Source organism: Bacillus sp. YH3-2-B2 (assembly GCF_053663335.1).
The window spans coordinates 173,014-230,034 of the sequence record NZ_JBSJQE010000004.1; the positions used below are offsets into that span (position 1 = coordinate 173,014).

A 57,021-nucleotide genomic window follows, 5' to 3' on the forward strand; every position below is an offset into this window, starting at 1 on the left:
TCGTTGATCTGTACGGAACGGACGAGGATATGCTGAAAAGCCAGATTCAGCGGCTTGCCGATCATCTTCAGGGAAGTTTTGATCTGGAGAACGGCCCGCTGTTAAAAGCGGAGCAATACCGGACAGAACAAGGCGATCATCTGTTAATCGCGGTTCACCATCTCGTCGTGGACGGGGTTTCATGGAGAATTCTGCTTGAGGATTTCGCTTCAGGTTATAAACAGGCGCAGCAGCAAAACAGCATCGTCCTCCCGCAAAAAACCCACTCCTTTAAAGATTGGGCGGAGGCGCTGAACACGTTTGCGCAATCAGAAGAGCTGAAAAAGCAGGCGGCTTATTGGGCGCAGGCAGATGCGGAAGAACTCCGGCCGCTGCCGAAAGACCATGAGCCGACAAAACGGCTCGTCAAACATACGGCCGCCGTGAAATGTGAATTGACTGAGGAAGAAACGGCACAGCTGCTGACAGATGTTCATCATCCGTACGGAACGGAAATCAACGACATTCTGCTCAGCGCGCTCGGCTTAACGATCGGTGAATGGACGGAAAACGGAAAAGTCGGCATCAACTTAGAAGGACACGGCCGGGAAGAAATCATACCGAATGTCAATATTTCACGGACGGTCGGCTGGTTTACGGCCCAATATCCGTTGATTCTGCAGATCAGCAAGGAAGACGGCGTCTCTTCCGTCATTAAAACGGTAAAAGAGACAGTGCGGCGCGTTCCTGATAAAGGTGTAGGATACGGGATTCTCCGGTATCTGTCATCCGATGAAACAGAAAAAGGCGTCACGCCTGAAATCAGTTTTAACTACTTGGGGCAGTTTGACAATGAAGTGAAAACGGAATGGTTTGAGCCGTCTCCATATGATATGGGACGTCAAGTCAGCGAAGAGTCAGAGGCGTTATACGCACTGAGCTTCAGCGGGATGGTTACAGGCGGCCGCTTCGTCATTTCCTGCTCATACAATCAGGAAGAATATGAAAGAAGCACCGTCGAAACACAGATGCAGCGGTTTAAAGACAATCTTTTAATGATCATCCGCCATTGCACGGCCAAAGAGGAGAAAGAATTTACGCCGAGCGATTTCAGCGCGCAGGATCTTGAGATGGATGAAATGGGAGACATCTTTGACATGCTTGAGGAGAATTTAACGTGACAAAAACAGTTAACAGAAGGGGGGAGCGGAGCAGATGAGCCAGTTCAAAAAAGATCAAGTTCAGGACATGTATTATTTGTCGCCGATGCAGGAGGGAATGCTGTTTCATACTCTCCTGAATCCCGGCCAAAGCTTTTACATCGAACAAATGACAATGAAAGTAAAAGGCAGCTTGAATATTAAATGCCTTGAAGAAAGCATGAATGTGATCATGGACCGGTACGATGTATTTCGTACCGTGTTCATTCACGAAAAAGTAAAAAGGCCGGTCCAAGTCGTATTGAAAAAACGGCAGTTTCAGATAGAAGAAATCGATCTGACACACTTAACGGGCAGCGAGCAAGCATCCAAAATTAATGAATACAAAGAACAGGATAAGATCAAGGGGTTTGATTTGACGCGGGATATTCCGATGCGGGCAGCCATATTCAAAAAATCGGAAGAAAGCTTTGAATGGGTGTGGAGCTACCACCACATCATTTTGGACGGCTGGTGCTTCGGCATCGTCGTGCAGGATCTGTTTAAGGTATACAATGCCCTGCGCGAACAAAAGCCGTACAGCCTGCCGCCGGTCAAACCGTATAAAGACTATATCAAGTGGCTTGAAAAGCAGGATAAACAAGCATCACTGCATTACTGGCGCGGGTACTTAGAAGATTTTGAAGGACAAACGACATTTGCGGAGCAAAGAAAGAAACAAAAGGACGGCTATGAGCCGAAAGTGCTGCTCTTCTCACTGCCGGAGGCGGAAACAAAAGCATTTACCGAGCTTGCAAAATCGCAGCATACCACTTTGAGTACGGCGCTGCAGGCGGTTTGGAGTGTATTAATCAGCCGCTACCAGCAGTCCGGCGATTTGATCTTCGGCACAGTCGTTTCCGGGCGTCCCGCAGAAATCAAAGGCGTTGAACATATGGTCGGGCTGTTTATCAATGCTGTCCCGAGGCGGGTGAAGCTGTCTGAGGATACCACATTTAACGGCTTGCTCAAGCAGCTGCAGGAGCAATCGCTGCAGTCTGAGCCTCATCAATATGTGCCGCTCTATGACATCCAAAGCCAGGCCGATCAGCCAAAGCTGATTGACCACATCATTGTGTTTGAAAATTATCCGCTTCAGGATGCAAAAAATGAAGAAAACAGTGAAAATGGCTTTGATATGGAGGACGTCCATGTTTTTGAGAAATCGAATTATGATCTCAACCTGATGGCTTCTCCAGGTGATGAGATGCTGATTAAGCTTGCCTATAACGGGAATGTGTTTGATGAGGCGTTTATCCTGCGCTTAAAATCTCAGCTTCTTACAGCGATTCAGCAGCTCATCCAGAAGCCGGATCAGCCTGTCAATACGATCAGACTTGTTGATGAAAAGGAAAGAGAGCTTCTGCTTACCGGCTTAAACCCGCCGGCTCAGACTCATCAGGCGAAGCCTCTGACGGATTGGTTCAAGGAAGCGGTGAATGTAAATCCTGATGCACCGGCGCTTACGTATTCCGGCCAGACTCTTTCCTATCGCGAATTAGATGAGGAAGCGAACCGTCTTGCGCGCCGTTTGCAAAAGCAAGGTGCGGGTAAAGACACCGTTGTCGCGTTGTACACGAAGCGCTCGCTTGAACTGGTGATCGGCATTCTCGGCGTATTAAAAGCAGGAGCGGCTTATCTGCCGGTTGATCCGAAGCTGCCGGAGGACCGAATCTCGTACATGCTGACTGACAGTGCGGCAGCCTGTCTGCTGACACATCAGGAAATGAAAGAAAAAGCGGCTCAGCTGCCGTATACAGGAACAACACTCATCATCGATGATCAAGCACGGTTTGAGGAACAGGCAAGCGATCCTGCAGCCGCAATTGATCCCGATGATCCGGCGTATATTATGTATACGTCCGGCACAACCGGAAAGCCGAAGGGCAATATCACCACTCATGCCAATATACAAGGATTGGTCAAGCATGTAGATTACATGGCATTTTCTGAACAAGATACGTTCTTATCTGTTTCGAATTACGCCTTTGACGCATTTACTTTTGATTTCTACGCATCAATACTGAATGCGGCACGGCTCATTATCGCAGATGAACATACACTGCTTGATACAGAACGGCTCACTGATCTGATCCGGCAGGAGAATGTCAATGTCATGTTTGCGACAACCGCACTTTTTAATCTTCTCACCGATGCGGGAGAGGAGTGGCTGAAGGGGCTCCGCTGTGTGTTATTCGGGGGTGAGCGCGCGTCTGTGCCTCACGTCAGAAAGGCGCTTGAGATCATGGGGCCTGGCAAGCTGATTAATTGCTACGGGCCGACTGAGGGAACGGTGTTTGCGACAGCTCACATCGTGCATGATATACCGGATTCCATTTCCTCATTGCCGATCGGAAAGCCGATCAGCAATGCAAGTATTTATATTCTTAACAGGCAAAACCAGCTTCAGCCGTTCGGAGCTGTCGGTGAACTGTGCATCAGCGGAATGGGAGTATCAAAAGGGTATCTGAACCGTCACGACCTGACGAAGCAAACGTTTATCCCAAATCCGTTCAAGCCGGGAGAAACGCTTTACCGAACAGGGGATTTAGCACGATGGCTGCCGGATGGAACGATTGAATACGCCGGGCGTATTGACGACCAGGTCAAAATACGCGGACACCGGATTGAACTTGAAGAAATCGAAAAGCAGCTGCAGGAATACCCGGGTGTGAAAGATGCGGTCGTTGTTGCAGACCGCCATGAGTCCGGAGATGCATCAATCAACGCCTATCTCGTGAACCGGACGCCGCTTTCAGCTGAAGACGTAAAGAGGCACTTGAAAAAACAGCTTCCTGCTTACATGGTGCCGCAAACCTTTACTTTCTTAGAAGAGCTTCCTTTAACGACAAACGGGAAGGTCAATAAACGGCAGCTGCCGAAACCGGATCAGGCTCAGGCGGCGAAAGAATGGATCGGGCCTCGAAACGCGACGGAAGAAACGATTGCACACATCTGGTCCGAGATTCTCGGCAGACAGCAGATCGGGATTCATGATGATTTCTTCGCGCTCGGAGGCCATTCCTTAAAAGCGATGACGGCAGCGTCGCGCATTAAAAAAGAGCTCGGTACGGACATCCCGGTGCAGCTGTTATTCGAAGCGACGACAATCGCAGACATTGCCGGTTATCTGCTTCACGGTGAAGAAAAAGGAATGAAAGATCTCACCATCATGAATAAAAATCAGTCTGACACACTGTTTGCGTTCCCGCCGGTTCTCGGTTACGGGCTGATGTACCAGCCGCTGGCAAAACAGCTGTCCGGCTATAGAATCTGTGCGTTTGATTTTATCGAGGAAGACAACCGCATCGAACGCTACACAGAGCTGATCAATCAGCTCCAGCCGGAAGGACCGGTCAAGCTGTTCGGATACTCGGCAGGCTGCACGCTCGCCTTTGAAACGGCCAAACGGCTTGAAGCCGAAGGACGTAAAGTGGAGCGGCTGATCATGGTTGATTCCTATAAAAAACAAGGCGTCAGCGACTTGGAAGGCCGCACCGTAGAAAGCGATGTCCAGGCGCTGATGAAGGTAAACCGGGATAACGAAGCGCTGAATGACGAAGCCGTCAAAGAAGGTCTCGCCAAAAAAACAAACGCGTTTTATTCTTATTTCGTGCATACCGTCAGCACCGGCACGGTCAATGCGGATATAGATCTATTAACGTCAGAACCGGACTTTGCGATGCCGCCGTGGCTCGCTTCGTGGGAGGAAGCCACGACAGGTGAATACCGTGTGAAAAAAGGCTGCGGCAGTCACGCAGAAATGCTTCAGGGAGAATGTCTCGAAAGGAATGCGGCATATTTGCTCGAATTCCTAAGGAAGGAACATCCGAAGCTGACAGCTTCACGATAGAAAAGGAGGAAGCCCGCCAATGGTCCAGCTCTTTAAATCGTTCGATACCACGGAAAAAACGCAGCTTATCTGTTTTCCGTTCGCAGGAGGCTATTCCGCATCATTCCGCCCGCTCCACACCTATCTTCAAGGTGAGTGTGAGATGCTTGCCGCGGAACCGCCGGGACACGGAACAAATCAAATGTCCGCCGTTGAGGATTTTGAACAGCTTGTCAGTTTATACAAGCAGGAGTTGAATCTCCATCCTGACCGCCCGTTTGTCCTGTTCGGCCACAGTATGGGAGGCATGGTCGCTTTCAGGCTGGCGCAAAAGCTGGAGCGGGAGGGGATTTACCCGCAGGCCGTGATCATCTCAGCCATTCAGCCGCCGCATGTTGAAAGGAAAAAAGTGTCTCATCTTGATGATGAAAAATTTCTCGCCCATATTATCGAGCTGGGCGGAATGCCGCAGGAGTTAGTGGAGAATAAGGAGGTCATGTCATTTTTCCTGCCTTCTTTCAGATCCGACTACCGCGCGCTTGAAAGCTTCCGTCCGTCTGATTCTCACATGATTCAATCACCCGTCCATATTTTTAACGGGCGGAAAGATAAAAAATGTATCAAAGATGCGGACGGATGGAAAAAATGGGCCGACAATCCCGTATTTCATGAGTTTTCGGACGGCCACATGTTCATATTAAGTGAAACTGAAAAAGTGGCGGAACGAATATATGAGATTATTAACAGGAGCACTGCAGGCCAATTGTTATAGGATATGACAGACAGCATTCGCTGTCTGTTTTTTGTAACAAAATCTGCCCGTGAGTTTTCTCATTTATCAAAAATTTTATGTTATGATTTGATGGAATATAATTTTGAAGGGATTGTCGTACATGAATGATGCAGCAAAAGAGCTGAACAGAACATTATCTGAAGAAAACCCGCACGTGCTTCATATGCTTTCTGATTTGGGCAGAGAGTTGTTTTATCCGAAAGGGGTGCTGACACAATCGGCGGAAGCGAAAGCCAAGGCCGGAAAGTATAATGCCACGATCGGGATTGCCACCTCACAAGGCGAGTCCATGCACTTTTCCCATATTCAAGAGACACTGTCCGCCTATAACCCCGATGATATCTACGATTATGCTCCGCCGCAGGGAAAAGAGCCGCTCAGACAGGAATGGCTGAAAAAAATGCGTCTCGAAAATCCTTCATTAGCCGGCAAAGACATCAGCACGCCGATCGTGACAAACGCTTTAACACACGGGCTGAGCATTGCCGCCGACTTGTTCGTCAATGAAGGGGATGCGCTGCTTCTGCCGGATAAATATTGGGGAAATTACAATTTCATTTTCGGTGTCCGGCGCAAGGCATCCATTGAGACGTACCCGCTTTTTCAGCAGGATGGGCGTTTTAATGCGGCGGGGCTGTCCGAGCTGCTGAAAAAGCAGGAAGAAAAGGCGATTGTCGTGCTGAATTTCCCGAATAATCCGACAGGCTATACGCCGGGGGAAGAGGAAGCGTCAGAAATCGTCAGCGTGATCCTGGAGGCAGCGGAGGCCGGCAAAGAGATTGTCGTGCTCGTAGACGATGCGTATTACAATCTGTTTTACGATGAAACGGCCATTCAGGAATCCATCTTCAGCAAACTCGCCCAAGTGCACGACCGGGTGCTTTGCGTGAAAATAGACGGCGCGACGAAGGAAAATTACGCGTGGGGCTTCCGCGTCGGTTTTATTACGTACAGCACAAAAAGCGAAAAAGCGCTGCGCGTGCTCGAGGAAAAAACAAAAGGGATTATCAGGGGAACGATTTCAAGCGCCCCGCATCCGTCCCAAACGTTTATGCTGCGGGCGATGCAGTCACCGGAATACGAGAAAGAAAAATCGCTGAAATATAATATCATGAAAAAACGGGCTGACAAAGTGAAAGCCGTTCTTGCAGAAAACAAGCACTATGAAGACGTATGGACGCCTTATCCGTTTAACTCGGGTTATTTCATGTGTGTCCGGCTGAAAGACATAAACGCCGGCGAATTAAGAGTGTCGTTGCTTGAAAAGAGAGGAATCGGGACGATATCCATTAATGGAACCGATTTGCGAATCGCATTTTCATGTGTTGAAGAAGAACACATCGCGGATCTGTTCGAAGAAATTTATCAAGAAGCAAAGCAGCTGCAGAAACAGGCGGAAATATCAGGCTGACAAAAAAAGGAGGGGGATACCCTCCTTTTTCTATGCTTACAGCAGCTCTTCATACGTTTTCATCTCAATCCCGTCACAAAAATCGGGATGCGCCGCACAAACGGCCAGCTTATATTCCTCGTCCGCATCATATGTGCGGATGAAACAAGGTTCATGTCCGTCCGGGAGCTCAATGGACACATGGCCGTCGTCTTTGAGGCGGACGCTGAATGAATCAAGCGGAAGGGAAAGCCCTTTTCCGGCCTGCTTGATAAAGCTTTCTTTCATCGACCACAGGTGGTAAAAATAATCGGTCTGCTGATCGGGGTGTTTCGCTTGCAGATCACTGTATTCCGTCGGCGAAAAAAAACGTTTGGCGATATCAATCGTGCCGGGCTTCATTTTTTCAATATCTATGCCGATCGGTTTTGAATCAACGGCACACACGATCCAGCGCCCGGAGTGGGAAATGTTAAAGTGCATGTCCGGAAGCGCGGGGATGTACGGCTTTCCGTATTCCTGGACGCTGAATGAAATCCCGGCCGGATCAAGTCCGTAAGCCTTCGCCGCAGCGGTGCGGATCAGCATGTCGCCGATCAAGGTGCGGTGAGCATCCTCCTTATGGTAAAAGCGCCGGCATTTTTCCCGCTTTTCGGCGGACACGGCCGCCATCATCCGATCCTCTTCCCCAGCAGAAAGCGGGCGGTCCATATAAACTCCGTAAATCTTCATGTCCAGATCCTCCGTCTGAAAATATTGTCAAAACCATCCTACCATATCAGACGAAAGCTGTCCGAAAATAAAAAAACAAAACCGTTTCGGCTTTGTTTTTAATGAACGGACGTTGCCCGCCCGGAGATCGCGTATGTTAACAGTTTAGAGGACTGCGGCAAAGAAAAACGCAGAATCAGCCCCGTCAAAACAGCCGTAATAATGGTTCCGGCGCCGATCGGTCCGCCCATCACCCAGGCTGCGGCAAGAATCGTCAGCTCAATGCCGTTCCGCACCCATTGCACGTTCCAGCCCGTTTTTTCAGATATCAGCATCATCAGAGAGTCCCGGGGGCCCGCGCCGAGCCCTGCTGATACGTAAATACCGACGCCGCAGCCGATCAGCAGCAATCCGATAGAAAAAAACACGGCCGCTAAGGAAAAAGCGTGCGCCTCAGGAAGCAGAAACGAGAAGAAATCAATAAACATTCCCATCAGCACCATGTTTAAGATAGCGCCGATTTTCGGGAGCGTCCTCGTGAACAGGCAGGTTAAAGCCACGATGACCGCGCCGACCAAGATGGACCATTGGCCGACAGATAGCCCGAAATGCTGAAAAAGCCCATAATGAAAGGCATCCCAAGGGCTGATGCCGAGAGCTTTTCCTTTAATGGTTAACGATACCCCGAAAGACAAAATCAACAGACCGGCAAAATAAAACGTCCAGCGCATCAAGAATTCCCGCTTCAAAGAGGTCCCTTCTTTCATAACATTCATTAATTGTCATTGTAGCATAACCGCCCAAAAAAAGAAGAAGCGAAATCAGTGTTTCGCTTCTTCTCCGGCTACTACAAAGGATTCAGTATACGATTTAAAAACCGCTGCGTGCGTTCTTCTTTCGGCGCGGAAAAAATCTGGGCCGGCGGTCCTTGTTCCACAATGACGCCGCCGTCAATGAAGATGACTTCATCGGCCACTTCCTGCGCGAATTTGATTTCATGGGTGACGACGACCATCGTCCAGCCTTCGTTCGCCAGATCCTTAATCACTTTGAGCACCTCGCCGACCAGCTCCGGATCAAGTGCTGACGTCGGTTCGTCAAACAGCATCAGCTCGGGCTGAATCGCAAGCGCGCGGGCGATGCCGACACGCTGCTGCTGACCGCCGGAAAGCTGGAACGGATATAAATCCATTTTGTCTTTCAGTCCGACTTTTTCCAGAAGCTCTATCGCTTCTTTTCTGACTTGCTCCTTGTCGCGCTTTTGCACTTGAACGGGTCCTTCCATGACGTTTTCAAGCGCCGTGCGGTGAGGAAACAGATGATACGCCTGAAAGACCATGCCTGATTTGCGGCGGAGGCGGAGAATATCAGCCTGCTTCACTTTTTTGGAGAAATCTATTGAAAAATCGGAGAATGCCAGCTCGCCGCGATTGGGGATCTCAAGCGCGTTCAGACAGCGCAGAAGCGTCGTTTTTCCTGAACCGGACGGTCCCAGAATGGCGATGACTTTCCCTTTTTCTATCTCCATATCTATCTTTTTTAAAATTTCATTCTGTCCGAATGATTTATTTAATCCTTTGACGGAAAGCATATCGAAACCTCCTTATTTGGCCACATAACGGTCGAGACGCCGTTCGATCACATGCTGTACGATTGACAGCAAGAAGCAGATGATCCAATAAATAAAGGCGGCTTCAATATAGATGACCAAGATTTGATCAAGGTTTTGCGCGCCGATTTCCTGCGCTTTTCTGAACAGCTCCGCGACGAGAATCTGTGACGCGAGAGATGTATCCTTGATCAGGCTGATAAATGTATTTGATAATGGCGGAATGGACACGCGAAACGCCTGCGGCAGGATCACGCGGAACAATGTCTTGCGATAGGTCATGCCGATCGTATAACCGGCTTCCCATTGCCCTTTCGGCACGGATGAAATAGATGCCCGGATGATTTCAGAAGCATAGGCGCCCACGTTTAATGAAAACGCGATGACTGCGCTTGGGAAAGGGTCCAGCGTAATATTAAATGTCGGGAACAGATAAAAAATGATGAACAATTGAACGAGAAGAGGAGTGCCGCGCACCGCTGATACGTATACGCTGAACACCCATCTCAATGGTTTCATATTTGACATTCTGGCGAGCGCCGTAATCAGCGCGATGATCATTCCGAAAATAAAGGAAAGAATGGTAAGGGGAATCGAGTAATAGATTCCCCCGGAAAGAATCGGCCAGAATGACTGCTGCACCAAATCCCACGGAATGGCTGTTGCAATCACGGGTTCCGGCATGTTACTTAGAAACATCTTCGCCGAACCATTTTTTCGCTATTTTAGAAAGAGTCCCGTCCTCTTTCATTTCTTTTAACGCTTTGTTGACGTGAGTCACAAGTTCGCCGCTTCCTTTTCGGAATGCGAAATATGTCTGCTGCGGCTGGCCTGCTTCAAACGCGATTTTCACGTTTTTATTGCCGGACGTTTTTAAGTAGTTCAGTACGGCAAGCTTATCGTTGTAAGTCAGATCAGCGCGGCCCTGCTGAATGAGCTGAAGGGATTGCGCCATGCCTTCAACGCCTTCAATTTTCGCGCCGGCTTCTTTCGCTAATTTATTGTAATTGCTTGTTAATGACTGGGCCGCTGTTTTTCCTTTGACATCAGCCTCTTTCGCAATCGTGCTGTCTTTTTTCGTCACGACGACTGCATTTGACGTTGTGTATTTATCAGAAAAATCATATTGGTTCTCACGGCCTGTTTTGCCGACTTGGTTGGCGACGACGTCAAACCGTTTCGCGTTTAAACCGGCAAACATGCTGTCCCATTGTGTTTCTTTAAAGTCAGCTTTCAGACCGAGGCGTTTCGCGACTTCTTGAATCACTTCAACATCATATCCGGTCAGTTTGTCTGTCTTTTTATCATGGAAGGTAAACGGTTCGTACGTTCCTTCTGTACCGACGGTCAGTACGCCTTTTTTCTTGACAGAAGCCCAAAGATCGCCGTCTTTTGACTTAGATCCGCTGTCCTGTGAGTTTCCGCAGGCTGCAAGCATTGCGATGCTGACCATCATGAACAAAGCGAATAATGCTTTTTTCATCTTCTTTATTCCCCACTTTTCTGAGTAGTTTTATTGAGAAAAAATAGCTCCCAATTGTAAAGGATAACTTTTTTTTAGTATGAGTCAAGTAATTGGTTTTCATAAGCGGGAATTCATCGTGTTCCGGATCAAAATAATTCCAAAAACTGTCTGACAGGCTTCGGCAGGTAGCTGTCTTTTCTCCAGATGACGGCCGGTGTCATGACAAACGGGTTGTCTTCGATGATAACCGTTTTGACATGCGAGCGCATATGGACGGGAATCATCGTCAAAGGCAGAATTGTGGCGCCGAATCCTGATGATACAAGGCTCAAGAGCGTCGCGGAGTCATGGCATTCACAAACAACCTGGAGGTCGAGACCGTACTGTTCACAAACTTGGAGGACTTGGTCATACACACCTCTTCCATTGACGGTGCGCAAAAGGATCAGAGGCAAAGAGGCGATGTCATTCAGTTTAATCGTTTCTCCGCACAGTCGTTTTGAATGCTCGGACAGCACCAATACACACGGAATGTCTTCAAGCTCCTTCGATTCAATGCCGTCGTTTTTAATCAAGGTGGTGGTGACGGCGGCGTCAATCTGCCGGGTTTCCAGAAGCTCGAGCAGTGAGACGGGTTCATCTTCCCAAATGTTAAAGGTGAGATGCGGAAACCGCTCTTTCATCTGTGACACTTTCTCAAGCATGAGCGCTGCGCAGTAAATGGTTGACCCGACGGCAAGTGTCCCGGCCACCTCCTCCTTCAGCTCTTGTACCTCGATTATAGCGTCCTCAAACTTATGAAGAATCTCTTTCGCTCTTTTCAAAAAGACGTTTCCTTCATATGTGAGGGTCATTTGTTTCTTTTTATTGCGGTCAAACAGAATGACGCCCAATTCTTCTTCGAGCTGTTTCAACTGTCGGCTCAAAGGCGGCTGTGCCATATGGAGCTTTTTGGCGGCCGTCGTGATTTTCTGCTCTTGGGCAATGGTGATGAAATAACGCAATTGCCGAATATCCATGAGAACGCTCGCTCCTTTCTTTTATACCTTTAAGGTATGATACATAGATTTAACGAATATTTTTCATATGGATATATCAGGAGTATGATGGATTTGACACCACATTTCAAGCGTAAAGGAGGGGTCAATATGAAGCTCGTCATCGGAATGACCGGGGCAACGGGAGCCATATTCGGGATCAGGCTTTTAGAATATTTAAAAGCCGCGGAGATCGAAACCCATCTTGTCGTGTCTCCTTGGGCAAATGTCACCATTACACATGAAACCGATTATACGTTAAAAGATGTCGAGAAACTCGCATCCTATACGTATTCTCACAAAGACCAGGCAGCGGCGATTTCAAGCGGTTCGTTTGAAACGGACGGGATGATCATCGCTCCGTGCAGCATGAAATCACTGGCAAGCATCCGCACCGGAATGGCTGACAATCTGCTGACAAGGGCGGCTGACGTCATCCTGAAGGAGCGGAAAAAACTTGTGCTGCTGACAAGAGAAACGCCGCTCAGCCAAATCCATTTAGAAAATATGCTAGCGCTTACAAAAATGGGTTCCGTCATTCTTCCGCCGATGCCGGCATTCTATAACAAGCCGGCTGACATGGATGAATTGATAGACCATATTGTGTTCCGGACGCTCGATCAGTTCGGCATCCGTCTGCCGGAAGCGAAACGGTGGTACGGAATTGAAAAACAAAAAGGAGGAATCTGATAATGGCCTATCAGGATTTTAGGGAATTTCTCGCCGCTCTTGAAAAAGAAGGGCAGCTCTTAACCGTCAACGAAGAGGTAAAACCGGAGCCGGACCTGGGCGCCGCCGCGCGTGCAGCCAGCAATCTCGGGGATAAAACCCCTGCGCTTTTGTTTAACAATATTTACGGACATCACGATGCGCAGGTGGCTCTGAATGTCATCGGCTCGTGGCCGAATCACGCGATGATGCTCGGCATGCCGAAAGATACGCCTGTTAAAGAACAATTCTTTGAGTTTGCCAAACGGTACGATGCATTTCCGGTGCCGGTCAAACGGGAAGAAACCGCGCCGTTTCATGAAAATGAAATAACGGAAGATATCAATCTATTTGACATCCTTCCGCTATTCAGAATCAACCAGGGGGACGGCGGCTACTATTTGGATAAAGCGTGCGTCATTTCCCGCGATCTTGAAGATCCGGACAATTTCGGCAAGCAGAATGTCGGTATTTACAGAATGCAGGTAAAGGGAAAAGACCGCCTTGGCATTCAGCCCGTGCCTCAGCATGATATTGCGATTCATCTTCGCCAAGCTGAAGAACGTGGCGTGAATCTTCCTGTTACGATCGCGCTCGGCTGTGAGCCGGTGATTACGACGGCTGCATCAACTCCGCTGTTATACGATCAATCCGAGTATGAAATGGCCGGCGCGATTCAAGGGGAGCCCTACAGAATCGTTAAATCTAAATTGTCTGATTTAGACATCCCTTGGGGTGCTGAAGTCGTTCTGGAAGGAGAGATCCTTGCGGGAGAACGGGAATACGAAGGACCTTTCGGTGAGTTCACGGGCCATTATTCAGGCGGCCGCAGCATGCCGGTGATCAAAATCAAACGGGTATATCATAGAAACAATCCGATTTTTGAACATTTATACTTAGGCATGCCGTGGACGGAGTGCGATTATATGATCGGCATTAATACGTGCGTGCCGCTTTACCAGCAGCTGAAGGAAGCCTATCCGAACGAAATCGTCGCCGTGAATGCGATGTATACACACGGGCTGATCGCCATTATTTCCACGAAAACGCGCTACGGCGGATTTGCCAAGGCCGTCGGCATGCGCGCCCTGACGACGCCGCACGGACTCGGCTACTGCAAAATGGTCATTGTCGTGGATGAGGATGTCGATCCGTTTAACCTGCCGCAAGTCATGTGGGCGCTCTCAACGAAAATGCATCCGAAACACGATGCAGTCATCATTCCTGATCTGTCCGTCCTTCCGCTTGACCCGGGGTCTGATCCGGCAGGGATGACACACAAAATGATTCTTGACGCCACGACGCCTGTCGCGCCGGAAACAAGAGGCCATTATTCGCAGCCGCTTGATTCCCCGCTGACAACGAAAGAGTGGGAACAAAAACTGATGGACTTAATGAATCAATAAGAAAGGATGAGTTTACTATGAAAACATGCCCGCGCTGTGAATCGCAAAAAGGAGAAACCGTCAGCCAATCGCCGGTCAAAGGCGCTTGGGAAATATACCAATGCCAAACCTGCTTTTTTACATGGAGATCCTGTGAACCGGAAAGCATCACGAATCCGGCGGCATTCAACCCGGCATTTAAAATCGATCCGAAAGAAACAGAGACGGCCACACATGTTCCCGCTGTCCCGGAAAGAAAAGCGTAATGCTGACGGAGCACTTGCCGGAGGCGCTTTACGCGCTTTTAGACGGAACGGAACTTGAAAAAAAGCAGCACGACGCATTTGTGCTCCAATCCGTGACAAAAGAAGGCCGTCCGCACGCGGCCATGATCAGCGCCGGTGAAATCGCGGCCGTGAGCAGAACAAATCTCCGGCTCACCTTATGGAAAAACACGACGACCGTAAAAAGCCTGCTGCATTCGGGACAAGCTCTTTTCATCGCCTGGCACGGAGGAGCCGCATATTACGTCACATTGGAATGTAAGGCGCTTCCGCCGCTGAAAGAGGCGAAACACGAGCGGGAACGGTTCAGCTGCCGCGTGATCACCGTCAAGGAAGATCGGGCGAAATACGCGGATCTGACATCAGGACCGGCCATCCAGCTCCACGAACCGGAAGATGTCCTGAAGAGATGGAGAGAAACACTTGAGGAGTTAAAACGATAGACGCACAAAAAAAGCCTGCGGACGATTCCGCAGGCTTCTCTTTTATTGTACGCCTTTCATCGCCCGTTTAATGACGGGAGACAGAAGAATTAAAATAATACCGAGAATGATCGAAACAAGACCGATTGAGCCGAAGTAGGCCGCTTCAGAAATCTTATCAAACAAACCGACTACTTTTGCGTTCAGGGCTTGACCGCAGGCGTTTGTTAAAAACCACATACTCATCGTCTGCGCTGAGAAAGCTGCAGGCGCAAGTTTCGTTGTGACGGATAAACCGACCGGTGAAAGGCAAAGCTCACCAAGCACAACCAAAAGGAAGCTGAGCACAAGCCAAAGCGGGCTCACAAGCTCGCCGCTTCCGCCCATAACCGGAAGCACCATGACTAAAAATGATAATCCGGCAAGGATAATGCCGATCGCGAATTTAATCGGTGTTGAAGGCTGGCGTTTGCCGAGCTTCATCCAGATCCACGCGAACACCGGCGCGAAAATAACGATGAATAACGGGTTCAGAGACTGGAACCATGAAGACTCAAGATGCATGCCCGCAAAGGAAAGTCTCGTGCGCTGATCTGCATATAAAGCTAGAATCGTCGCGCCCTGCTCCTGAATCGCCCAGAACATTGCCGCTGCAATAAACAGCGGAACATAAGCCGCAAGCCGTGATTTTTCCGTTTTCGTCGCTTTTTTGCTTGTGAACATCACGATAAAGTAAATAACCGGAATGACAATGCCGAGGATACTGACGGTGTCAATCACACGCTGGATCGTCAGCCAGCCGGTTTGAATCAGAACGATAATAACGGCTGCTGCGATGACCACTCCGATTCCCGTGCCGATCACTGATGATTTAGAAATCGGATTCGGTACATTGGAGCCTGCTTTGCCGAGGTATTTCTTTCTCGTAAGAGCGAAAACAATCAGTCCGAGGAACATACCGGCCGCGGCGCATCCGAAGCCTAAGTGGTAGTTGTACTTCTGTCCGAGTGTTCCGACAATTAGCGGCGCAAGCAATCCGCCGAGGTTGATCCCCATGTAAAAGATGCTGAAACCTGAGTCGCGGCGCTCGTCTTCCTTCGTATATAAATCTCCGACAACGCTGGATACGTTTGGTTTAAGCAGGCCGGTTCCGATAATGATCAGAGCCATGCTGGTAAAAAACGCCGCCGTGCTGCCGGGGAAGGCAAGAGCGATGTGCCCGAACATAATTAAAATTCCGCCGTAAAATACGGTGTTTGCCGTGCCGAATACCCGGTCGGCCAGCCATCCGCCGATGACGCTCGACATATATACGAGAGATCCGTATATGGACATGATGGCAACTGCGGTCGTTTTATCAAAGCCGAGACCGCCATGAGCGACTTCCGTGTATAAATAGTAAAGCAATATGGCTCTCATACCATAGTAGGAGAAACGTTCCCAAAATTCGGTAAAAAACAGTGTGAACAAGCCGCGGGGATGACCGAAAAAGCCTCGTTGCGGCACAGTTTCTGTTATAGATTCCTTATCAATAGATGCCACCTGAGCCAACCCTTTCTTAAAAAAGTGTATTACAAAAATCATATTCTTATATAATACTTGTGTCAATATAATTTATACTGAATTCAAAAAATTCCAGAATGAAAAGATATTAAAACGGTGAATATAGACGAATTTTCCTGATTCCAATGACTTATTTTGTTATATTATCTGACTAAACTATCTTTATAAACTTTTTTAATAAAATTTAAAGTATGTACAGGCGGAGCGGGATATGGCGGAATAAGATGACAATAAGAGAGGAAGGAGGAGATTATCACTTGCCGAATCGTATATTGGATATTACGGATTGCGGTGTGGCGGCAGACGGAAAAACCGATGTGACGGGCGCCATCAACCAATGCTTGGCCAGAGCCGTCAGCGAAGGCTGTCATACGGTGTTTTTTCCGCCCGGAACGTATAAAATCAACGGCACGCTTGGCGGGGACAAAAGCCAGCCGTTTCGGAACGCCGGGATTAACGTGCCGAGCCATCTCACCATCGTTTTAGATCCGGAATGCACGATTAAAGTGGCGCCGAACAGCTCCTGGGGCTACTCGGCTTTCTATATAGGCAGGCGTGAAAATGTCACCATCACCGGCGGCCGGATCATCGGGGAACGGGATGAACACACGTATACCAATGTCCCTTTGCGGTCGACCCATGAATGGGGGTTTGGAATCTGTATTGAAGGCAGCAGCAATGTGCTGATCGAAAATGTGAAGATTTCAGATTTTACGGGGGACGGTATAATTGTCAGCCCGCTCGGGTTAAAAACAAACAGTGATTACGAAACTTCAGAACAGGTGACCATCCGCCGCTGTGAGATCAGGCAGTCAAGGCGGAACAACATTTCAATCACCGGCTGCAATACCGTTACGGTGGAAGAATGCGTGATTGAAGACGCCGGGCAAGGGAACGGAACGGCTCCGAAATTCGGAATCGATATTGAATCGTACGGAGAAGGCGATATTGATTATGAAGAAGCTCTTCATATTACGGTCCGCAACAACTTCTTTTCCGGAAACGCCGCAAGCTCAGTCACCAATTTTAACGGATATAATGTGTTAATTGAAGGAAATCATTCTGATAACACAATCAGCTACGGGTATGGGGCGCATACCGTCATTACGGGGAATGTCTTCTTTCGGTCAGGCGGCGGCTCAAGGACCGCAGTCGCCGGACAAGGTGTGTCACAAGGACAGGACAGCAGCAGTGCCGTCATTTCCAACAATCTGATTACCGGGTTTTCCACCGGAATAGATGTAAGGGGAAAAAGCGTCCTCGTCACCCACAACAAAATTAATCAATTTGAAAATACGGGCATTTCCGTCTATCAGGCAGAAGATGTGACCGTTGACGGCAATGTCATTGAAAACGGACGTTCCGAAACGAGACGAAGCACGGGGATGCGGGCGACGCTTTCGGAGAACGCCGTCTTTACGAATAACACTCTGAATCAGGTGACAGACGGAATCAGCATGTCGGCCGGCAGTATCATTGTAAAACAAAATGTGCTGAAATCGTTCAGCCGGGGCATATGGGTCACAGGCGGAAATGCCGTTATTGAAGGAAATACGCTCCTTCCGAATGCGTATCAGGGCGCCGCGGAGTCCTATGCCGTATCTGTGACAAATGACGCCGGGGCTGTCATCAAAGGCAATCTCTTTAAGAACTATAAAAACTATCCCGTATTCAGTTCAACATCCTCGGGAACCTCTGTCATCAGCAACCGCTTTGAATCATCACCGCTTATCGTTACCGTGTATCTGAACTCAGGCACGCATGAAGTCATAGACAATACGCTCACGATCAACCGAACAGCGGGCAGCCCGATCGGCATCTATCTGAACGGAGCCTCCAATTCCCTCGTTTCGGGCAATACCATCAACAACCTTTCCGCCGCTTCTGCTTCCGCCATCCAAACCAGCTCCTCCGCAAGTACTAAAATCATCGGCAACCGCATTATCAAAGGCGTCATTGTGAAGCACGCGACAGATACGGAAAGCGGAAATATCGTCATCTGAGAACAATCTGCGCCGGAAAAATAAAAAGAACACATGAACTCCGAGAGAAGGAGGAATGTGTTCTTTTTTGACACAATACAGCCTTGCGCCTGTCAGGCATCTTTTTTACCTGATTTATATAAAGCGATCATTTCTCTGATTAAAAAGAGGGCGAATAAAAACAGCATCAGCCATTCTGAGAAGGTGGTCAATTTAAAAGCGGACAGGTTGTTTTGGACCGCTCCATAGAAACTGAAACCTTGCAGCATATCCACCGTTACTGAAATGATCAGACAGGCAGTCAGCAAAAAGAATGAAACCCCCAATATTTTCATGCGCATCACTCTCCCTTTTTATCCTTTTCGATTACGCAGAACTTATACAGACTTTCCGCCGTGCATAATCTTTTGCCGTACAGGAAGAATATGAAAAAAACGAGGAAAGGTTTTTTGCGATATGCCGCCATTTTTTAAGCAGAGGAAACAAAAAAAAGCCGATCAAAACGACCGTGACAATGAAGGCAGAAAAGAAGCGGACAGCCAGCCGGACAAAGAGCGGGATGAGCCGATCTCCCTCAGCTTAAAGCAAAATATGAAGAAGCTGTCTGAGAGGTTCGGCAACAGTGCCGATGTCGTCATCCGCCGGCTGAAAATCGGAAAAGAAGAGCTTCCGGCCGCAATTGTGTATATCGCCGGTTTGGTAGACGAACAGCTTGTCAGCCAATCCCTTCTGGAGGATTTAATCGATATCCCGTCCGTTCAGCCGGAACAAGCAGTCTGCCTGATATACGATAAAACGCTTGCGATCGGCGGGGTGAAAGAGGAAGAAAAATGGAAAAGCCTTTATGCCGGGCTGGTGGCGGGCAGCACGCTCATTTTTGTCGACGGGGCTGACAAGGCGCTGATCGCCAGCACGGAAGGGGGAGAGCACCGGTCCATTCAAGAGCCGAGCACTCAGGTCTCTTTCCGCGGCCCGCGCCAGGGATTCACTGAATCTCTGCAAACCAATATTTCCATGATCCGCAGGTATGTAAAAACGCCTGATGTATGGGTTGAAAAAATGGAGATCGGACACGAAACGAATACGGATGTCGCGCTGATGTATATTAACGGAATTTGCGATAAAAAGCTGATTAAGGAAGTCCGCAAGCGGCTGAAGCACATTGACATCGACAGCATTCTGGAATCCGGCTACATTGAACAGCTCATTGAAGACGCGCCGTTTTCTGTGTTCCCCACCGTATATCATACGGAGCGGCCGGACGTCGTGGCGGGGAATCTGCTGGAAGGACGATTTGCGATTATCGTGGACGGAACGCCGTTCGTTCTCATCGCGCCGGCCTTATTTATTCAATTTTTTCAATCCGTTGAGGATTATTATTCACGATTTGATATCGCCACAAGCATCAGGGTGCTGCGGGTTTTGATTTTCTTCATTTCACTGGTGGCGCCGGGGATTTATGTGGCGGCGACGACCTTTCACCAGGAAATGATTCCGACGCAGCTGCTGATTGTCATCGCGGCTCAGCGGGAGACGGTGCCGTTCCCGGCCGTGATTGAAGCGCTGACGATGGAAGTGGCTTTTGAGATTCTCAGGGAGGCGGGTGTCCGGCTTCCGAGAGTTGTCGGCTCCGCCGTTTCCATAGTCGGAGCGCTTGTCATCGGCCAGGCCGCCGTACAGGCCGGCATCGTCTCCCCGGCCATGGTTATCGTCGTCGCGCTGACGGCGATTGCCAGCTTTGCGACCCCGGCTTTTGACATGGCGATATCCGCGCGGCTGATCCGGTTTCTCTTTATTCTGTCAGCGGCGGTCATGGGATTTTACGGGCTGATTCTGGGCATTATCATGATGTTCGTCCATCTGTGCGGCCTGCGTTCATTCGGTTTTCCGTATATGTCCCCGCTCGCTCCTTTGACCCCGGGCGGGCTGAAGGATTCCATCCTCCGCGCTCCGTTATGGGCGGATGAAAAAAGGCCGGAACTGCTCGTGCAGGAAAACAACAGGCGCCAAGGGGAACATCAAAGACCGAAACCGGAGACATCCAGAGGGATGGTTAATAAAGATGTAGAAGAGGGCGACGGTAATGAAAAGACGTAAATGGATACTTATCCTTTGTACGATGGTTTCCCTTATGTTTGTATCCGGATGCTGGGATAAAAGGGAGCTGACTGATTTGGCTGTGATCTCCGCCATCGGTATTGACCGGACCGAAACGGGAAAATACGTCCTTCACTTGCAAATTATCAATCCGGGAAACGTGGCCGGCGGTCTGCAGGGCGGCGGAGCGGGAGACCGGCCTCCGGTTTCCGTCTATTCGGTGTCCGGAGACAATATGACGGAAGCTTTGAGAAAAGGCTCGATGAAAGTGTCCAGAAGGCTCTATTTTGCGCATACGAATCTCGTGGTGTTCAGTGAAAAGCTGGCGAAAGAGGAAGGGCTCAGTTTTATTCTGGACAATCTTGACCGCGACACCGAATTCAGGACGACCGCAACCGCGGTGATCGCGCATAATTGCAAGGCTGAAGACATTATTAAAGTGCTGACGCCGATTGATAAAATCCCTTCCAATAAAGTGAACAAGACGCTCAGCTTCACGCAGGAACAATACGGCAGAGTCATTAAAACCAGCCTTCAGGACGTTCTGATTGATCTCGCTTCTCCGGCCGGGTCGCCGTTTATTCCGGGTTATGAAATGCACGGAGACGATAAAGCCGGTCCTACGATGGAAAATACGCAGACGACTGAACCGAAAGCAGTGCTGTCAGCGGACGGACTGGCGGTGTTCAAAAAGGATGGGAGGCTGGATTACTGGATTGAGGATGACGACAGTGTGGGGGCTGTATGGCTGCTCAATAGGATCAAGCATACGTTCATCAATGCGGATTGGAAGAATGTGAAGCACGCAATCAGTCTGCAGGTCACCCGCCAGAATACAAAGGTGACGGCCACTTTTCCGAACGGAAAACCGCATATTCACGTGCATGCTCAGGTCGAGGGGCTGGTGGACGCTGTCAGATACCCTTTCCATCTGTCTGATCCGCAAGTGCTGATGACGATGCAAAAGGCGCTCAGCGTGCAGCTTGACAAAGATATCACCAAATCAATTGAAGATATAAAAGCCCGTAAGAATGACTTCGTCGGCTTCGGAGACCTGATCTATCGGAAGCATCCGGACAAATGGAAAAAGTTCAAAGGGAAGTGGGATGAAGAATATTTCCCCAATCTCCCCGTAGATGTCAAAACGGAAGTCATTATCAGAAGAACGGGCTTGCGGAATAATCCTCTCTCAGACAAGCTTGAGCATGATTGATTTGAGGAGAAAGGAGCGAAGCGTATGGAAAATGCGAAAATCGGCACGCGTCAGCTGTTTATTATGATCATTTTGTTTGAATTGGGCAGTTCGTTATTGATTCCGCCAGGCACGATGGCCGGGCGGGATGCATGGCTGTCCGTGCTTCTCGGGTGCGTTATCGGTCTCGGACTTTTCTACGTTTATCAGGCGCTGTATCAATTTTTTCCTGAGTCTTCTCCGAGAGATTACATGAACGAACTGATCGGCAGACATCTGAGCTGGGCGGTCTCGCTTCTTTATATTCTCTATTTTTCTTATATCGCGGCCCGCGTATTGCGGGATTTTGGCGAAATGCTTGTCACCTTCGCCTACCAGGACACGCCGCTTTTAATTGTGAATGCCATGCTGATGATCGCCGCGATATTTGCGGTCAGAAAGGGTATTGAAGTGATAGCGAGAGCCGGCGAGCTGCTGTTTGGCATTATGTATTTTCTGACAGCCGTCGGGCTGATCCTCATTATCAGCTCAGGCACGATAAACCTCAGATTTCTCCAGCCCGTTTTAGCGGAGGGTGCAGGAACGGTCATTTATTCCGTGTTTAAACAGACGATGTTCATCCCGTTCGGTGAATTAATCGTGTTTGTCATGATTTTCCCTTATTTAAAAGATCGGAAAAAGGTGAAGAAAACCGGATTTCTGGCGATTATCATCAGCGGGCTGTTTTTGGCGATGTCAGTGGCGATTAATATTTGTGTGCTGGACGTCAACTTAATGCTCCGCTCTCAATTTCCGCTGCTGAGCACCATACAGACGATTAAAGTAGAAGAGTTTTTAGACCGGCTGGATGTCTTTTTCATGCTCGTGCTCGTCATCGGCGGTTTTTTCAAAGTCAGCCTTTTTACATATGCGGTTGTCGTGGGTGTGTCCACGCTGTTTAAAGAAAAAAATCCGTCTCAGCTGGCCTTTCCGGTCGGATTGGGGGTGCTGATTCTCTCCATCAGCATCGCAAGCAATTTTTCGGAACACATGAATGAAGGCTTAAACATTGTGCCGATCTATATTCATCTTCCGTTTCAAGTGCTGTTCCCCGTTTTGCTGCTTATCATTGCCGTTATTAAGAAAAAGGTCAAAGGGACCGTCTATACAGTTTCGAAGAAATAACCCGGACGGTGCGCCGGGTTATTTTTAAAATCATGATTTTTGTCTTAATGCATTGACAAACTTGCCTGACAATTGTACATTTTGATTTATTCTTATAAAATTACTAGGAAATATAGGTTTAGTAGTGTTAATATTTTCCGAACCGTATTTCAGAATAGAAGGAGATCCATCATGACAAAGAAAAAAGAAATCAAACTCGGTGTGTTTCTCGCGGGCACCGGCCATCATGTCGCTTCTTGGAGACATCCTCAGGCACCGGCGGACGCGAGCATGAATTTGGATTATTTCAAAGAACTGGCGAAAACAGCTGAGCGGGGGAAATTGGACATGCTGTTTTTGGCGGACAGTTTATCAATAGACGGCAAATCACATCCGAATGTGCTGACGCGCTTTGAGCCGTTTACGCTGCTGTCGGCGCTCGCTCAGGTCACATCCCGCATCGGTCTGACGGCGACTGCGTCTACCACATACAGCGAACCGTTCCATATCGCGAGACAATTTGCATCGCTTGATCATCTTTCCAACGGCCGAGCGGGCTGGAATGTCGTCACATCTTCGATTGAATCGACCGCGCTTAATTTCAGCGGCGAAAAGCATCTTGAGCACCATCTCAGATATCAGCGCGCGGAAGAATTCGTTGAAGTCGTCAAAGGATTATGGGATTCGTGGGAGGAAGACGCCTTTATCCGTGACAAAGAGTCAGGAGCATTTTTCGATAAAGAAAAAATGCATGAATTGAACCATAAAGGAACATATTTCTCCGTGAGAGGGCCGTTAAATGTCGCCCGCACACCTCAAGGGCGCCCGGTCATTATTCAGGCCGGATCATCAGGAGACGGAAAAGCGCTGGCCGCCAAAACGGCGGAGGTCATTTTCACCGCGCAAAATCATTTGGAGTCCGCGCAGGAATTCTATCAATCTATTAAAGAACAAGCGGCTTCTTTCGGCCGTGATCCTGAAAAAATCGCGATCATGCCGGGGATCTTTCCCGTTATCGCCGATACCGAGGAAGACGCGCAGGCAAAATATGAAGAGCTCCAAGATCTCATCATTCCGTCTGTCGGCCTGAACATTCTGCAAAACTATCTGGGCGGCGTCGACCTTTCCGCCTGCCCGCTTGACGGCCCGCTGCCTGAATTGGATGCGGATGCGTCGAATGCCGTTAAAAGCCGGTTCAAGCTCGTTCAGGAGATGGCCAAACGCGATAACATGACCATCCGCGAGCTGTACAAATATGTGGCGGGTTCAAGAGGCCATCATATCTTTGTCGGAACGCCTGAACAGCTTGCCGATAAGATGGAAGAATGGGTCGGAAAACAAGCTTGTGACGGCTTCAACATCATGCCGCCGCTTTTGCCTGAAGGTCTCACTCTTTTTGTAGACAAAGTGATTCCGATTTTACAAGAACGGGGCGTGTTCAGAAAAGAGTATGAAGGAACCACACTCAGAGAACATTTCGGACTGGAAAAACCGGCAAACCGATATGCCGACTAAAGGAGGGTCATCATGTCAAGACAATACCGGCTCGCAACGGAGGCAGACGCTGATGAGCTGCTTTCACTGACACTGCGGGCGTATGAACCGATCCGCAAGCTCGGCATCAATTTTGCCGCTGCCACGGCGGATAAAGAACTCGTATTAACTAACATACAGAAAAACGCCTGTTACGTTTTGGAGGAAGACGGACGGATTCTGGCGACGATTTCTCTGCGGATGCCGTGGGGGCCGAATCCCGGGCCGTACGGTGTCCCTCATATTTGGTGGTTCGCCGTCGATCCTGAAACCGGTAAAAAAGGGACGGGCTCAGACATGCTGGCGTGGCTGGAGAACACAGTGCTCCGCGATACATTAAAAGCGCCTTTCGTGTCACTGGGCACAGCGGACAAGCATCCGTGGCTGATCGGCATGTACGAGCGGAAAGGCTACGTCCGCGCAGGCGAAAAGGATTTAGGAAAAGGCCACATCACCATCTATTTAAAAAAACAATTGCAGGATTAACATTTTAATAGGAAAAGGCGGGATTTCAATGAAGAAGAAAACATGGGCTTTGCTGCTGTCTGCCGCGCTTTTGGCGGTCTTAACAGCATGCGGAAACGGAAAAGAAAGCGAAGGCGGCGATAACGTGCTGCATGTCGGCGCCACGGGACAAAGCTATCCGTTCGCATATAAAGAAAACGGCAAGCTGACAGGCTTTGACGTGGATGTCATGGAAGCCGTAGCGAAAAAAATCAACATGAAACTGGACTGGAAGCTGCTTGAGTTCAGCGGACTGATGGGCGAGCTCCAGACCGGCAAACTCGACACCATTTCAAACCAGGTCGCTGTCACGGACGAACGCAAGAAAACGTATAACTTCACAGAACCGTATTCGTATGCGGGCACTCAAGTCGTCGTCAAAAACGATAACAAAGACATCAAATCAGTCAATGATCTGAAAGGAAAAACAGTGGCGGCCGTTCTGGGCTCAAACCACGCGAAAAACCTTGAGAGCAAGGACCCGGATAAAAAAATCAACATAAAAACATATGAAACACAAGAAGGTACGCTGAAAGACGTGGCTTACGGACGGGTTGACGCTTATGTAAACAGCCGCAGCGTCCTGATCGCCCAGATCAAAAAGACCGGTCTGCCTCTGAAATTAGCAGGAGACCCGATTGTCTATGAAAAAGTCGCTTTCCCGTTTGCGAAAGATGCGGCTCACGATAAAATCCGCAAAAAAGTAAACAAAGCCATTGAAGACCTGCGGAAAGACGGCACGCTGAAAAAGCTGTCTGAAAAGTACTTTAACGAAGATATCACAAAGGAAGCAAAGCATTAAGAAACGGCGGTGAAAATCGAGAATGAACAGCATTGATTGGGGATTTATGTTTTCAGCTTTTCCCGCGTTAATCGAAGCCTTGCCGATCACATTACTAATGGCCGTCGCGGCCATGGTATTTGCCGTGATCGGCGGCCTTATATTAGCGCTTATCACAAAAAATCGTATTCCTGTGCTTCACCAGCTGTCAAAGGTGTATATTTCATTTTTCCGGGGCGTGCCGACGCTCGTGCAGCTTTTCTTAATTTATTACGGCCTGCCTCAGCTCTTTCCCGGAATGAGCAAGATGACGGCGTTAACTGCGGCGATTATCGGGCTAAGCCTGAAAAATGCCGCCTACCTGGCTGAAATCTTCCGCGCTGCGCTCAACTCAGTCGATGAGGGGCAGCTTGAAGCCTGTCTGTCTGTCGGAATGACAAAATCCCAGGCGTACAGACGGATCATTTTCCCGCAAGCCGTCAGAAACGCGCTTCCCGCGACGGGAAATACATTTATCGGCCTGTTAAAAGAAACATCGCTCGCTTTTACATTAGGAGTGATGGAGATGTTCGCCCAAGGAAAAATGTACGCATCAGGCAACCTCAAATATTTTGAGACGTATTTAGCCGTCGCGGTCATGTACTGGATTCTTACGATTATTTACAGTGTGCTGCAGGATCTGCTCGAACGGGCGATCAGCAAGCCTTATCGCACATAGGAGGAGGCTCAGGATGATACAAGTCAGACATATTCGAAAAGCATTTAAAGACCTTACCGTACTTGACGGGATCGATCTTGAGATCAAAAGCGGCGAAGTCACGGCCATCATCGGCCCGTCAGGCTCGGGAAAATCAACGCTCCTCCGCTGTCTGAATCTGCTGGAGCGCCCGGATGACGGCATCATTGAAATCGGCGATGCAAAGCTGAATGCAGCGTCCTATTCGCGCAAAGACGTACACAAGCTTCGCCAGCAGACGGCGATGGTGTTTCAGAATTACAACCTGTTCAAAAACAAAACCGCCCTGCAAAATGTGACAGAGGCGCTGATCACCGCGCAAAAGAAACCGAAAAAAGAAGCGGAACAGATCGGTATGGACCTGCTGCGGCAAGTCGGTTTAGAACACAAAGCGGACAGCTACCCGATTACGATGTCAGGCGGGCAGCAGCAGCGGATCGGGATTGCGAGAGCCTTGGCCGTTGATCCTCACGCGATTTTACTCGATGAACCGACTTCAGCCCTTGACCCTGAGCTTGTAGCCGGGGTGCTCCAAGTCATCAAATCAATTGCCGAAAAACAGACAACCATGATCATCGTCACGCATGAGATGGCTTTTGCGCGTGAAGTAGCCGACAAAGTTATTTTTATGGCGGACGGACGCATCATCGAACAGGGAACGCCGGAGGAGCTGTTTGACAATCCGCAGAACGAACGGACGAAAAAATTCATTAAGCAAGTGGGAGAGCCTGCCGAACTTGTCTAAGAAGGGAAGAAGAAGAAATGGCAAATGAAACGTATGAATCATTAAACAAACGTTTAATCAATATCCGCCGCGACCTTCATGAACACCCTGAGCTGTCAGGCGAGGAATTCGAAACGACGAATAAAATCCGCCGCTGGCTGGAGGAAGAAGGAATCACGGTTCTTGATGTGCCGAAACTTCAAACCGGAGTGATCGCTGAAATCAAAGGAGATAAAAGCGGCCCTGTCATCGCCGTCAGAGCGGACATCGACGCACTGCCGATCGAAGAGAAAACAAACCTTCCGTTTGCTTCGCGAAACAGCGGCGTGATGCACGCATGCGGCCATGATTTCCATACGGCATCTATTCTCGGCACGGCTTTCTTATTAAATGAGAGAAAGCATGAGCTGAAAGGAACGGTGCGGTTTATTTTTCAGCCCGCGGAAGAAATCGCCGCCGGAGCAAGACAGGTCATTGAAGCCGGCGCGCTTGACGGTGTATCGGCGATATTCGGCATGCATAACAAACCTGACCTCCCCGTCGGCACGGTCGGTCTGAAAGAAGGCCCGCTGATGGCGAGTGTCGACCGTTTTGAAATCACCGTGAAAGGAAAAGGCGGCCACGCCGGGATCCCCGACAACAGCATTGATCCGATTCAGGCGGCAGGGCAGATCATCGGCGGCCTGCAATCGATTGTCAGCAGAAACATCAGCTCGCTTCACAATGCCGTCGTCAGCATCACAAGAGTTCAGGGGGGCAGTTCTTGGAATGTCATTCCGGACCATGTTGAAATGGAAGGAACCGTCCGGACGTTTCAAAAAGAAGCGCGGGACGCTGTTCCGAAACATATGAAGCGGGTTGCCGAAGGAATCGCGGCCGGATTCGGGGCAGAGGCTGACTTCCGCTGGTATCCTTACCTGCCGTCAGTGATGAACGACGCCCGTTTCATACAGGCGGCGGAACAAACGGCTGAAAGCCTCGGACTTCAAACCGTTCGGGCAGAACAGTCGCCCGGCGGCGAAGACTTCGCATTATATCAAGAAAAAATCCCCGGCTTCTTCGTCTGGATGGGAACAAACGGAACAGAAGAATGGCACCATCCCGCCTTTACACTCGACGAAAAAGCGCTTCCGAAAGCGGCTGAGTTTTTCGCCCGGCTTGCCGTCAATGTATTGGAGCAGACGGAATGAATACGGAACATCTGACGGCCGGACTTGCTCAGGCCGTCATGTCGTCTGTGCCGGAAACATCCGCTGAAGCGATGAAAGAAGCGCGCAAAGGACTGCTTGATTTTACAGCGGCGGCTTTTGCGGGGAGACGGGATAAAGGCGTTGAAAAGCTGGTAAAACTGGCCGAAGAAGAAGGCGGGGTGCCGATAGCGCCGCTTATCGGCAGAAATCAAAAAACCACGCCTTCCCAATCCGCGCTCATTAACGGATTCATTGCCCATGCGCTTGATTTTGACGATGTTCATTCTGATGTAAGAGGACATCCGAGCGCCGTCATCCTTCCGGCTTTGATTGCAGCCGCATCAGCCGGCCGGATAGACAAGAGCCGTTTTCTCGGTGCTTATGTGACGGGAATCGAAGTGATGGCGCGGCTCGGCGAGTCAGCTGGAAGGCATCATTACGAAAAAGGCTGGCACAATACAGGAACGTTAGGTGCCATTGCCGCCGCATGCGCCGTCGGATTCGCGGAGAATCTGAATCAAACCCAATTGCAGAAAGCAATCGGGTTTGCGGCTGCCCGTTCCGGAGGCATGAGAGTGCAATTCGGGACAGAAATGAAGCCGCTCCACGCCGGACTGGCCGCTCAAGCCGGGGTGTTCGCCGTAAAGCTTGCAAAGGCCGGTTTCGGCGGCTCAGCTCATGCGCTCGACGGGGAGAAAGGTTTTTTCGGACTGTACGGCGATCTTGAACGGGCAGAAACCCTGCTTGTAAACGGGTGGGGAAACCCTTGGCGGATCGTGAGCCCGGGACTTTGGTTTAAGGTTTATCCGTTTTGCTCGGCGGCCCATCATGCGGCGGACGCCATTCTCAAGCTGAAGGCCGAACATGGTCTCACTTTCGGCCAAACGGAACGGATCGACGTGATTTATCCGCCGGGAGGGGACGCCGCATTGACAGAACGGCGTCCGAAAACAGGCGAAGCGGGAAGATTCAGCGTGGAATATGTGATCACCTTGGCTTTGCACGGTAAGGATTTTTCAGTTGAACATTTCACATCCGAGCCGATTCCGGAATCCCTTCAAAAAGGATTTGAGCGGATTCACCGCAGCTGCGATGACCAAATTCAGCCAGCTGACAACGCCGTTCCGAAGGGCCGTTTTACAATTGTACGGGTCACGGCTTCCGGCGGTCATGTCTATGAAGCACGTATCGACTGTCCGAAGGGAGCGCCGGGAAACGGTCTTTCTGAAAAAGACATTGAAGACAAGCTCCGGCTCGCTTTGCCGGGAGAAGAGAAAAAGGCGGAAGAATTGATCAAAGCAGCCGGACAATCAAATATGGACCGTTATTTACAGCTGATATAAATAAAAAGAGCGAGGGGATGCAGCCCACGCTCTTTTTACGTTCACTTCTATTGAATAGGGGGATATAGGGTGCGCCCCTGTCTGCGCTGGCAGGGGCGCGGTATCAGGAAACGGCCGTGCCGTTTTCTTTGACCGTGAAACTTCCTCTTGATAAGCGGATGTTGATATCAGACACTTTGGCAATTTGTTCGTCGTGCGTAACCATGATGACGCATTTGCCGTCTTTATGCGCCAGATCCTGAAAGAGCCGGACGATTTCCTTTGACGTATCCTCGTCGAGATTTCCCGTCGGCTCGTCCGCGCAAATCAAATCCGTGTCACAGCAGAAAGCCCGCGCAATTGAAACGCGCTGCTGCTGTCCGCCGCTTAATGTCAGCACCCGCTGACGGGCCTGCTGTTCGGTGATGCCGACTTTATCCAGCATGCTGAGCGCGGACGCATCTTTGTTGTTCTCCTTAGATCCGGTAATCTCCATCGCCGTTGTGACATTCTGGAGCGCCGTCATATACGGGATCAGATGATAAGATTGAAAGACGATAGAGACATATTGATTTCTGAATTTGGTTAATCCGATTTTGGAGATGTCTTCTCCGTTATAAAGGATGCTTCCCTCTTTAGGTGTGTCAAGGCCGCCCGCCAGAGACAGAAACGTTGTTTTTCCCGTCCCGGAGGCGCCGGCAATTGTATAAAACTTCCCTTTTTCAAAGCTGATCGTTATATCCTGAAACAGCGGCTGTGATTTATCTTGGTACCAGTAGCCGGTCTGTTGAAAGGTTAATAGGCTCATTATGCTGCCTCCTCTTATTCCTGCTTGGTCAGGATCGTTTTAGGGTGAAGCCGCATGACTGATACAGACGGCAGTAATGTGGCGATGACGGCAATTGCGACGCCGATCCCGCCGAGAATCAGAAGGTCATTCAGCGAAACGTTTACCTGCATTGTACTGATGACATCTGCACCGGGTGAATGCTGACCGAACATGCCGCCTCCCCGCGGCATTTCTCCTCCGCCCCAGCCGCTTGTTTGCTGCTGGGAATCATCGGCTGAGCTGACCTGCTGGGAAAGAAGCTGATTTCCGAGCTGATTCGCCACAATGCTGCCCGTGACGGATGCGATCCCGATGGCGATAACCGCGACAATCAGAATTTCCGTTAAGAATTGTCCGATGAGCTTCCGGCGCTTTTCGCCGATCGCCATCAAGACACCCATTTCATACTTGCGTTCCCTGATCGACATCATCACGATCAACCCGAGAATGACAGCGCCCGCGATGGATACAAGGTACACCACATTTTTAGAAAATGACGCGACATTTTCAATCGGGCTGACCATTTGCTGATACACCTGATCATTTGTTGTCAGCGTGTAGGTTTTATCATCTATAGATGTTTTTTTCGCAGCCGCAACGAATGAGTCAATATATTTTGCATCATCCATATAATAAACGGCTGAGCTGATTTTGTTTTTGTTATCAGACCCTTTTAACGCCGCCGCGGCGGTGTAAGGCGTATAGATTTTATTGTCAGGGTTTAAGAATGAAAAATGCTCTGCCTGATCGTCTCCTGATGATGTTGTTTTATAAATTCCCACAATCTTAAGCTTCGTTTTCACAGAATCATCCGCTGCTGAGGAAACCGTAATGGAGCCGCCGACCTTCAGCTTGTTTTGATCTGCCAGCGTTTCATTGATTACTGCGACTTTTGCGTCCGCATCTGTTTTTGTGATGGCGCGGCCGTCAGTGATTTTTGAGCTCCCGCCTGTGAAATCATCAAGCAGCGCCGTAGAGAGCACGCCTTCGACCGAAATGTCCGCTGAAATCATCTGTCTTCCGCCGCCTTGAAAACGGCTTCCGCCGGAACTGTTATCGGCTGAGTCGCCTGAGCTTTTTATCGCGTCAAAGCTTTCTGCATTTGCTGACGCTGTCGTGAGGAAGTTGTAATTTTTAACGTGCTGTAAAGATGTAAGTTTCTTGGCATCCGAGACGGAAATCGGCGCTGATTCAAACGTCCTCTTTTCACCGTCTTTTTGCTGCTGCGCCATTTGCTTTTGGCGGTCAGCCTGGAGTGTGACGCTCCCGCCGAGCTGCTGCCTTGCCAGTTCGCTTGATTTCTTTGCCGCTGACTGGATCGTAAGACCGGACAGGACAAAAATGCAAATCACTGAAAACACAACCAGCTGCAAAAACGTTTTTCCCTTTTTTGCCTTCATGCTCCAAAAGGCTCTTTTTATAAAGTTCATGTCTGTTCCTCCGTGTGGGTGTCAGATCTTGTAAAACCGACCTTCTTTAGAACCGGTTATCCGATATGTATATAGTAGGAGAAATGTGTGAAAAAAATATGAACAAACTATTTCCGGGTGATGAAATAAAAACTAACAATTGTGAAACCCGAAAATATCCGGGTAAAATGGTGCTATTATAAGTAAAAGCGTCAAGATAAGCGGAGGAACCAATGAAGATATTAATGATAGAAGACAATATAAGCGTATGCACCATGACGGAAATGTTCTTTTTTAAAGAAGGATTTGAAGCCGAATTTGTCCATGACGGAGTGGAAGGCTATCAGCGGTTCACGGAAGAGGACTGGGATTTGGTCATTCTGGATATTATGCTTCCATCTATGGACGGAGTGACGATCTGCCGGAAAATAAGAGAGACGAGCAGTGTGCCGATTATTATGCTGACCGCAAAGGACACGGAGTCTGATCAGGTGATCGGGTTTGAAATGGGGGCCGACGACTATGTCACCAAGCCGTTCAGCCCGCTGACGCTAGTAGCGCGGATTAAAGCGGTGATCAGAAGATACCGGGCGACGGGGCAGACCGTAAAAAGCGACGACTTGATCGAAACGGCGTGTTTTTCAATCAATAAGAAGACGCGGGAAGTGTTTCTGCACGGAAAGCCTGTCGAGAATCTGACGCCGAAGGAATTCGATCTGCTCTTTTATCTCGCACAAAATCCGCGCCAGGTCTTTTCGAGAGAGCAGCTGCTTGAGCAGGTGTGGGGGTATCAATTTTACGGCGATGAACGTACGGTTGATGTTCATATTAAACGGCTGCGCAAAAAACTGTCCAGTGAGGAAAAACCGTTTTTATACACGGTGTGGGGGGTAGGATACAAATTTGATGAGGATTAAATACTTATATCAGCTGCTGTTAAGCCATGTCAGCATTTTGATTTTGGCCTTTTTCATCATCATTTCCCTGTTTTCGCATTTTGTGAAAGATTTTGCGTATCAAAATAAAGTGGATGAGCTGTCTTCTTATGCCCAGCAGATCACAAGTGAGCTGAACGGACGCGATCTTGATCTGCGCCGCCTGTATCCGTATCAGGACATGTTAAAAACGCGCGAGACCAGGTTTATTATTTTTGATGAACATCAGCGGCCGTACTTTTTTCCTGACGATATGCCGCCGCGCGAGAAGCTGAAAAGTAAAGAGTGGCACTTGCTGAAGCAAGGGAAAACCGTTCAGATCAGAGCGGAGATGAACCGTTTTAATACGGAAGGCTTGGAAGTGTCGCTTGTCGCAAAACCGCTTTTGATCAACAATCAATTTAAAGGCGCGGTGCTGCTCGTGTCTCCCGTCAGAGGGGTCGAGCAGATGATCAGCCAGGTCAACCGCTATATGATTTACGCGATCATCAGCACCCTTATCATCACGATTCTGCTGAGCTGGCTTTTATCTAAATTTCACGTCAAGCGGATTCAGACATTGCGGGATGCGACCGGAAAAGTGGCGTCCGGTGATTACGATATTTCGCTCAAGAACAGCGGCGGCGATGAAATCGGCATGCTGGCGTCCGATTTCAACACCATGGCCAAAAATCTGAAGCAATCGAGAGAGCAGATTGACCGCCTGGAAAAACGGAGGCGCCAATTTATCGCCGATGTCTCCCATGAGCTGAGAACGCCTTTGACGACCATTAACGGACTTGTGGAGGGGCTTAACAGCAACACCATCCCGGAAAAAGATAAAGAGAAATGCTTCTCTCTGATCAGCGAAGAAACGAAGCGGATGCTCAGGCTCGTGAAAGAAAATCTGGATTATGAAAAAATCAGATCCCAGCAAATCAAACTGGACAAGCTCAGTCTGCCGCTCATCGAGGTGTTTGAAATTATTAAAGAGCATCTCAATCAGCAGGCGGAGGAAAAACAAAATCAGCTGCGGATTCAGGCGGAGGACGGCGTCAAAGTGTTCGCCGATTATGACAGGCTGATCCAGATTCTCGTCAACATCACGAAAAACAGCATTCAATTTACGCAAAACGGAGACATCACGCTGCGCGGGTATGAAGGCTATAAAGAAACGGTGATTGAAATCGAAGACACCGGAATCGGCATCTCCAAAGAGGAAATTGAGCATATATGGGAGCGGTTTTATAAGGCGGACGTGTCCCGGACGAATACGGCATACGGCGAATACGGACTCGGCCTGTCCATCGTCAGGCAGCTTGTTGAAATGCACAAGGGCACGATAGATATTGACAGCGAAAAAGGAAAAGGCACGACCTTTACAATCCGCCTTCCGCTGAATACGAAACATGAATCATCTTGAAACCGGCAGTCCCGTCTGGCTGCCGGCTGTTTTATCTTCACTCGGAAAATTGCGCTCTGCCGAAACAAAGTTTGCGTGTTTTTCGGGATGGAAAGACACGGAAACGTGATAAAATAACTGGTAAACAGGTCTTGGATGGGGAGGGTGAAGGAATGAAGAGCGGGTTAATTCCTTCTTCAGCAGTCGGGCAGAAAATTAACGAGTGGTATCGATACATCAGAACATTCAGCGTGCCGGATGCGGAGATCTTGAAGGCCGAGATCAAACAAGAGCTTGACCGTATGGAGCCTGATTCAAACTTAGTGCTTTATTATTCCCTCATGGAATTTCGCCATCAGCTGATGCTGGACTACTTGGAGCCGCTGGAAAAACTGAAGATAGAAGACCAGCCGACCCTGTCGGAAATTCTTGATAACATCGATAACAGCCAGGCCGGCCTCAAAGGGCTTCTCGATTATTACGTCAACTTTTTCAAAGGCATGTTTGAATTTGATAAAAGAGAATTTATCTCAGCGATTACGTATTATAAACAAGCTGAGAAAAAACTGGCCTTCGTATCGGACCACGTGGAACGGGCGGAGTTTTATTTTAAAGTGGCCGAAGCTTATTATCATATGAAACAAACGTATTTTTCTTTGATACATATAAAAAACGCTTATGAAATTTACGTAGAGCAGGACACATATAACGTCCGGATCATTCAATGCCATTTTGTATTCGGCGTCAATTTAATGGATGAAAGGCGCTTTGAACAGGCGGCCAAACATTTTCAGCACGCTCTGCAAATGGCCGAAAAAGAACAAAAAGCGCAGCTTGTCGGGAGGGCGCTGTATAACCTCGGACTGTGCTACTACAATCAGGACCGCATCGGCGAAGCGATTCCGTACTTTGAACGGGCGGTTGATACATTTGAATCACAAAGAATCGTCAATTCTCTTCCTCAAGCATATTTTCTAATCACACTCATTTACTTTAAACTCGGAAAAAAAGAAAAAGCGTCGGAATATCACAAGCGGGGATATGAATATGCTAAAGAAACAGACGATCCCGTTTACACGGTAAAATTCGAATGGCTGCAGGCTCTGTATCAGGCGAAACCGGATGAGGAAAAAATCAGCGCATGTTTCCGTTACCTGGAAGATAAAAATTTATACGCCGATATAGAGGATTTAGCACTAGAAGCAGCTAAATATTACTATGAACAAAATTGCTTTAAGATTTCTTCTGACTATTTTCTGAAAGTCGAAGAGGCAAGGAAACAAATACAAAGGAGTGAGGGTTTGTATGAAATTGAAATCTAAATGGTTTGTTATTTGTTTAGCAGCCGCCGCGATTTTTACAGTGACAGGTGCAGGCCAGACAGATCAGGCTGAATTCCATGTAGCTGAAAGAGGAATGACGTGAGAAGAAAATAACCTGAACAAAGGAAAAGACTGCCCGGGAATGTTCCCGGCAGTCTTTTTTTTGCGCGGCCGGACTTGGACAGCGGCGGAAAACAAAAGAAAACGCCGCAGGTCAAAACCCGCAGCGTCCTCATATAGACGGAGTGATGCTTAGAAACCGCCAACATAGGCAGTACCTACAATAACCAACAGGATAAATAAAACAACGATCAAAGCGAAAGAGCTGATTCCAGAATATCCTGACATGAGCTTCACCTCCATATTGTCTATACCATACAATATGTAAAAGAAGCTGCTTTGTAAGGGATATTAGTGGACAAGAGAAAAAAGAGGCGGTGTCCTATGAGAGTAAGACTCCGGCAAAAAACTCGTCATACAGCGCCCGCACCGCTTGTTTTTCCTGTTCTTCTTTCACCCCGAACATCATGCTGACTTCCGATGACCCCTGATTGATCATCTCGATGTTGACGCCGGCTTCGGACAGTGCTTTGGATGCCCTGGCGGTTGTGCCGACATTATGGCGCATCGCTTCCCCGACGACCATAATCAGCGCCAGATTGTGCCTGACTGTGACTTCATCTGCTTGAAGTTCCTGCTTCAGACGGGTGACGAGCCTGTGTTCCAGTTCTGAGTCCATCTGATCGTGCCGAAGGATGATCGTGATGTCGTCAATGCCGGATGGAACGTGTTCATACGTCAATCCTTCTTCCTCCAAAATGTGAAGGGCTTTGCGGCCGAAACCGATTTCCCGGTTCATTAAATATTTGCTTATGTAAATGCTGCAAAAGCCCGTGTCGCTTGCGATGCCGATGACTGGCCCGTTCGTATTGTCACGGCTGCTGACGACGCGCGTTCCTTTCGCATCCGGATTATTCGTATTCTTAATCTGAACGGGGATGCCGGCCCGAAATGCGGGAATCAGCGCTTCATCATGAAAAACGGAAAATCCGGCATAGGAGAGCTCACGCATTTCCCGATACGTCAGTTCGTTAATTTCTTTCGGATGCCGCACGATTGACGGGTTGACGGAATAGACGGCGTCCACATCAGTAAAGTTTTCGTACAGGTCGGCTTTTAAGCCGCTGGCGAGAATGGAGCCGGTAATATCTGAGCCGCTCCGGGAAAACGTCACAATCTCATGCTCCTTCGTGTAACCGAAAAATCCCGGAAAAATGATCAAGCCATCACGGTTTCTCAGACGGTACAAATGATCATAAGATTCAGGGAGCACCTGCGCGCTTCCGGGTTCATTCGTCACAAACAGCCCCGCTTCTTTCGGACTTACGTATTCCGCTTTCACGCCCTGCCGTTGGAAGTAGGCTGCGATCAGCTTCGCGTTGTTGTCCTCGCCGCTCGCTTTCACCGCATCCATATATTGTTCGGGATTGGCTTTGCTGTTGTTTAAGAGAGCGAATAGGTCACTGCGGATTCTTTCTATAATAGAGAAATCCAGGTTCAGCTCACGCGCGATGGCAGCGTACCGTTCAATGACCGGTTCGGCAAGCTCAGGCGCTGCACCTTTTTGCAAATAATGCTCCGCACAGCTGATTAACAGATCCGTCACCTTTGTATCGTCCGAGAAGCGTTTTCCCGGCGCCGATACGACGACGGCTTTCCGCGAGGGGTCAGCCGTCACGATTTGAAACACTTTCTCAAGCTGGGCTCCTGACGCAAGAGAGCTGCCTCCGAATTTTACAACTTTCATGATTTACATCCCCTAATATTTAAATTTTCTCACAAATTTAATTTTTATTATCTCTCTTTCAAACATGTAAATCAAGGATTTTTTCTACGTAGGGAGAACATTTGTATTTTCCTGGAGGAATTTTGCCGCTGTTTGTCAGATTTTTTTCCCTCAAGCGTGTCATCATGTGCAAAAAATGATAAGCAGCCAAATGAAGGTTATAGAAAATCCTGCAAATTCTTGATAGACTGATTGTAAAACAATTTAGTGTACGGCCCGCGGATGACCCCTTTTGAAAGCAAAACTGTATTGACTGCGCTTGGAAAGATGATAAGATTATAGTTGTCGTTGATAATGATAATCATTACGAGTGGGGATATATGGGAGTTGTTTGGCTATCAGTCATTCCGTTTGTGATGGGTGCAGGGAGGCAGCATGAAGCTACGTTACTTACTTTTGCTACTGGCGGTTTTGGCGTGTACTTCTATATTTATCGGTGTAGAAGATTTGTCGCCGCTGGATATTTTTCATTTAAATAAAGAACAGGCAGGTACATTGTTTGACAGCCGGCTGCCGCGTTTGGTGAGCATTATCATCGCCGGCATGAGCCTGAGCATCTGCGGATTAATCATGCAGCAGATCAGCCGGAATAAATTTGTATCGCCGACGACTGCGGGAACGATGGACTGGGCAAGGCTCGGAATTTTGATTTCATTAATGCTTTTTACGTCAGCGAGTCCGCTTGTGAAAATGTCTATCGCTTTTATTTTCGCGTTGGCGGGAAATTTCCTTTTCATGAAAATCCTCGAGAGAATCAAGTTCAATGATGCGATTTTTATTCCTCTCGTCGGTTTAATGCTTGGGAATATCGTCAGCTCAATCGCCACGTTTATCGCATATAAATACGACCTGATCCAAAACCTGTCATCTTGGCTGCAGGGAGATTTCTCACTGGTCGTTAAAGGCCGGTATGAGCTTTTATATCTGAGTATCCCGCTGGTGATCATCGCTTATGTCTATGCGGATAAATTTACGGTGGCGGGAATGGGAGAGAGCTTTTCCGTCAATCTCGGCCTGAAATACAAACGCGTCGTCAATATCGGTCTGATTATCGTGTCTCTCATCGCTTCACTGGTGATCCTGACCGTCGGGATGCTGCCGTTTCTCGGTTTGATCATTCCCAATATGGTGTCGATTTACAAAGGGGACAACCTGAGGAGCAGCCTGCCTCACACAGCTCTCTTGGGCGCTGTTTTTGTGCTGTTTTGCGACATTTTGGGGAGGGTGATCATCTTCCCGTACGAAATTTCCATCGGCCTGATGGTCGGTGTTATCGGCAGCGGCATCTTCCTGTATATGCTGTTAAGGAGAAAAGCATATGAGTCATAATAAAAAAATTACGCTGCTGGCGGCGCTCGCCATGATATGTATCGGATTCTTTCTGTTCTACGGACTGGGCAATTGGGAATACTCCCTGCCGAGACGATGCTTCAAAGTGCTTGCCATGATGCTCACCGGGGGAGCGATCGCGTTTTCAACGGTCATCTTCCAGACGATTACAAATAACCGCATACTGACACCGGGCATTTTAGGCCTTGATTCCCTGTATATGCTCATTCAGACCGTCATCGTGTTCCTGTTCGGTTCAATGAATATCGTCATGATGAACAAAAATCTTAATTTCGTCATCTCCGTCGGGCTGATGGTGCTCTTGTCACTCGTTTTGTATCAGCTCATGTTTAAAGGCGAGGGGCGGAACGTGTTTTTCCTTCTGCTTGTCGGCGTCGTGTTCGGCACGCTGTTCAACAGTCTGTCATCCTTTATGCAGATGCTGATTGATCCGAATGAGTTCCAGGTTGTTCAGGACAAAATGTTTGCCAGCTTTAACAATATTAACACCGATCTTTTAGGATTTGCCGGTGCTGTCTTTCTTCTGACAGGCATTTATGTCTGGCGGTTCACGCGGTTTTTTGACGTGCTGTCGCTCGGCAGGGAGCACGCCGTCAACCTTGGGATTGATTACGATAAGCTTGTGAAACAGATGCTCATCGTCGTCGCCATTCTTGTGTCTGTCTCTACAGCTCTTGTCGGGCCGATTATGTTTTTAGGACTGCTTGTCGTCAATCTGGCGAGAGAGTTTTTAAAAACCTACAGGCACACGTATTTAATCGCGGGTTCCGTCCTGATCAGCATCGTCGCGCTTGTCGGGGGTCAGTTCGTCGTGGAGAAAGTGTTCACGTTTTCCACGACGCTGAGCGTCATCATTAATTTTGCCGGCGGGATTTATTTTATCTATCTGCTGTTAAAGGAGAATAAATCATGGTAGAGGTCAAAAATGTAAGCAAACAATACGGAGGGAAAGTCGTCCTTGAGAAAACGTCTCTATCCATTCAAAAGGGCAGGCTCACCTCGTTTATCGGTCCGAACGGCGCGGGAAAAAGCACGCTGCTGTCTATCATGAGCCGGCTGATTAAGACGGATTCCGGAGAAATCACGGTCGACGGGCAAGAGATCGGGGCCTGTAAAAGCAACGATCTGGCGAAAAAAATCAGCATCCTGAAGCAGACGAACCAAATCAATATAAGACTGACGATTAAAGACCTGGTCAGCTTCGGCAGATTTCCGTATTCCCAGGGGAAACTGACGGATGAAGATTGGGTGCATATCAATCAGGCCCTCAGTTATATGAAGCTGGATGACTTAAAGGATAAATATCTCGATCAGCTCAGCGGAGGCCAGTGTCAGAGGGCGTTTATCGCGATGATCATCGCTCAGGATACGGACTATATTTTTCTCGATGAGCCGCTGAACAATTTAGATATGAAGCATTCCGTTGAAATGATGAAGCTGTTGAAGCGGCTTGTGGAAGACTTCGGAAAAACGGTCGTCGTAGTGATTCACGATATCAACTTCGCATCCGTCTATTCAGACCATATCGTCGCACTGAAAAACGGCCGGATCGTCAAAGAAGGGCCGGCGGAGGAGATCATTGAAACCTCCGTGCTTGAAGATATTTATGATATGACCATCCCGATTCAAAAGATTGACAGTCAGCGGATCGGTGTGTACTTTTCTTAAAAACCAGATGAGGTGAAAGTCATGAAAAAATTCGCATTGCTATTCATTGCGCTAGTTACGATTTTTGTTGTTTCTGCATGCGGAAACGGGGACAAAACATCAGGCAAATCAAAAGAAACAATCACAATCAAAGATGATCTGAACAAAGAAGGAGTCAAAGTGCCGAAGAATCCGAAAAAAGTCGTCGTATTCAACTTCGGAATGCTGGACACGATGGATGAACTCGGTTTACAGGATCACGTGGCGGGACTTCCGAAACAAAACCTTCCAAAATACTTATCTTCATATAATAGTGATAAATACGCCAATACCGGCGGTTTAAAAGAACCGGATTTTGAAAAAGTCGCGGATATTGATCCGGATTTAATCATTATCGCCCACAGACAATCTGATTCTTATAAAGAGTTCTCGAAAATCGCGCCGACGATTTATCTTGATGATGACTATACAAACTACGTTGACAGATTCAAGCAAAACACTGAAGTGATCGGCAAAATCTTTAACAAAGAAAATGAAGTGAAAGATAAGCTTGCGAAAATTGACAAATCCATTGCCGATCTGAAGAAAAAGACAAGCAGCACGGATAAAAACGGATTAGTGGTGATGGCGAATGACGGCAAAATCAGCGCGTTCGGATCTAAATCAAGATACGGCTTCATTCATGATGTGTTCGGCGTCAAACCGGCTGACAAAAACATCGAAGCTTCACTGCACGGACAAAGCATTTCCTATGAATATATCGCCAAAACAAACCCTGATTACATGTTTGTCGTTGACCGCGGAACAGCGATCGGCACAAAATCTTCAACAAAACAAGTTGTTGAAAATGATTATGTAAAATCGGTGAAAGCCGTGAAAAACAACCATGTTGTCTACCTTGATTCAGCTACATGGTATTTATCAGGAGGCGGCCTGGAATCCATGGCGCAAATGGTGAAAGAAGTAAAAGACGGAATCGAGAAGTAAAAAAAGAACCCGGTCACATACGTGATCGGGTTCTTTTTGGTTTACCGCGTAACGGCCTGCTGCTGCTCGGGCTGACGCGGTTTTTTCTTCAATGTAAAAGATAGGAGGAAGCCGGCCAGCGCGATGCAGGCGGCTACGACAAATGCCGCATTCATGCCGTGCAGGGCAGCGTTTGCCGGAGTTGACGCATTGGCGTGCGCGGCCTGACTGCTCATCACGGAAACCAGCAGCGCCGTACCGATAGAACCGCCGACTTGGCGGACGGTATTGTTCATGGCTGTGCCGTGCGGAATTAAGTGGCGCGGCAGGGCATTGATTCCCGCTGTCGTCACCGGCATCATAATCATGGCTGTTCCCAAAAGCCGCGCGGTATAAACGACGACAATCCAAATGAGAGACGTCGAGTCCGTCAGATTCATAAACGGCAGGGACGTGAGCAGGATGATGAAGAATCCGGTCATCGCAAGGCCTTTTCCGCCGATTCTGTCAAACACCCGGCCGATAAACGGAGACATCATCCCCATCACAATCGCGCCCGGCAAAAGCATTAATCCGGTATCAAACGCGGATACGCCCCGGACCTTTTGCGTGTAAAGCGGGAGAATGGTTTCCGTTCCGATCAGCAGCGCGAAAACAAGCGTTCCGAGCAGGGTGGTCAGGCTGAAAATCCCGAAAGAAAACACACGGAATTCCAGCATCGGTTTTTTGAGCTTCATCTGTCTTGCGATAAAGAAAATCAGCGCGGCCGCTCCGACAAGCAGCGAAGTCAGCACTTCAGTACTGGTCCATCCTGAGGAACCGGCGCTTGAGAAGCCGTAAAGCAGCCCGCCGAATCCGAGGGTCGATAAGATCACGGATAAAATATCAATCTGTGTTTCTCGTAATGTCGTGACGTTTTTCATCAGAATAATCGCTAAAAGCAAATCGATGACTGCGATCGGGAAGATGATGTAAAACAAAGACCGCCAAGAGAATGCTTCGACCGCCCATCCGGAAAGCGTCGGGCCGATCGCCGGCGCGAACGAAATAACCAAGCCGACCATACCCATGGCGCGGCCGCGCTTTTCCATCGGGAAAATCGTGAGAAATACCGTCTGCATGAGCGGCAGCATAATTCCGGCGCCGGCCGCCTGAATAATCCGGGCCGTTAAGAGCACCGGAAAGTTCGGGGCGAATGCGCCGACAATGGTGCCCGCCGTGAAAATACTCATAGCGGAAATCAGGAGGGTGCGGCTCGTAAATTTCTCTATTAAAAATGCGGTAATCGGGATTAAAATCCCGTTCGTCAGCATAAACGATGTTGTCAGCCATTGCGCTTTGTTGGCGTCTATATTGAAGTCATTCATAATGTGCGGCAGCGCCGTGATAAGCAGTGTCTGGTTCAAAATGGCGACGAACGCTCCCGCCAAAAGAATCCCGACAATGACAGAGCGGTTGTATGGTGCAGTTTCAATACTCTTATTCAAGCTGATTCCTTCTTTCTTTATAGTTTGAGCAATGTTTTAACGGCTGCAAGCGGCTGGTGCAGCGGTCCGGCCTGCTCCAAATAACCGATGAGCGCTTTTATAAGAAAATCCCGCGGCTGTTTGTCCGCTGATTCTTTCTCCAGCATAACCGCCGCGGAAGTGAGTCCTGCGGCATCATATTTTTCCTCCGGAAGGGCTGAGACAGCTTCTTTCAGTTCCTTCAGGCTTTCAGCCAGCAATACGGTTTTGTCTTTCGGCTCAAATGAGGAAGCGGAGGCGGTATAAAGGTCAATCATCTCCTGAGGCAAAGCCGTTTCGGTTTTCCTGTTTTCGACGATGAGATTGAGATGGCGGATGATAAAGTCCGTGAGCGGCTCCAGGGCGAGCGGTTCTTTTTCCAGCTTAATCAGCGTGATGCATTCTCTCAGGAGCCCCTGCAGGACGATCACCAGCTCCCATACATAAGGAATAATGTCTTCGCCGTACGTCTGAATCAGTGAATCGCGATGCCAGCAGATAAAGGTGGAGCGGGCCCTGTGAATATGCCGTTTTACCCGCTCATTAATGGAAGAGGGGCTTCCGTACATCAGCATATTAAAAAACTGCTGGTTGCGCCTGAAGCCTTCAAGCTCAGCCATCAGTTTTTTGGAAAACCGTTCCTCAGGGGAGAGGCTCGTTTCTTCATTTAATAATGAAGCGGCCGCTACCATCTGTTTCTGGTTAAAATCGAGCAGCTCCAGGAGCAGGTCTTCCTTTGATTCAAACAGCTTATACAAAGATGCTTTGGAGACTTTGCACTCCTCTGCGATCGCCTGCATCGAGACCGACGAAAAGCTTTTCCCGGAAAAAAGCTTCCTTGCCGCCAGTAGAATATCCGTTTTCTTATCATTCATAAGCCCAGATTCCTTCTTTCGTCACAATAGAAAACCCACCGGTTCACAGAAAACCAATGAGTATATGATGAAAATATTAACAAAAATTTTTACATAGTGTCAACGCTTTTGTTTGAGAAATAGAAAAAACCTGCCGGAGTGTTCCGACAGGCTGATACGTTTATTTATCCGTCTTAAATCCTTGTTTTTCAAGCATTTCACGAATGTGAGGATAATAAACCTGCTTATAGTAGGAAGTGATGCCTTGTGACCAGTTTCTTGTTTCCTGTCCGTCGGTGCGTTTTTTCATGTATTCGGACATCTGCTTGTCATAGGCCTCGATATGGGTTCTTAAATCTTCTTCTTGATACGTTTCATGATGCAGAACGGCTGCTTGCGGCAGACGCGGTTTTTTCGCGGAGCGGTCTGCCGGATGGCCGATGACGAGACCGGAAACCGGGAAAACGTATTTCGGAAGTTTCAGCAATTCAATGATTTCGTCAGGCTTGCCGCGCACGGCGCCGATCGGCACAGTGCCGAGTCCCATTGATTCAGCCGCAGCCGTTGCCGTACCCAGCGCAATCCCGACATCTACGGCTCCGACTAGAACGGACTCTAAACCGTTCGTGATCTCAAGCGGTGTATCATTATATTCTTCAAGCGCAATTTTGGCGCGGTTAAAATCAGCGCAGAATAAAAGGAAAACAGGCGCTTGGTCAATCCACGGCTGGCCGCCGGCCAATTCGGATATTTTTTTCTTCCGCTCCTTATCTTTCACCGCAATAACGGTAAATTGCTGGCCGTTAATGGAAGTCGGCGCTGCCTGAGTTGCTTGGATGATAAGGTCCAGCTGCTCATCCGATACGGGTTCATCTGTGTAGCTGCGGATGGAACGGTGGTCTGTTAATATTTGAAGGACTTCGTTCATGTCATTCATCCTTTCGTTACTCTGACAGTTCTGTGCGGACGACGTCAAGCGGCGCACTCAGCACTTCTTTTGCTTTTGCCACGAATCCTTGGAAATGGTCAGTTGCGTTGTGGAATTTCATCGCTTCTTCATCTTTCCATTGCTCAAGCATAACGAATGTATTTTCCTCACCGACTTTTTCGAAAAGATCGTATTGCACATTTCCTTCTTCCGCGCGTGAATGCTGAACAAGTGATTGTGCTTCTCCTAAAAATTCCTCGCGTTTATCCGCTTTTACTTTCATGTAAGCCTGTAAGACGATCATTGTTATTCCTCCTGATTGGGTTTATTTGTTATAGTTCGAATATTATCGAACTAACTGTAACATGTTTCGCAGTGAATGGTAAAGGAAAAACCCTCACCGCCTAAATTGTCACCCGCCGCTTTTATGTGTTACATTTGACTCATGAACATTCCAAACCATCCTGAAACCGACCGCTTACAGCTGACAAAGGTTCTTCATGCTCTGAGTGATCCGCTCCGCTTAGAGCTGGTCAAACAATTGGCGGAAACAACAGAAAAAACGTGCGGTACCTGCGCTGATGTCCGGGTCGCCAAATCAACGCTGTCCCATCACTTCAAAGTGCTGCGGGAAGCGGGTATCGCCCAAGTGCGCATAGACGGGAAGCACCGTTATTATTCCCTGCGCAAAGATGATTTACAAGCGGCGTTTCCCGGCCTGCTGGAGGCGATTTTGCAGACAGAACCGGACCGCTGGTAAATAAGTCCCCGAATTCCGGGGGTTTTTTTATGCGCCGAAAACCGCCCGGTAAAGCCTGAGGACGCCTTCTTGAATATCGCTCTCCTTCAGGCGGGCGAACCCCAGAATGAGCTGCGGCTTATTTGAATCGCCTCCCGCTTTCAGACGGAACCGGCTCATCGCAAACAGATCGAGCTGTTCTGCATCCGCCCGTGCCAATATCTCTTTTTCTGAACGGGCGCAGTCAAACTCAGTGACAAAATGAAGCCCCGCATTGGCGCCCTTTACACTGATTCTTTCTCCGAATGTTTCTTCCAAAGCCGAAATGAGGCGTTCCCGCATGTTCTTATAATGCTGCTTCATCTTTTTAATATGTTTCTGATATTCACCTGAGTCGATAAATTCTTTCAGCGCGAGCTGGGCAAGCGTGCTGCACGTATGCAGGTCATACGTTCTCTCTTTGAACGTCCGCAAAAGCCCGGGCGGCAGAACCATATAGCTGATGCGCAGACCTGGGAAAAGGGATTTTGAAAAGGTCCCCATGTAGATGACATTTTGAAACCGGTCAAGGCTTTGAAGCGCCGGTATCGTATCGGCGTCATATTTAAATTCACTGTCATAATCATCTTCAATGATGAAGCGGCCGTTCTGTTCGGCTGCCCAGTTTAAAAGCTGAATCCGCCGGGAAGCGGGCATGATCACGCCTGAGGGGAATTGATGGGAAGGCGTGGTGATCAATACACAGGGCCGGCGTTTTTCAATTTCAGCCATGGACATGCCTTTTTCATCAAGGCTGATCGTCGCAACCTTTTTCCCGAGGTTTTGCAGCAGCCGGTACATCCTCATATATCCCGGGTTCTCCATGGCGTACAGCGCGTCTTTTGGCAGCAGTTCCGTCAGCAGCTGCGTCAGCATTTGCGTGCCCGCCCCGAGCACGATTTGTTCCGGGCGGCATGTAACGCCTCTTGTCAGGGAAATAAGCCGCGAAATGGTTTCACGGACTTCATATAAGCCTTGCGGATGGACGAGTTCTCCGAGTGTATGAAATGAACGGGCGGCTGCTTTATGCTCACAGCGGAACCAGCTTTTCAAGGGAAAATGCGCCGTATCCACGCTCATATGAGAAAACGAAATCCAGCCGCTCTTATCCGGCTCCCGCTCTTTTAAATCTTCAGGCAATGAGAGCGAAGGGGTTTCTTCATGATAAACCGTATCAATTTCCTCCACGAAAAAGCCTTTTCTTTCGACTGCATATAAATAACCTTCCGAAAGCAGCTGCTGATAAGCTGAATTCACTGAATTCACGCTGACCTTCAGCGTCTCGGCAAGCTCCCGTTTAGACGGCACCTTTGTATGAGGCATCAGGCTGCGTTTCAAAACGGCCGCTTTTATGTGCTGATAGATCTGCTGATAGATATAATCCGCCGTTTCCGAATGATCAATGGAAATCGTCAGCATCCAGACCCTGCTCCTTTCTGATACCATGGATAAATTGATTTTGGTACTTTTCATCATACCAAAAAGAAGACAGAATGATAAGAAAACAATATAGGGGGATGGAATCTATGAGTCGAACAGCATCATCGGAAGTGACAACTGCCCAGTGGCAGCAAAAACGGGATCAATTCGTTTCCAAGGGGGTCGGCAACGGAAACCGCAGCATGGCGGTAAAAGGGGAAGGGGCGCTTTTGTACGATTTGGACGGCAGACGATTCATTGATTTTGCCGGAGCGATCGGAACGCTGAATGTCGGCCATTCTCATCCGAAAGTGGTGGAGGCCGTGAAGAAACAGGCGGAGGATCTGATTCACCCGGGATTTAACGTCATGATGTATCCGTCTTATATTGAGCTGGCCGAAAAACTTTGCGCCCTTGCGCCGGGAGATCATGCGAAAAAAGCGATTTTTCTCAATTCGGGGGCGGAAGCGGTGGAAAACGCCGTGAAAATCGCCAGAAAATATACGAAGCGCCAGGCTGTCGTGTCATTTACAAGAGGGTTCCACGGCCGCACGAACATGACGATGAGCATGACGAGCAAGGTGAAGCCTTATAAATACGGTTTCGGCCCGTTTGCCTCAGAGGTGTATCAAGCGCCGTTTCCTTACTATTATCAAAAGCCGGCCGGCATGAGCGACGAGCAGTATGACGACTTTATCATCAGCGCTTTCGAGGATTTCTTTATCGCCGCAGTCGCACCGGAAACCGTCGCCTGTGTCGTAATGGAGCCGGTTCAGGGAGAAGGCGGCTTCATCATTCCGTCAAAACGTTTCGTGCAGCACGTCGCCGCTTTTTGTAAAAAACACGGTATCGTTTTTGTAGCGGATGAGATTCAGACCGGTTTTGCCAGAACGGGAACGTATTTTGCGATTGAGCATTTCGAAGCCGTTCCGGATTTGATCACCGTATCCAAATCACTTGCGGCCGGATTACCTCTGAGCGGTGTCATCGGCCGGGCGGAAATGCTTGATGCCGCCGCGCCGGGGGAACTCGGTGGCACATATGCGGGAAGCCCGCTCGGCTGTGCGGCTGCGCTCGCGGTCCTGGATATTATTGAAGAAGAAGGGCTGAATCAGCGTTCCGAAGAGATCGGCCGGATCATCGAGCGTCAAGCGCTCGAGTGGAAAAAAGAGCATGCCTGCATCGGAGAAGTGCGCAGACTCGGCGCGATGGCGGCCATCGAAATTGTCAAAGATCCGCACACGCGGGAACCGGATAAAGCAAAAGCCGCGGCGATCGCTAAAACGGCGAACGAGAACGGACTGCTGCTGCTGACGGCCGGCATTAACGGCAACATTATCCGATTCCTGACGCCGCTTGTCGTGACGGATGAGCAGCTCAAAGAAGGCCTTTCCATTATCGAAGCAGCTCTGTGAGTTCAATTATTGGAATCCCGCCGGATGTGTCTGCTATCATGAAAGTGTGAGATACATCAACAAGCATTCAATGGTTTTACTATAGGAAAGAAAGGAATGTTCAATATGCCAGAACAATTAACAGTGTACAACCCGGCAACGGGAGAGGCGATCGAAAGCATCCCCCAGCAGACGGCCGAAGATGTTGAAAAAGCGATTGAACGTTCACATCAAGCGTTTCAATCATGGTCCAAAACATCAGCGGGAGAACGTGCCTCACTTTTGAGAAAATGGTATGAGCTGATTGTTGAAAATAAAGAAGAACTTGCGGAATTAATTACGAAAGAAAACGGCAAACCGTACGAAGAAGCGGTCGGAGAAGTTTTATACGGCGCCGGCTATATTGAATGGTTCGCCGAAGAAGCAAAACGGATTTACGGCAGAACCGTACCTGCGCCGACAACGGGCAAACGGATTGTCGTCACCCGTCAGGCGGTCGGCCCGGTAGCCGCGATCACGCCGTGGAATTTCCCGAATGCGATGATTACAAGAAAAGCCGCGCCCGCTTTGGCGGCAGGCTGTACGTTCATCATCAAACCGGCGGAGGATACGCCGCTTTCCGCTTACGCCCTTGCGCGTCTCGCATATGAAGCGGGAATTCCGAAGGACGTGCTGCAAGTGGTGATCGGTGACGGAGCCGAAATCGGAAACGTCTTCACCAGCAGCCCGAAAATCCGTAAAATTACCTTTACCGGCTCAACGCCTGTCGGCAAAATCCTGATGAAAAACAGCGCCGACACCGTAAAACATATGTCAATGGAGCTTGGCGGACATGCGCCGCTGATCGTGGATGAAGACGCTGATCTTGATCTGGCGGTAGCCCAAACAATGGCCTCTAAATTCAGAAATGCCGGCCAAACCTGCGTCTGTGCGAACCGGCTGATCGTACACGAATCCGTGAAAGACGAGTTTGCGAAAAAACTGAGTGAAGAAGCTGCGAAACTCAAAGTCGGAAACGGTCTTGAAAAAGGCGTAAACGTCGGCCCTGTCATCAACAAAAAAGGCTTCGATAAAATCGTCGGCCAAATTAATGACGCCGTGGAAAAAGGTGCAGAAGTGCTGACGGGCGGAACGTATGACCAAAACGACGAAAAAGGATGCTATTTCGTGACGCCGACCGTGCTTTCAAATGTAGATACATCCATGAACATCATGCATGAAGAAACATTCGGCCCGGTTGCGCCGATCGTTACGTTCTCAGATATTGATGAAGCGATCAAGCTTGCGAACGATACGCCGTTCGGGCTTGCGGCTTATTTCTTCACAGAAAACTACCGCCGCGGCATCTATATTTCTGAACAGCTTGAATACGGCATCATCGGCTGGAATGACGGCGGTCCGTCCGCGGTTCAAGCGCCGTTCGGAGGAATGAAAGAAAGCGGCATCGGCCGTGAAGGCGGTACGGAAGGCATTGAACCGTACCTGGAAACCAAATACATGTCTATCGGACTTTAATGAGCCGAAAAGAAAGCCCCGCTTCTAAGCGGGGCTTTTTTTATTGAGCGGTCTGCCGGTGAATATCGCCGGCAGGCTTTTTTGATATTGCGGGAATAATCGGTTCGATTCCAGACAAAATAACAGCAAATACGATTGAAAGAAGGTCGCCATCATGGATATATTACTGGCTCTTCTCCCGGCTTTATTTTGGGGGAGCATCGTGTTATTTAACGTCAAATTAGGCGGCGGGCCTTACAGCCAGACGCTGGGAACGACAATCGGGGCGCTCATCGTTTCGTTTGTGCTGTATCTGTTTGTCCATCCGGTGCTGTCCGGGCGCATTTTTATTGTCGGCATCATCTCGGGGCTGTTTTGGTCGCTCGGCCAAAGCAATCAGCTTAAAAGCATACAGCTGATGGGCGTTTCAAAAACGATGCCGATATCAACGGGAATGCAGCTCGTCTCGACTTCTTTGTTCGGTGTGATCGTATTCAAAGAATGGTCAACCCCGATCGCGATTACGCTGGGTATTCTCGCCCTTATTTTTATCATCATCGGGATTGTGCTCACATCTTTAGAAGATAAAAAGGGGCGGGCGGACGGAGAACCGGGAAACTTAAAAAAAGGCATTGTCATCCTGCTGATCTCCACGCTCGGCTATTTGGTCTATGTCGTCGTCGCCCGGCTGTTCGGTGTATCCGGATGGTCAGCGCTTCTGCCGCAGGCGATCGGGATGGTCATCGGCGGACTGCTCCTGACGTACAAGCATAAACCGTTTAATAAGTACGCCCTCAAGAACATTCTGCCGGGAATCATCTGGGCGCTCGGGAACATGTTTCTGTTCATCTCACAGCCGCGCGTCGGAGTTGCGACAAGTTTTTCCCTCTCTCAAATGGGGATCGTCATCAGCACGCTCGGCGGAATCTTCATTCTCCGTGAGAGCAAAACGAAGCGTCAGCTGGTCGCCATTGCCATCGGGATTATCCTGATCATTGTAGCCGCGGTATTCTTAGGCGTTGCGAAATCAAATTCATAACATATGCAGGAGGTTTGAACATGTACACGGATTTAAAAGGAAAAGTCGTTGCCATTACGGGAGCTTCATCAGGATTAGGAAAAGCGATGGCGATCCGCTTCGGACAGGAGCAGGCGAAAGTCGTGGTTAACTACTATAGTAATGAAAAAGACGCCCAAACCGTTAAAGAAGAGATTCAAAAAGCGGGAGGCGAAGCTGTCATCGTTCAAGGAGACGTCACAAAAGAAGAAGATGTCAAAAACATCGTGCAGACCGCAGTGAAGGAATTCGGCACATTGGATGTCATGATCAATAACGCCGGCATGGAAAATCCGGTTCAGTCGCATGAAATGCCGCTTAAAGACTGGAACAAAGTTATCAATACCAATCTGACCGGCGCTTTCTTAGGAAGCCGCGAAGCCATAAAATATTACGTAGAGAATGATATTCAAGGAAACGTCATTAACATGTCAAGCGTACATGAAATGATTCCGTGGCCGCTGTTTGTTCACTACGCGGCGAGTAAAGGCGGTATCAAATTGATGACGGAAACGCTGGCGCTTGAGTACGCGCCGAAGCGCATCCGTGTTAACAATATCGGACCGGGAGCCATCAATACGCCGATCAACGCGGAAAAATTTGCGGATCCCGTTCAGAGAAAAGATGTGGAAAGCATGATTCCGATGGGATATATCGGTGAGCCGGAAGAAATCGCGGCTGTCGCCGTCTGGCTTGCTTCAAAGGAATCAAGCTATGTGACCGGCATTACGCTGTTTGCTGACGGGGGAATGACCAAATATCCGTCTTTCCAGGCAGGCCGCGGATAAGAAAAAAAGCGATCGCAGGCTCTTTAGAGCCGGATCGCTTTTTGCTTACGCGCGTTTTTTCTTTACAAGCGCCGCGATGGAAAGGATAATCGCCGCAGCTGACAGAACGATGGCCGCAATATCAAGCGCTGATACGCCGGATTTGCTTTCTTCGTTTGACTGTTCAGCTCCGTGCGCATCCGTCACGCTGGCCGATTTCGTGATTTTCGTAATCGAGTGAGGCGTGTCAGCTTTCTCATCCCCCGTCCATTCTACAATGCTGCCGTCTTTGTAATATTGGTAAGCGTCCCAAGCGGCATCTCCGCTCTTTTCAGGATTTTTCGCAACGAACGTGAACTGCTGGAATTGGCCGGGCTGAATGCCGCCGTCCTTTGCTTCCCAAGTGACGGAGACCGCTTTGTCATCATGTTTGGATACGGATGTTTTCCAGCCCGGAATCGGCTGATACTGCTGAAATTCAACGCCGGCGGGCATTTTCAGCACGACTTTCGTTGTCGGCTCATTCTTTTCCACAGGCACTTTCATCGTGTATGTTTCCCAAGAACCGGCCGCGGATTCCGCGGGTTTGACTGAGACGTGGGCGCTTGCTGCCGCCGTAAAACCGACGAGTGACAGGGTCACGGCGGATATGAATATTAAAGCCTTTTTTTTCAACATGAGATACACTCCTTAGTTTGTCGTTGAGAATATTTGGTTGATTTCATTAAAATCGTTTGTCAGCCCGTGGACTTTGATCTTCCAGTTTCCCTTTTCGGTGATGGACAGGTTGGCGGCTTCGAATGTGCCTTCCTTCGTTTTCTTCAAATCAAAGGTGCTTTCATGCTGTTTGCCGCTGAAGCCCGTCTGGTAAACAGTGACCGTAAATTGCTGAATGTCTTTTACCAAGCTGCCGTTATGATCGGTGACAATGACTTGAAATTCATTTTTACCCGGCTGGTTCGGCGTAATGTGCAAGGACAGGGTCTCCCCGTTTCCGATCGTTTCTGAGCCGTTAAAAGGCAATGGCGCGGGCGGCGGCGGACTGGGCAGGCTTGTGAAGACGGCGGTTGTGAATAACACCGCAATACCAAGTGCCCATTCGGCCTTTATCGTTGCGCTGATGCTCCTTTTTCTGCTGAACTTCGTCATCCATACGTGAACGGCGCCGAGCGCAAGCATGATGACAAACAGTCCGATTTTCAAAAGGAGCGTCTTGCCGTAAGCGGTGTGAAAGAGTGAATCAAACGAGCGGATAATGAAAAATCCGTTCAGCACACCTGAAAATAACAGCACGCCGACAGAGGCGAACGCCCAAGGAGAAAACCGTCTGACCGTTTCCCAAGCGATGGTTTTATCGGTTTTTCTCCACTCTGATGAAAGAAGCAGCACAAGAGCGGCTATACCGCCCATCCATACAGACGCGGCCGATAAATGGAGAAAGTCCATCACGATGCCGACCGCTTTTTCGTCGATAACGGCTGCATGCCCGGCGAATGCTTTTGCCAAAAGCGAAGCGAAGAAGAGCAACAGCGGCGCCGTCCAGTACGCAAATGACCGAACTGCTTTCTTCTTCAGCAGCGGGATCATGGACAGGGCGAGCAGGATAAATAAGCTGATCTGGATCATCCAGACGTACCCGCCTGCCGTTTTCAGAAGCGTTTCTTTTACATAGTCCGGCTGAAACGCGGCGCTCCAAGCGCCGCCCGCGTTTTCTTTCGTCTGGATCGGGAGCTGGCACACGAGCGCGAGCCCCGTTAAACATAAAGAAATCACGAGCAGCTTTACAGTTCGTTTTGCTTTTGATGAATCTTTATTATTTCTGTACCAAAACAGATGGAAAAAAGCCGTGCCGATAAACAGGGAGAGAGCGGTGTACAAAATACCGCGGTCGATGGCCGCTTCGGGATGAAGCGCCGCTTGCGATGATGTCTGCTCCTGAAGTTCACCGCCGGCTTTTCCGATACTGAAAGGGATGACGCCGGATACCGGATGTCCGTCGGCCGATACCGCGTTCCATTCCGCTCTGTAAATATCATGCGGCAGATTTTTTTTCAATGCCGCGGTCATGATGCGGGCATTATTTTTTTGAATCACCGTTTTGCCCGCGTCAACCCGTTCGCCGGATGAATTATAGACCTTAATGGAGTGGAAGCCTTCTTCAATCTGTTCATTAAACTCAATTTCAATCTGCTTCGGCGCTTGTTTTAATTCGCTGTTCTCTCCCGGATTTGAGTTTGTGATGTAGGCGTGGGCGAAGCTTGTTTTCGGAATCAAAACAAGGAACAGCAAAAAGATGAGCCAGCGTTTGTTCTGTCTCATGGATGATGACACCGCCTTCCGGTTGGTTGTTGTTATGTCTTGCTGCAGGTGCATCCCTTCTGCCTGTCGTGTAAGATGATGTCCGCCGCCTCGTCAAAGGTGCAAATGACCCCGCCGAATCCTTTTTGAAACCGTTCTGCGTAATCAAGCGTTGAGAAGGGAATCGCCTGAGGCCGGCAGCAGTGAAGGTCAATATCGGCATGGACTAAAAAGTATGCGGAAGCGGCCGTCAGTGTCGTCTGGAGAAGAAAATCCTTACAAATGACGTGGGACACTTCTTCCTTTTTATCCTCATACCGCAAAATCGCGCAATGAATGCAGCACATCTGCTCAACGGCTTGGGAAACGGTAATAAGCTGAACAGAATACGAATGCTGAATCGGCCGCAGGCAATAGCCGCATTGATTGGCGCTTTGTTCTGAAGCGGGAGGGAGCGTAATGCCGCCGGGTGTCCGGATAATCCGGTTTGCATCCGCCAGCTGATTGACGTCTCTGTACACGGTCATCTCGGAGACGCCGAATCTCTCGCTTATGTCAGAGATTTTCAGCGCGCCCTCTTCTTTCAGCCATTCAAGCAAGGTTTGCTGTCTGTGAATCGGAAGCAATTCTGCATCCTCCTTTTTATGCGAATGAGTGATGAACCTCCCTCTAAGAGTAGATGTTTTCACAAATGCACACAAGAGCCTGATGATAAAATATGTGAAAAAATGTTGAACAATCACAAATGTAAAACACGCAGTCGGACTCTGTTATAATAGAAGAGTTGAATGGAGGAATAAACATGAAGGAAACGACCTGCCCGAACTGCGGCAAGCCGATTACAGGCGACATGGTCAGATCATCCATGATCCCGTGCCAGTTTCAGTGCGGGCATTGCCATGTGAAATTGCGTGAATATAAAGTATCAGCTCCGATTATGGCTGCGGCCATTGCGATCACGGTGCTTTTGATTTATCTTGTGCAGATGGCCAGAACCGCCGTCATGCCGATGTTTCCGGCAGCGCGGTATGTGCCGGCCGCCATTTTCGCGCTCGTATGTGCGTATCCGGTGTTTATTGTCAGTGAGCGGCTCATTGCCAAACTCGTCGTCACAAAAGGACACATTATATACAGAAAGCGGTAAGACACCTTTGATGAGGTGTCTTTTTTTGTTAAGGATTTGTCACAGTCTCTGTGCCAAACTCCTCTTTACTTTTCATTGAATGGGGATTGTAAGCGTTTTATGATGAAGACACAGGGGAGAGAGAAACCCCGTGTCTTATTTATTTTCATCTGAAGGCAGGCAAACAGGGAGGGAATGAACATGCAGCAAGAACAGCAAGCTGGCATGAAAGTGAAGATACAGCGGTTCGGCAGTTATTTAAGCGGTATGATCATGCCGAATATCGGCGCATTTATCGCATGGGGAATTATCACCGCGCTGTTTATTCCGGCGGGATGGTTTCCGAATCCGCAGCTGAATACATTGGTAAGCCCGATGATTACGTATCTTCTGCCGCTTTTAATCGCATATACGGGCGGAAAAATGATCTATGATCACCGCGGGGGAGTCGTCGGAGCGACGGCCGCCATCGGAGTCATTGTCGGAGCGGACATTCCGATGTTCTTAGGGGCAATGATTATGGGGCCTTTGGGCGGTTATCTCATTAAACAATTAGACCGTGTGTTTAAAGATAAAGTCAGACAGGGTTTTGAAATGCTGATCAACAACTTCACGGCGGGAATTATCGGCGCAGTGCTGACGATTATCGCGTTTTATGCGATCGGCCCGGTCGTCCTGTCTCTTAACAAATTGCTGGCGGCGGGTGTGGAAGTCATTGTCCACGCGAATTTGCTGCCGATTGCAAGCGTTTTCGTAGAACCGGCGAAAGTCCTGTTCCTGAATAACGCGATCAACCACGGCATTTTAAGTCCGATCGGAATCGAGCAGGCCGCCAAAGCGGGTAAATCCATTCTGTTCTTAGTGGAAGCGAACCCCGGGCCGGGACTCGGTATTTTACTGGCCTATATGTTCTTTGGGAAAGGCTCTTCAAGATCGACAGCTCCCGGAGCGGCGATCATTCATTTCTTCGGGGGGATTCATGAAATCTATTTCCCTTACATTTTAATGAAACCGATGCTGATCCTCGCGGCGATCGCCGGGGGAGCGAGCGGACTGCTTACATTCTCGATCTTTAACGCGGGTCTTGTCGCCGCATCATCTCCGGGAAGCATCATCGCCATTTTGGCGCTGACACCGAAAGGAAGCTATCTCGGCGTGCTGGCGGGCGTCATCGTTGCCGCGGCTGTATCGTTTATCGTCTCGGCGCTTATTCTGAAATCGTCTAAAGCGGGCGAAGAAGATTTGACAGCCGCGGCGGAAAAAATGCAGGAAATGAAAGGCAGGAAAAGTGAAGCGGCGGCCGCATTGGCAGACAAAGAGGAAGAGCCGGAAAACAGCGCCGCTGATATTTCCGCTGACCAAGTCAGCCGCATTATCTTCGCATGTGACGCGGGTATGGGATCGAGCGCAATGGGCGCCTCCATTTTAAGAAACAAAGTGAAAAAAGCAGACCTGGATATTGATGTGACAAATACGTCGATCAATAATCTTCCGAATGACGCGGATATCGTCATTACGCATAAGGACCTGACTGACCGCGCGAAAGCGAAGCTGCCGCAGGCGGTGCACATTTCGGTTGATAATTTCTTAAACAGCCCGAAATACGATGAACTGATTGAAAAGCTTAAAAACTAATCAAACAGAAAGAGGGATCTTCATCATGGAAGTATTGGCTAAAGCGAACATCAAACTGAACCAGACAGTGAACTCAAAAGAGGATGCCATCCGCCTGGCGGGACAGACGTTGATTGATAACGGTTACGTGAAGAACGGCTATGTGGAAAAAATGTTCGAACGTGAAGAAACATCATCCACGTTTATGGGGAATTTCATTGCGATTCCGCACGGAACGGAAGATGCGAAGGATGAGGTGCTTCATTCAGGCATTTCCGTCATCCAGATTCCGGACGGTGTGGAATACGGTGAAGGCAATACGGCAAAGGTCGTTTTCGGTATCGCCGGAAAAAACAATGAACACTTAGACATCCTGTCAAACATCGCCATCATCTGCTCAGAGGAAGAAAACATCGAACGGCTGATCAGTGCAAAGACGGAAGAAGAACTGGCCGCTATTTTCAGCGAGGTGAACTGACATGATTGCCCTTCATTTCGGAGCGGGAAACATCGGGCGGGGCTTT

56 protein-coding genes (2 of these 56 cut by a window edge) are annotated in these 57,021 nt (G+C 49.0%); 36 read left to right on the forward strand and 20 right to left on the reverse strand.

The window, feature by feature from the left end:
• The 4 genes from srfAB to ACWJJX_RS15490 all read left to right on the forward strand — a co-directional run.
• Window positions 1-1,160 carry the 3' end of a surfactin non-ribosomal peptide synthetase SrfAB gene (srfAB, locus tag ACWJJX_RS15475; protein ID WP_454023103.1) on the forward strand. 9,604 nt of this gene lie to the left of the window's left edge, so 1,160 of the gene's 10,764 nt are visible here — the last part of the coding sequence; its start codon lies beyond the left edge, outside the window; it ends in the stop codon at window positions 1,158-1,160.
• 34 nt (window positions 1,161-1,194) lie between these two features.
• The gene (gene srfAC / locus ACWJJX_RS15480) at window positions 1,195-5,031 is read left to right on the forward strand and encodes a surfactin non-ribosomal peptide synthetase SrfAC (protein WP_454023104.1); all 3,837 of its coding nucleotides are present in this window, start codon (window positions 1,195-1,197) and stop codon (window positions 5,029-5,031) included.
• A 19-nt stretch (window positions 5,032-5,050) separates the two neighbouring features.
• Window positions 5,051-5,782, forward strand: a complete 732-nt coding sequence (gene srfAD / locus ACWJJX_RS15485) for a surfactin biosynthesis thioesterase SrfAD (RefSeq protein ID WP_014304324.1) — start codon at window positions 5,051-5,053, stop codon at window positions 5,780-5,782.
• Window positions 5,783-5,903: 121 nt separating this feature from the next.
• Window positions 5,904-7,214 carry an aminotransferase class I/II-fold pyridoxal phosphate-dependent enzyme gene (locus ACWJJX_RS15490; protein WP_069448541.1) on the forward strand — a complete coding sequence of 437 codons (1,311 nt, stop codon included), beginning with the start codon at window positions 5,904-5,906 and terminating at the stop codon, window positions 7,212-7,214.
• Window positions 7,215-7,250: 36 nt separating this feature from the next.
• Here ACWJJX_RS15490 and ACWJJX_RS15495 read toward each other — a convergent pair whose 3' ends face one another.
• The 6 genes from ACWJJX_RS15495 to ACWJJX_RS15520 all read right to left on the reverse strand — a co-directional run bounded on the left by ACWJJX_RS15495 (window position 7,251) and on the right by ACWJJX_RS15520 (window position 11,997).
• On the reverse strand, window positions 7,251-7,925 hold the full coding sequence (locus tag ACWJJX_RS15495) for a 4'-phosphopantetheinyl transferase family protein (RefSeq protein ID WP_024084876.1): 675 nt from the start codon (window positions 7,923-7,925) through the stop codon (window positions 7,251-7,253).
• 98 nt (window positions 7,926-8,023) lie between these two features.
• Entirely contained in the window at window positions 8,024-8,635 is a 612-nt protein-coding gene (locus ACWJJX_RS15500; RefSeq protein WP_440100094.1) for a YczE/YyaS/YitT family protein, read from the reverse strand.
• Between the two features lie 116 nt (window positions 8,636-8,751).
• Window positions 8,752-9,495: a cystine ABC transporter ATP-binding protein TcyC gene (gene tcyC, locus ACWJJX_RS15505; RefSeq protein WP_003156376.1), complete on the reverse strand. Its 744-nt coding sequence runs from the start codon at window positions 9,493-9,495 to the stop codon at window positions 8,752-8,754.
• Between the two features lie 12 nt (window positions 9,496-9,507).
• Complete coding sequence (locus tag ACWJJX_RS15510) at window positions 9,508-10,212, reverse strand: amino acid ABC transporter permease (RefSeq protein ID WP_003156375.1); 705 nt, start codon at window positions 10,210-10,212, stop codon at window positions 9,508-9,510.
• Window positions 10,199-10,996, reverse strand: a complete 798-nt coding sequence (gene tcyA, locus ACWJJX_RS15515; RefSeq protein WP_003156373.1) for a cystine ABC transporter substrate-binding lipoprotein TcyA — start codon at window positions 10,994-10,996, stop codon at window positions 10,199-10,201. The genes ACWJJX_RS15510 and tcyA overlap by 14 nt, the downstream gene beginning before the upstream one ends.
• Window positions 10,997-11,124: 128 nt before the next feature.
• Window positions 11,125-11,997 (reverse strand): LysR family transcriptional regulator, encoded by an 873-nt coding sequence (locus tag ACWJJX_RS15520; protein WP_003156371.1) that lies wholly within the window; start codon window positions 11,995-11,997, stop codon window positions 11,125-11,127.
• 93 nt (window positions 11,998-12,090) lie between these two features.
• Between ACWJJX_RS15520 and ACWJJX_RS15525 the strand changes: the two genes are divergently transcribed.
• Genes ACWJJX_RS15525 through ACWJJX_RS15540 form a run of 4 tightly spaced genes read left to right on the forward strand, consistent with a single transcriptional unit; the run spans window position 12,091 to window position 14,835 of the window.
• On the forward strand, window positions 12,091-12,705 hold the full coding sequence (locus ACWJJX_RS15525; RefSeq protein WP_088005476.1) for a non-oxidative hydroxyarylic acid decarboxylases subunit B: 615 nt from the start codon (window positions 12,091-12,093) through the stop codon (window positions 12,703-12,705).
• A gap of 2 nt (window positions 12,706-12,707) precedes the next feature.
• A complete protein-coding gene (gene bsdC, locus ACWJJX_RS15530) occupies window positions 12,708-14,129 on the forward strand; it encodes a phenolic acid decarboxylase BsdC (protein WP_003156369.1) in 1,422 nt (473 codons plus the stop codon).
• Window positions 14,130-14,146: 17 nt separating this feature from the next.
• Window positions 14,147-14,374, forward strand: coding sequence for a non-oxidative hydroxyarylic acid decarboxylases subunit D (locus ACWJJX_RS15535; RefSeq protein ID WP_003156368.1), 228 nt, complete (start codon window positions 14,147-14,149; stop codon window positions 14,372-14,374).
• On the forward strand, window positions 14,374-14,835 hold the full coding sequence (locus ACWJJX_RS15540) for a hypothetical protein (protein ID WP_003156367.1): 462 nt from the start codon (window positions 14,374-14,376) through the stop codon (window positions 14,833-14,835). The genes ACWJJX_RS15535 and ACWJJX_RS15540 overlap by 1 nt, the downstream gene beginning before the upstream one ends.
• A 42-nt stretch (window positions 14,836-14,877) precedes the next feature.
• On the opposite strand, the gene ACWJJX_RS15545 is transcribed toward ACWJJX_RS15540, so the two are convergent.
• Window positions 14,878-16,356 carry a peptide MFS transporter gene (locus tag ACWJJX_RS15545; RefSeq protein ID WP_003156366.1) on the reverse strand — a complete coding sequence of 493 codons (1,479 nt, stop codon included), beginning with the start codon at window positions 16,354-16,356 and terminating at the stop codon, window positions 14,878-14,880.
• Window positions 16,357-16,634: 278 nt separating this feature from the next.
• On the opposite strand from ACWJJX_RS15545, the gene ACWJJX_RS15550 reads away from it, so the two are divergent.
• The gene (locus tag ACWJJX_RS15550; RefSeq protein WP_003156364.1) at window positions 16,635-18,380 is read left to right on the forward strand and encodes a right-handed parallel beta-helix repeat-containing protein; all 1,746 of its coding nucleotides are present in this window, start codon (window positions 16,635-16,637) and stop codon (window positions 18,378-18,380) included.
• Between the two features lie 92 nt (window positions 18,381-18,472).
• Here ACWJJX_RS15550 and ACWJJX_RS15555 read toward each other — a convergent pair whose 3' ends face one another.
• Window positions 18,473-18,694: a hypothetical protein gene (locus ACWJJX_RS15555; protein ID WP_003156362.1), complete on the reverse strand. Its 222-nt coding sequence runs from the start codon at window positions 18,692-18,694 to the stop codon at window positions 18,473-18,475.
• Window positions 18,695-18,815: 121 nt separating this feature from the next.
• Here ACWJJX_RS15555 and gerKA point away from each other — a divergent pair, with 121 nt between their 5' ends.
• From gerKA to ACWJJX_RS15605, 10 genes are all read left to right on the forward strand, one after another.
• Entirely contained in the window at window positions 18,816-20,456 is a 1,641-nt protein-coding gene (gene gerKA / locus ACWJJX_RS15560; RefSeq protein WP_003156360.1) for a spore germination protein GerKA, read from the forward strand.
• Complete coding sequence (locus tag ACWJJX_RS15565; protein ID WP_003156359.1) at window positions 20,443-21,669, forward strand: Ger(x)C family spore germination protein; 1,227 nt, start codon at window positions 20,443-20,445, stop codon at window positions 21,667-21,669. Before gerKA ends, ACWJJX_RS15565 begins: the two co-directional genes overlap by 14 nt.
• 24 nt (window positions 21,670-21,693) lie before the next feature.
• A complete protein-coding gene (locus ACWJJX_RS15570) occupies window positions 21,694-22,812 on the forward strand; it encodes a GerAB/ArcD/ProY family transporter (protein WP_003156357.1) in 1,119 nt (372 codons plus the stop codon).
• A gap of 168 nt (window positions 22,813-22,980) precedes the next feature.
• Window positions 22,981-24,306: an LLM class flavin-dependent oxidoreductase gene (locus tag ACWJJX_RS15575; protein ID WP_088037529.1), complete on the forward strand. Its 1,326-nt coding sequence runs from the start codon at window positions 22,981-22,983 to the stop codon at window positions 24,304-24,306.
• 12 nt (window positions 24,307-24,318) lie between these two features.
• Window positions 24,319-24,810: a GNAT family N-acetyltransferase gene (locus tag ACWJJX_RS15580; protein ID WP_115996110.1), complete on the forward strand. Its 492-nt coding sequence runs from the start codon at window positions 24,319-24,321 to the stop codon at window positions 24,808-24,810.
• A 28-nt stretch (window positions 24,811-24,838) separates the two neighbouring features.
• Window positions 24,839-25,630 carry an amino acid ABC transporter substrate-binding protein gene (locus tag ACWJJX_RS15585; protein WP_003156351.1) on the forward strand — a complete coding sequence of 264 codons (792 nt, stop codon included), beginning with the start codon at window positions 24,839-24,841 and terminating at the stop codon, window positions 25,628-25,630.
• 22 nt (window positions 25,631-25,652) lie between these two features.
• Complete coding sequence (locus ACWJJX_RS15590) at window positions 25,653-26,327, forward strand: amino acid ABC transporter permease (RefSeq protein ID WP_003156350.1); 675 nt, start codon at window positions 25,653-25,655, stop codon at window positions 26,325-26,327.
• A gap of 13 nt (window positions 26,328-26,340) precedes the next feature.
• Entirely contained in the window at window positions 26,341-27,090 is a 750-nt protein-coding gene (locus tag ACWJJX_RS15595; protein ID WP_003156349.1) for an amino acid ABC transporter ATP-binding protein, read from the forward strand.
• Between the two features lie 17 nt (window positions 27,091-27,107).
• Window positions 27,108-28,259, forward strand: coding sequence for a M20 peptidase aminoacylase family protein (locus ACWJJX_RS15600; protein ID WP_326375084.1), 1,152 nt, complete (start codon window positions 27,108-27,110; stop codon window positions 28,257-28,259).
• A complete protein-coding gene (locus ACWJJX_RS15605; RefSeq protein WP_326375085.1) occupies window positions 28,256-29,602 on the forward strand; it encodes an MmgE/PrpD family protein in 1,347 nt (448 codons plus the stop codon). Before ACWJJX_RS15600 ends, ACWJJX_RS15605 begins: the two co-directional genes overlap by 4 nt.
• A gap of 103 nt (window positions 29,603-29,705) precedes the next feature.
• Here ACWJJX_RS15605 and ACWJJX_RS15610 read toward each other — a convergent pair whose 3' ends face one another.
• Both ACWJJX_RS15610 and ACWJJX_RS15615 read right to left on the reverse strand, forming a co-directional pair.
• Entirely contained in the window at window positions 29,706-30,389 is a 684-nt protein-coding gene (locus ACWJJX_RS15610) for an ABC transporter ATP-binding protein (protein WP_167859880.1), read from the reverse strand.
• Between the two features lie 14 nt (window positions 30,390-30,403).
• On the reverse strand, window positions 30,404-31,840 hold the full coding sequence (locus ACWJJX_RS15615; protein WP_326375086.1) for an ABC transporter permease: 1,437 nt from the start codon (window positions 31,838-31,840) through the stop codon (window positions 30,404-30,406).
• Between the two features lie 212 nt (window positions 31,841-32,052).
• Between ACWJJX_RS15615 and ACWJJX_RS15620 the strand changes: the two genes are divergently transcribed.
• The 4 genes from ACWJJX_RS15620 to ACWJJX_RS15635 all read left to right on the forward strand — a co-directional run bounded on the left by ACWJJX_RS15620 (window position 32,053) and on the right by ACWJJX_RS15635 (window position 35,560).
• A complete protein-coding gene (locus tag ACWJJX_RS15620) occupies window positions 32,053-32,736 on the forward strand; it encodes a response regulator transcription factor (protein ID WP_094247243.1) in 684 nt (227 codons plus the stop codon).
• Window positions 32,723-34,156 (forward strand): HAMP domain-containing sensor histidine kinase, encoded by a 1,434-nt coding sequence (locus ACWJJX_RS15625; RefSeq protein ID WP_326375087.1) that lies wholly within the window; start codon window positions 32,723-32,725, stop codon window positions 34,154-34,156. Before ACWJJX_RS15620 ends, ACWJJX_RS15625 begins: the two co-directional genes overlap by 14 nt.
• A gap of 152 nt (window positions 34,157-34,308) precedes the next feature.
• Entirely contained in the window at window positions 34,309-35,457 is a 1,149-nt protein-coding gene (locus ACWJJX_RS15630) for a Rap family tetratricopeptide repeat protein (protein ID WP_003156336.1), read from the forward strand.
• On the forward strand, window positions 35,441-35,560 hold the full coding sequence (locus tag ACWJJX_RS15635; RefSeq protein WP_003156334.1) for a PhrC/PhrF family phosphatase-inhibitory pheromone: 120 nt from the start codon (window positions 35,441-35,443) through the stop codon (window positions 35,558-35,560). The genes ACWJJX_RS15630 and ACWJJX_RS15635 overlap by 17 nt, the downstream gene beginning before the upstream one ends.
• A 149-nt stretch (window positions 35,561-35,709) precedes the next feature.
• On the opposite strand, the gene ACWJJX_RS15640 is transcribed toward ACWJJX_RS15635, so the two are convergent.
• Window positions 35,710-35,820: a YjcZ family sporulation protein gene (locus tag ACWJJX_RS15640; RefSeq protein ID WP_369719092.1), complete on the reverse strand. Its 111-nt coding sequence runs from the start codon at window positions 35,818-35,820 to the stop codon at window positions 35,710-35,712.
• A 79-nt stretch (window positions 35,821-35,899) separates the two neighbouring features.
• The gene (locus tag ACWJJX_RS15645; RefSeq protein WP_454023105.1) at window positions 35,900-37,264 is read right to left on the reverse strand and encodes an aspartate kinase; all 1,365 of its coding nucleotides are present in this window, start codon (window positions 37,262-37,264) and stop codon (window positions 35,900-35,902) included.
• A gap of 414 nt (window positions 37,265-37,678) precedes the next feature.
• Between ACWJJX_RS15645 and ACWJJX_RS15650 the strand changes: the two genes are divergently transcribed.
• Genes ACWJJX_RS15650 through ACWJJX_RS15665 form a run of 4 tightly spaced genes read left to right on the forward strand, consistent with a single transcriptional unit; the run spans window position 37,679 to window position 41,287 of the window.
• Window positions 37,679-38,632, forward strand: a complete 954-nt coding sequence (locus ACWJJX_RS15650) for an ABC transporter permease (RefSeq protein ID WP_003156332.1) — start codon at window positions 37,679-37,681, stop codon at window positions 38,630-38,632.
• Window positions 38,622-39,569 (forward strand): iron chelate uptake ABC transporter family permease subunit, encoded by a 948-nt coding sequence (locus tag ACWJJX_RS15655; RefSeq protein WP_007410274.1) that lies wholly within the window; start codon window positions 38,622-38,624, stop codon window positions 39,567-39,569. Before ACWJJX_RS15650 ends, ACWJJX_RS15655 begins: the two co-directional genes overlap by 11 nt.
• Complete coding sequence (locus ACWJJX_RS15660; RefSeq protein ID WP_454023106.1) at window positions 39,563-40,321, forward strand: iron ABC transporter ATP-binding protein; 759 nt, start codon at window positions 39,563-39,565, stop codon at window positions 40,319-40,321. The genes ACWJJX_RS15655 and ACWJJX_RS15660 overlap by 7 nt, the downstream gene beginning before the upstream one ends.
• A 21-nt stretch (window positions 40,322-40,342) precedes the next feature.
• The gene (locus ACWJJX_RS15665) at window positions 40,343-41,287 is read left to right on the forward strand and encodes a siderophore ABC transporter substrate-binding protein (protein ID WP_003156329.1); all 945 of its coding nucleotides are present in this window, start codon (window positions 40,343-40,345) and stop codon (window positions 41,285-41,287) included.
• Between the two features lie 41 nt (window positions 41,288-41,328).
• Here ACWJJX_RS15665 and ACWJJX_RS15670 read toward each other — a convergent pair whose 3' ends face one another.
• The 4 genes from ACWJJX_RS15670 to ACWJJX_RS15685 form a co-directional block, all read right to left on the reverse strand.
• On the reverse strand, window positions 41,329-42,753 hold the full coding sequence (locus ACWJJX_RS15670; RefSeq protein ID WP_063636989.1) for an MDR family MFS transporter: 1,425 nt from the start codon (window positions 42,751-42,753) through the stop codon (window positions 41,329-41,331).
• A gap of 17 nt (window positions 42,754-42,770) precedes the next feature.
• Complete coding sequence (locus ACWJJX_RS15675; RefSeq protein WP_454023107.1) at window positions 42,771-43,646, reverse strand: TetR/AcrR family transcriptional regulator; 876 nt, start codon at window positions 43,644-43,646, stop codon at window positions 42,771-42,773.
• Between the two features lie 160 nt (window positions 43,647-43,806).
• Complete coding sequence (gene nfsA, locus ACWJJX_RS15680; RefSeq protein ID WP_032857700.1) at window positions 43,807-44,553, reverse strand: oxygen-insensitive NADPH nitroreductase; 747 nt, start codon at window positions 44,551-44,553, stop codon at window positions 43,807-43,809.
• Between the two features lie 16 nt (window positions 44,554-44,569).
• Window positions 44,570-44,857, reverse strand: a complete 288-nt coding sequence (locus ACWJJX_RS15685; RefSeq protein WP_003156323.1) for a putative quinol monooxygenase — start codon at window positions 44,855-44,857, stop codon at window positions 44,570-44,572.
• Between the two features lie 141 nt (window positions 44,858-44,998).
• On the opposite strand from ACWJJX_RS15685, the gene ACWJJX_RS15690 reads away from it, so the two are divergent.
• Window positions 44,999-45,313, forward strand: coding sequence for an ArsR/SmtB family transcription factor (locus ACWJJX_RS15690; protein ID WP_003156322.1), 315 nt, complete (start codon window positions 44,999-45,001; stop codon window positions 45,311-45,313).
• Between the two features lie 27 nt (window positions 45,314-45,340).
• Here ACWJJX_RS15690 and gabR read toward each other — a convergent pair whose 3' ends face one another.
• Complete coding sequence (gene gabR, locus ACWJJX_RS15695; protein ID WP_024084887.1) at window positions 45,341-46,750, reverse strand: MocR-like transcriptional regulator GabR; 1,410 nt, start codon at window positions 46,748-46,750, stop codon at window positions 45,341-45,343.
• A gap of 107 nt (window positions 46,751-46,857) precedes the next feature.
• Here gabR and gabT point away from each other — a divergent pair, with 107 nt between their 5' ends.
• The 4 genes from gabT to gdh all read left to right on the forward strand — a co-directional run bounded on the left by gabT (window position 46,858) and on the right by gdh (window position 51,483).
• Complete coding sequence (gabT, locus tag ACWJJX_RS15700) at window positions 46,858-48,165, forward strand: 4-aminobutyrate--2-oxoglutarate transaminase (protein WP_003156320.1); 1,308 nt, start codon at window positions 46,858-46,860, stop codon at window positions 48,163-48,165.
• A 105-nt stretch (window positions 48,166-48,270) separates the two neighbouring features.
• Window positions 48,271-49,659: a succinate-semialdehyde dehydrogenase gene (gene gabD / locus ACWJJX_RS15705; protein WP_003156319.1), complete on the forward strand. Its 1,389-nt coding sequence runs from the start codon at window positions 48,271-48,273 to the stop codon at window positions 49,657-49,659.
• Window positions 49,660-49,813: 154 nt separating this feature from the next.
• Entirely contained in the window at window positions 49,814-50,677 is an 864-nt protein-coding gene (locus ACWJJX_RS15710) for a RhaT/GlcU family sugar-proton symporter (protein ID WP_003156317.1), read from the forward strand.
• A 20-nt stretch (window positions 50,678-50,697) separates the two neighbouring features.
• Window positions 50,698-51,483 carry a glucose 1-dehydrogenase gene (gene gdh, locus ACWJJX_RS15715; protein ID WP_007609424.1) on the forward strand — a complete coding sequence of 262 codons (786 nt, stop codon included), beginning with the start codon at window positions 50,698-50,700 and terminating at the stop codon, window positions 51,481-51,483.
• A 45-nt stretch (window positions 51,484-51,528) separates the two neighbouring features.
• Here gdh and ACWJJX_RS15720 read toward each other — a convergent pair whose 3' ends face one another.
• From ACWJJX_RS15720 to ACWJJX_RS15730, 3 genes are read right to left on the reverse strand one after another with little or no spacing between them, the layout of a single operon-like run.
• Window positions 51,529-52,140, reverse strand: a complete 612-nt coding sequence (locus tag ACWJJX_RS15720; RefSeq protein WP_043866834.1) for a YcnI family copper-binding membrane protein — start codon at window positions 52,138-52,140, stop codon at window positions 51,529-51,531.
• Between the two features lie 12 nt (window positions 52,141-52,152).
• A complete protein-coding gene (locus ACWJJX_RS15725; protein ID WP_376936105.1) occupies window positions 52,153-53,781 on the reverse strand; it encodes a copper resistance CopC/CopD family protein in 1,629 nt (542 codons plus the stop codon).
• A 32-nt stretch (window positions 53,782-53,813) separates the two neighbouring features.
• Entirely contained in the window at window positions 53,814-54,386 is a 573-nt protein-coding gene (locus tag ACWJJX_RS15730; protein WP_070081369.1) for a DeoR family transcriptional regulator, read from the reverse strand.
• Window positions 54,387-54,562: 176 nt separating this feature from the next.
• On the opposite strand from ACWJJX_RS15730, the gene ACWJJX_RS15735 reads away from it, so the two are divergent.
• The 4 genes from ACWJJX_RS15735 to ACWJJX_RS15750 form a co-directional block, all read left to right on the forward strand.
• Entirely contained in the window at window positions 54,563-54,904 is a 342-nt protein-coding gene (locus tag ACWJJX_RS15735; protein WP_003156306.1) for a hypothetical protein, read from the forward strand.
• Between the two features lie 174 nt (window positions 54,905-55,078).
• Window positions 55,079-56,518, forward strand: coding sequence for a PTS mannitol transporter subunit IICB (locus ACWJJX_RS15740; RefSeq protein WP_014720723.1), 1,440 nt, complete (start codon window positions 55,079-55,081; stop codon window positions 56,516-56,518).
• 25 nt (window positions 56,519-56,543) lie between these two features.
• Window positions 56,544-56,975 carry a PTS sugar transporter subunit IIA gene (locus tag ACWJJX_RS15745; RefSeq protein ID WP_012116817.1) on the forward strand — a complete coding sequence of 144 codons (432 nt, stop codon included), beginning with the start codon at window positions 56,544-56,546 and terminating at the stop codon, window positions 56,973-56,975.
• A 1-nt stretch (window position 56,976) separates the two neighbouring features.
• Window positions 56,977-57,021, forward strand: the 5' portion of a protein-coding gene (locus ACWJJX_RS15750) for a mannitol-1-phosphate 5-dehydrogenase (RefSeq protein ID WP_077721802.1). It continues 1,077 nt past the right edge of the window; the window shows 45 of its 1,122 coding nt (coding positions 1-45); its start codon is at window positions 56,977-56,979; its stop codon lies beyond the right edge, outside the window.

Excerpts from the sequence above, each read along its gene's own strand:
- ACWJJX_RS15620 (WP_094247243.1), top strand. The coding sequence starts at position 32,053 with ATGAAGATATTAATGATAGAAGACAATATAAGCGTATGCACCATGACG.
- ACWJJX_RS15590 (WP_003156350.1), top strand. The coding sequence starts at position 25,653 with ATGAACAGCATTGATTGGGGATTTATGTTTTCAGCTTTTCCCGCGTTA.
- ACWJJX_RS15725 (WP_376936105.1), bottom strand. The coding sequence starts at position 53,781 with ATGAGACAGAACAAACGCTGGCTCATCTTTTTGCTGTTCCTTGTTTTG.
- ACWJJX_RS15535 (WP_003156368.1), top strand. The coding sequence starts at position 14,147 with ATGAAAACATGCCCGCGCTGTGAATCGCAAAAAGGAGAAACCGTCAGC.
- bsdC (WP_003156369.1), top strand. The coding sequence starts at position 12,708 with ATGGCCTATCAGGATTTTAGGGAATTTCTCGCCGCTCTTGAAAAAGAA.
- ACWJJX_RS15645 (WP_454023105.1), bottom strand. The coding sequence starts at position 37,264 with ATGAAAGTTGTAAAATTCGGAGGCAGCTCTCTTGCGTCAGGAGCCCAG.
- tcyA (WP_003156373.1), bottom strand. The coding sequence starts at position 10,996 with ATGAAAAAAGCATTATTCGCTTTGTTCATGATGGTCAGCATCGCAATG.
- ACWJJX_RS15500 (WP_440100094.1), bottom strand. The coding sequence starts at position 8,635 with ATGCGCTGGACGTTTTATTTTGCCGGTCTGTTGATTTTGTCTTTCGGG.
- srfAD (WP_014304324.1), top strand. The coding sequence starts at position 5,051 with ATGGTCCAGCTCTTTAAATCGTTCGATACCACGGAAAAAACGCAGCTT.
- ACWJJX_RS15580 (WP_115996110.1), top strand. The coding sequence starts at position 24,319 with ATGTCAAGACAATACCGGCTCGCAACGGAGGCAGACGCTGATGAGCTG.
- ACWJJX_RS15490 (WP_069448541.1), top strand. The coding sequence starts at position 5,904 with ATGAATGATGCAGCAAAAGAGCTGAACAGAACATTATCTGAAGAAAAC.
- ACWJJX_RS15585 (WP_003156351.1), top strand. The coding sequence starts at position 24,839 with ATGAAGAAGAAAACATGGGCTTTGCTGCTGTCTGCCGCGCTTTTGGCG.
- ACWJJX_RS15720 (WP_043866834.1), bottom strand. The coding sequence starts at position 52,140 with ATGTTGAAAAAAAAGGCTTTAATATTCATATCCGCCGTGACCCTGTCA.
- ACWJJX_RS15565 (WP_003156359.1), top strand. The coding sequence starts at position 20,443 with ATGAAAAGACGTAAATGGATACTTATCCTTTGTACGATGGTTTCCCTT.
- gabD (WP_003156319.1), top strand. The coding sequence starts at position 48,271 with ATGCCAGAACAATTAACAGTGTACAACCCGGCAACGGGAGAGGCGATC.
- ACWJJX_RS15660 (WP_454023106.1), top strand. The coding sequence starts at position 39,563 with ATGGTAGAGGTCAAAAATGTAAGCAAACAATACGGAGGGAAAGTCGTC.
- ACWJJX_RS15740 (WP_014720723.1), top strand. The coding sequence starts at position 55,079 with ATGAACATGCAGCAAGAACAGCAAGCTGGCATGAAAGTGAAGATACAG.
- ACWJJX_RS15640 (WP_369719092.1), bottom strand. The coding sequence starts at position 35,820 with ATGGAGGTGAAGCTCATGTCAGGATATTCTGGAATCAGCTCTTTCGCT.
- ACWJJX_RS15650 (WP_003156332.1), top strand. The coding sequence starts at position 37,679 with ATGAAGCTACGTTACTTACTTTTGCTACTGGCGGTTTTGGCGTGTACT.
- ACWJJX_RS15610 (WP_167859880.1), bottom strand. The coding sequence starts at position 30,389 with ATGAGCCTATTAACCTTTCAACAGACCGGCTACTGGTACCAAGATAAA.
- nfsA (WP_032857700.1), bottom strand. The coding sequence starts at position 44,553 with ATGAACGAAGTCCTTCAAATATTAACAGACCACCGTTCCATCCGCAGC.
- ACWJJX_RS15555 (WP_003156362.1), bottom strand. The coding sequence starts at position 18,694 with ATGAAAATATTGGGGGTTTCATTCTTTTTGCTGACTGCCTGTCTGATC.
- tcyC (WP_003156376.1), bottom strand. The coding sequence starts at position 9,495 with ATGCTTTCCGTCAAAGGATTAAATAAATCATTCGGACAGAATGAAATT.
- ACWJJX_RS15745 (WP_012116817.1), top strand. The coding sequence starts at position 56,544 with ATGGAAGTATTGGCTAAAGCGAACATCAAACTGAACCAGACAGTGAAC.
- ACWJJX_RS15665 (WP_003156329.1), top strand. The coding sequence starts at position 40,343 with ATGAAAAAATTCGCATTGCTATTCATTGCGCTAGTTACGATTTTTGTT.
- ACWJJX_RS15520 (WP_003156371.1), bottom strand. The coding sequence starts at position 11,997 with ATGGATATTCGGCAATTGCGTTATTTCATCACCATTGCCCAAGAGCAG.
- ACWJJX_RS15655 (WP_007410274.1), top strand. The coding sequence starts at position 38,622 with ATGAGTCATAATAAAAAAATTACGCTGCTGGCGGCGCTCGCCATGATA.
- gerKA (WP_003156360.1), top strand. The coding sequence starts at position 18,816 with ATGCCGCCATTTTTTAAGCAGAGGAAACAAAAAAAAGCCGATCAAAAC.
- ACWJJX_RS15685 (WP_003156323.1), bottom strand. The coding sequence starts at position 44,857 with ATGATCGTCTTACAGGCTTACATGAAAGTAAAAGCGGATAAACGCGAG.
- ACWJJX_RS15540 (WP_003156367.1), top strand. The coding sequence starts at position 14,374 with ATGCTGACGGAGCACTTGCCGGAGGCGCTTTACGCGCTTTTAGACGGA.
- ACWJJX_RS15710 (WP_003156317.1), top strand. The coding sequence starts at position 49,814 with ATGGATATATTACTGGCTCTTCTCCCGGCTTTATTTTGGGGGAGCATC.
- gabT (WP_003156320.1), top strand. The coding sequence starts at position 46,858 with ATGAGTCGAACAGCATCATCGGAAGTGACAACTGCCCAGTGGCAGCAA.
- ACWJJX_RS15615 (WP_326375086.1), bottom strand. The coding sequence starts at position 31,840 with ATGAACTTTATAAAAAGAGCCTTTTGGAGCATGAAGGCAAAAAAGGGA.
- ACWJJX_RS15690 (WP_003156322.1), top strand. The coding sequence starts at position 44,999 with ATGAACATTCCAAACCATCCTGAAACCGACCGCTTACAGCTGACAAAG.
- ACWJJX_RS15635 (WP_003156334.1), top strand. The coding sequence starts at position 35,441 with ATGAAATTGAAATCTAAATGGTTTGTTATTTGTTTAGCAGCCGCCGCG.
- ACWJJX_RS15600 (WP_326375084.1), top strand. The coding sequence starts at position 27,108 with ATGGCAAATGAAACGTATGAATCATTAAACAAACGTTTAATCAATATC.
- ACWJJX_RS15735 (WP_003156306.1), top strand. The coding sequence starts at position 54,563 with ATGAAGGAAACGACCTGCCCGAACTGCGGCAAGCCGATTACAGGCGAC.
- ACWJJX_RS15595 (WP_003156349.1), top strand. The coding sequence starts at position 26,341 with ATGATACAAGTCAGACATATTCGAAAAGCATTTAAAGACCTTACCGTA.
- ACWJJX_RS15495 (WP_024084876.1), bottom strand. The coding sequence starts at position 7,925 with ATGAAGATTTACGGAGTTTATATGGACCGCCCGCTTTCTGCTGGGGAA.
- ACWJJX_RS15630 (WP_003156336.1), top strand. The coding sequence starts at position 34,309 with ATGAAGAGCGGGTTAATTCCTTCTTCAGCAGTCGGGCAGAAAATTAAC.
- ACWJJX_RS15510 (WP_003156375.1), bottom strand. The coding sequence starts at position 10,212 with ATGTTTCTAAGTAACATGCCGGAACCCGTGATTGCAACAGCCATTCCG.
- gabR (WP_024084887.1), bottom strand. The coding sequence starts at position 46,750 with ATGCTGACGATTTCCATTGATCATTCGGAAACGGCGGATTATATCTAT.
- ACWJJX_RS15675 (WP_454023107.1), bottom strand. The coding sequence starts at position 43,646 with ATGAATGATAAGAAAACGGATATTCTACTGGCGGCAAGGAAGCTTTTT.
- ACWJJX_RS15570 (WP_003156357.1), top strand. The coding sequence starts at position 21,694 with ATGGAAAATGCGAAAATCGGCACGCGTCAGCTGTTTATTATGATCATT.
- srfAC (WP_454023104.1), top strand. The coding sequence starts at position 1,195 with ATGAGCCAGTTCAAAAAAGATCAAGTTCAGGACATGTATTATTTGTCG.
- gdh (WP_007609424.1), top strand. The coding sequence starts at position 50,698 with ATGTACACGGATTTAAAAGGAAAAGTCGTTGCCATTACGGGAGCTTCA.
- ACWJJX_RS15605 (WP_326375085.1), top strand. The coding sequence starts at position 28,256 with ATGAATACGGAACATCTGACGGCCGGACTTGCTCAGGCCGTCATGTCG.